This is a genomic window from Acidaminobacter sp. (assembly GCF_030247605.1).
In the GTDB taxonomy this organism is placed as follows: Bacteria; Bacillota; Clostridia; order Peptostreptococcales; family Acidaminobacteraceae; genus Acidaminobacter.
Genome location: NZ_JAOTSB010000017.1, coordinates 1 through 57,671 on the forward strand (window position 1 = coordinate 1; position 57,671 = coordinate 57,671).

Genomic DNA, 57,671 nt, shown 5'->3' on the forward strand with positions numbered 1-57,671 from the left:
GGAGCGGCGCGGTCAGAATGACGCCGCGCGAGTTCCGCTTTGAACTGGAACGGGTACGGCAGGCAATTCAGGAACGCCTGCCCAAGCAGGTTAAAACGGGGGATTCTATAGAGGCGCAGCTTTCCGGAAATAGTATTGTGGAGCGGAACGAAATCCGAGGGATTGTAGCTATAATGAGGGTGTGGGCAGAAACGAACTTCTTTAAAATGTACCTGGTACGCAGAACGAAATTGAAGAAGTTGTTTTTGATGAAATTGAATGATTGCAAGCTTTTCAAAATTGTTTAACGTTATCGTTCCGAGAATCGTGCCAGGTACGGAACTCGGTCCTGGATAAACAAATCCTGTGTGACCGACACATCTTCTTCTGCTGCTGCTTTACCAAATGGCAGCATGTCAAGTTTAGCAAGCGCGAACCCAATCAGTCCGATCCCCGCTGCGACTAAGCAAACAGAGAGAAGCGCACGGAGGCGGTTCTTTTTTTTGAATGCCTGTGCTTTAACTGCCATTCTTGGGGTTTCTCCGCGATTTAGCTTTCTAGCCATAAGAGTTCCTTTGTTTCCGGCTTGTAGAGCCTCTGATGAGGTTTCATAATGCGCATCGCTCCATTTCATAGGTTGAGACTAGTGAAGGCGGTAATTGAAACCGCTGGTTTGAAGTCCATGACGTCATTACGAACGTCTCTTTACGATGTTCTTAACGACAGTTGTTTCCGGTTCAAGCACCTGTACCTTTTCGACTTCCTTTTTCTTCTTTTTCTGTTTGTTTGGATTCTTATCACCCATGAGATCACCCCTTTATTAAATGTAAAATATAAGCATTGTTAGATATAAATGGAACACTTAAAGATAACAAAAGCCACTTTGTGTAAAGTGGCTTGATATGACTATCCATATAATACAGCACGCGCCTCTTGTGAATGCCGTTATGTTAACTATAGCTTATAAATTACCTGGTGTCAACTTTTATTACAGTTATTAACATTTTACACTGCGCTTATATGTGATAAGCCGATGGTCTTTTGCCCTTCCCCAGCTCTATTGCCTTTACAAATGTAAAAAATAGTCTCATTTGGTAAAGTGAAATTATTTTCATATTTATCAAAATAGTTATTAAAATTCGAAATATTCTTACGTTGAAAGCCTCCGCCCTCATGTGATATTTTATAATAACTAAAACCAAGAGAAAGCGGAGGCTGATCGAAAGTGTTGCAAAACAATCAGGGCTATGTTCTGGACCGACCGGAAGTCAAGAAACTCGAAAGATACAGATGGGTAGTGTGGACCATCTTGGCGCTCACGTATATTTTCGTTACCTTTCACAGAATGGCAACGGGCGTTGTCAAGGCCGAGCTGCAGGAGACCTTTGGAATTGGTGCCGCTCAGTTCGCGACTATCGGATCAATGTATTTTTATGCTTACTTCATCATGCAGATCCCATCTGGCATTTTGGCAGACAAGATTGGCCCGCGAAAGACGGCGATGTGGTTTTCGATTCTGGCCGCAGTTGGATCGGTGATTTTCGGGTTGGCGCCAACCTTGGAAATGGCGTACCTCGGAAGATTTATCGTGGGAATTGGCGTCTCCGTCATATTCATTTGTCTCATTAAAATCCAGTCCCGCTGGTTCTATTCCAGGAACTTTGCGCTGATGATCGGTTTCGTTGGACTGGCTGCCAACACAGGCGCCCTCATGGCTCAAACGCCGCTGGTATACGCGACCGGGGTATTGGGATGGCGTACGACCTTCGTCGCACTTGGGATTATGATGCTGTTTTTCGCCGGTCTGACTAAAGCCTTCGTCAAGGATGACCCGACTGAGATGGGGCTGCCGGGGATGGATGAGCTTGAAGGAAGACCATCAGCAAAGTCTGATGTCAAAGTGCTGCCAGCATTGAAGTCTGTTTTGTCCAATCCGAGAACCTGGACGGTCTCGATCGTTAACATAGGTATGTACGTAGGCTACATTGTACTCCTGGGGCAGTTTGGCGTGCCATACCTCATGGAATCCTACGGGCTGGAGCGGGTTCAGGCTGCGAATATGATCATTGCCGCGGTCGCGGGGTCTGCAGTGGGCGCCATGGTTATTGGGTACGTCTCCGACCGAATCAAGAGAAGAAAGCCGGTGCTGGTCGTGCTGAGCGTTGTTTCGCTGATTGGATGGCTGTTGTTTGTTTACGTTGGAATCCCTGTGGCAATCCTGCCTGTGTTCTTGTTCCTGCACGGCTTTGCGATCACCAACTTCACCATGACGTGGACCATTGCCAACGAAGTCAACGACAGGCGGCTGTCAGGCATTGCGACAGGTGTAGTGAACTGCATTGGCTTTGCAGGGGCGGCCATTGTTCCGGTATTTATGGGTAGAATTCTCGACACCTACAGCGCGACGCCGCAGGTTGGCTATGACAAAGCGTTCTTGATTCTGATTGTAGTGGTTACGATTAGTGTGCTGGCGTCCTTTTTTGCCACAGAGACAAACGCGGAGAATGTGTTTGAGGCGGCTGTGAAATAGGAAATAAGAACGCTATGTTGTACGTTTCATTTTTAGGTAATGAGTACCTGCTGGAGCTTTAAAAAGGATAAACTGAGATAATGTATTCATAGGAATGCCCACAGTCTGTGTCTTGACTGTGGGCATATTATTTTGAAGCATTCCGGTGTGTAAAACTGTTCTTTACCGCAAGTTAGAAAGGTATGATAAAATAATATTTAAAGTCAGAGTTCGGAGCGACGTCCCACGCAAGCTGAAGCGCGGACGCTCGTGAGAAGCTGCTGGTCGTCAATCCCAAGCTGGAGTGGTAAAAATGAACATTGGAATTTTTACAGATTGTTATTATCCGCAGATCAACGGTGTCGTCACCTCGGTCATGACCCTTCGTGAAGAACTCATTCGGCGGGGGCATAATGTGACCATTGTCACCGTGCAGGTGCCGGGCTATAAGAAATCAAGCGATGGTGTCATAAGAATCAAAGCGATCCCCAAGTTCAAGCTGATGGATTTCAGAATGGCGTTGCCGCTGTTCTACCAGGATTACCAGTGCATCAGGGATCTGCAGCTGGACGTGATCCACACCCATACGGAGTTTACCATTGGTCTCTTTGGGCAGTTCGTGGCCAGTCGCCTGAAGATTCCTATGCTGCACACCTACCATACCATGTATGAAGACTATACCAACTATATTCTGCGGATCAAGCGCGGACGCGGGCTGGTCAAGCGATTTATGCGCCACTCAAGCAAACGGTATGTCAGGCGCTATGACGCGGTCGTCGTGCCGTCCCTTAAAACTGAAAAAGCGCTGCGGAGCTACGGGATTAAGAATAGTATTCATATACTCCCAACGGGGATTGACCTGGCAAAATTTCCGAGCTACGAGAAGGTTGATCCACATCTGGCGGCGCTGCGTCAAAGACTGGGGCTTGCGGATTCGACCAAGGTCGTTCTGTCACTTGGGCGCGTTTCTGAGGAAAAGAGCGTGGATGTAATTATTGCTCAAATGGAGGCGCTGTCCGCACGGACTGGAGACGTCAGGCTGCTGGTCGTGGGAGACGGTCCTTATATGGCGCCGCTGCAGCGTTTGGCGCGGGATAAGGGGCTGGAGCGCCACGTGCAGTTTGTCGGTCGCGTGCCGTGGGAAGAGGTGCCTTACTACTACAGCCTTGCCGATGTTTTCGTAAGCGCCTCCAAAACCGAAACCCAAGGGTTGACTATCCTGGAGGCTATGGCTTGTCAGGTGCCGGTAGTCGTCTATGAGGATGACAATGTGGCCGATTTGATCAGAGATGGCGTGTCGGGCAGGCTTTTCAAGACCTCTGAAGAGCTGACAAAGTGTCTTGAAAGCGTTCTGTTGGATCCGGAATACGCGGAGTCGCTTGCGGTCAGAGGCCGCCAGGTTGCAGCCTCGCTATCCACGGAGAAATTCGGCGAGATGGCGGAAAAGCTGTACTTGGGTTTGCTGGAGAAAACTATTGAAATTGAAGGTGACACTGATAGTTCTGCTGTATTTCCTTAAATAGAAGGTTTTATTCTGGAAGACATCAGATGACCAGCCCGAGGATTAAATCTGAGGCATGGCAAAAGATTATGAGTTGGAAGTTGATATGACCATCGGCAGAATGTTTTTACAGCTTTTCACAGTGCTGTAAGACTTATATGCCGATGGTCATTTTTCATCCCAAAATTCTATACCTTACACTCTGAAATTAATAATTAATTTCGCAAGCTCTGGCACCAAATCAAATCCTGTCCGCGTCACCAAGTTCATTTCTGTCCGCGTCACCAATGTCCTTCTTCCAATAAAAAAACAGCCCGCTGTCAAGTTCCATGACAGCGGGCTGTTAACATTTTCCATCTAAATCCATCCATTTCCGCCTAAAGCGGGCAGTCCTTATTCAAAGCCTCATGTGTATAAGTCAGCTTGCCAGACGCAAACTCCCCTACGGTTTGGCCGTGACCGATCAATTTATACTTATAAATCATCAGACCGTCCAGGCCTACCGGGCCTCTGGCGTGAATTTTGCTGGTGCTGATGCCCACCTCGGCGCCGAAGCCGTAGCGGAATCCATCGCTGAAGCGGGTGGAGCAGTTCCAGAACACATTCGCGGAATCGACCAGCGTCATGAAGGTCTTGGCCGCAGCCTCATCCTCAGTGAGAATGGCGTCGGTGTGGCCGGAGCCATAGGTGTTGATGTGCTCAATGGCGTCTTCGAGGCTGGACACGACTTTGATGGAGAGCTTATAGTCCACATACTCCGTCCGCCAGTCCTTTTCAGTGGCTTCGCCAACAGAAATGATCTTTCGGGTCTGATCACAGCCGACCAGTGCCACGTTCTTGGCTTCCATAGCCGCCTGAATCTCAGGCAGCAGACGCGCCGCCACACTTTCATGGACGAGCAAGGTCTCCATGGTGTTGCAGGCCGCAACATACTGGGTCTTCGCGTCGACGAGGATTGGGAGCATTTTTGCCTCGTCTGCATCCGAGTGAAGGTAGATGTGGCAGACACCATCGGCATGGCCAAGCACCGGGATGCTGGAGTTGTCCATGATGTACTTGACGAAGTCGTTGGAGCCGCGCGGGATCAGCAGATCAATGTCGTCGCTGAGCTTCAGCATCTCGCTCACGTCCGCGCGGGTCTCGATGAGCTGGATCCAGCCCTCCGGCAAGCCGGCTTCCACGCTGGCCTCGGAGATGATCTGCGCCAGGATCCGGTTGGTGTTGGCCGCTTCGGAGCCGCCCTTCAGGAGCACGGCGTTGCCGCTCTTGAGGCAGAGGCTGGAAATCTGAACCAGGGCATCCGGCCGGGACTCGAAAATGACGCCAATGACGCCAATTGGGCAGCTGATCCGGTAAAGGTCGAGGCCATTGTCCAGCTGCGTGGCGAGTTTGGTCTGGCCGACGGGCTCAGGAAGCTTCATCAGGCTGCGGATGCCTTCGGTGACTTCCGCCAGCTTCTCATCCTCAAAGCGCAGGCGCTTCAGCAGCGGGGTGTCCGGGCTTTCCGCCGCGACGCGGGCGCAGTCCTCGCGGTTCGCCGCAATGATTTCGGTCTTTCTGGCCTCGAGTTTAATCGCAATGGCCTCCAGAGCGTTGTTCTTGGTCTCGCCGTCCAGGGCCGCCAGGCGGATCGACGCCTTTTTCGACGCGTGGGCACGTTCTTGTATACTCATGGGATTCACCTCATTTAGTAGGGTTGTTGGTTAAATATTATATCACAACTGGGGTGAGGGGGGAATGGGGTGACCATCGGCAAACTTTTTTGGTTTAAAATGGCTAAAAACGGGTTGCCGATGGTCACGGTACTTACAACATCTGTCCAATTTTCGTCAAAATTGGTTAAAATATTAACAAAAACACCAAATCGATCAGGTATTGATTTTTAAAATACAAACATAGTTATTTAAAGCATTTCGAGAATGAAGAGATGCTTTTGAGATGAATTATATGCTTGAAATAAGCAAATTATTAAATAAAAAAGACAAAAAAGAAGTCTTTGTTGTTAAAATAATAACAAAATAGTATACTGTATACCAGATAGTGTTTCACACCAATATTGACGCCACAACCGACTTAAGGAGGTCATTATGATAATTCAAGTCTGCATAGGAAGCGCCTGTCACCTGAAAGGCTCCTACAAAGTGATCCAGACCCTGAAGGGACTAATTGAGGCGGAGGGGCTGGAGGATCAGGTCATCCTCAAATCGTCCTTTTGCCTTGGCGCCTGCTCCGGCGCGGTTTCGATTCAGGTCGACGAAAATCCTGTGGAACCGCTGCATCCTGAAGAGGTGATTCGCTTTTTCGAAAACCGTGTCAAAGGGGTGACTCAGCGTGAAATTCATAGAGTTTGATCATCATAAGTGCGACGAATGCTACAAATGCCTGCGCGTCTGTCCCACCAAGGCCATCAAGTTCACCGACCACAGCCGCGACATCATCAACAGCCTCTGCATCAAGTGCGGGCTGTGTCAGGCCAGCTGTCCCCAAAGCGCGTTGACCATCCAAAATGACCGGCACAAGATCAAGAAGCAAATCCATCTTGGTCGAAAAATTGCCGTCTCCCTTGCGCCATCCTTTGCTGCGGCCTTTGAGGATCAGGATCCCAAGAGGATCATCACCGCGCTCAGGACTCTGGGTGTGACTTGGGTGGAGGAGACGGGTGTCGCTGCGGAACTGGTCTCCAGAAATTATGAAGCCATGCTGGAAACCATGGGGTCGGAGAATGTCCTGACCACCTGTTGTCCGTCCGCGAACTACCTGGTCCAGCAATATTATCCCGAACTTCTGGACGCCATGCTGCCGGTGGTTTCGCCCATGATTGCCCATGGGAAAATGCTGAAAGAAAAGTTTGGTCCGGACTGCTACACCGTGTTTATTGGACCGTGCCTGGCCAAAAAAGCGGAAGCAGAGGAAATGCCCTACATAGATGCGGTGCTGACTTTCAACGAACTGGCAGAGTGGCTGGCAGACGAGGGGATCTCTTACAGACAGCTGCCGCCGGGAGTCTTTGATGAAAAGGCCACCATTCGAGGCATGGCCTATCCCATGGGCGGGAGCCTCTTTAAGAACGACCGCCAGACGCCTATTCACAGCGGGTACAGAATGATCCGCGCGGACGGCATTGACCGCTGCAAAGATCTGCTGGAAACCCTTAAAATAGGCGGCATCAAAAATTACTGCATAGAAATGAATATCTGCAGCGGCAGCTGCATCAACGGTCCGGATATGCCCCACGACGGGCTGAAGTTCTTCCAGCGCAAAGACCGGATGCTGGATTACCTGAAAGCCCATGCGGACCATCGGGAGCTGGATCAGCTGCTTTGCGAAAGCTCCGCAGATTTATCCTTCAAGCATGACTTTGAAGCCCATGTGGTGCAGCTGAAAAAGCCTTCCAAGGAAGAAGTGAATGAGATCCTCCGCAAAATTGACAAATTCAGCGAGAAGGATCATCTCAACTGCGGTGCCTGTGGCTATGAAACCTGTGTCAGCAAGGCCATAGCCGTTTACAATGAGATGTCAAAGCCTCAGATGTGCCTGCCTTACTTGCGCTCAAAGGCTGAAAGTCTCAGCATGGCGTTGTTTGAGAACACGCCCAATCTGGTGTGCGTTCTGGATCACCAGCTGAACATTTTGGAGTACAATCCTACCTTTGCCAAGACCTTCGATATGGAAAAGCATTCCCTTAAGGAGGTGCCGGTGGTGGCGTTCCTGGATGGCGCGTTTTTCAGCGAGTGCGTCAGGACGGAGAAGAGCATTTTTGGGCAGAGGGAACATCTTGAGACCATCGGCAAAGTATTGTACTGCAATGCTATTTATACGGAGCGGTTTATCCTGGGGATCATGACGGACATGACCGCCTTCGAGAAGAGCCGCCAGGAGCTGGCTGCTGTGAAGGAGAAGACGCTGGTGGCCTGCCAGGAGGTCATCAACAAGCAGATGCGCGTGGCCCAGGAGATTGCCAGCCTGCTGGGGGAGACGACCGCGGAGACGAAGGTCAATCTCAACCGGCTGAAGGAGATCGTGATGATGGATGAGGGCTATTGAGATGGGGAAAACGGAAACCTACATAGACGTGGCCATTCACGCGCTGAACAAGAAGGGCGAGGAGCTCTGCGGCGATCAGGCGGACCTCTTCAAGTCCGAAGACGAAGTCTTCTTTGTGATGGCCGATGGTCTCGGAAGCGGCGTCAAAGCCAACATCCTGGCGACGCTGACGGTCAAAATCGCCATGACCATGCTGCGGCACGGGGAGTCTCTGGAGGAGACCATTGACACCATCATGCAGACTCTGCCAGTGTGCAGCGTCAGAAAGGTGGCGTACTCGACTTTTTGCATGGTTCACCTGAAAAACGACGGCCGCTGCCGGCTCATTGAGTACCACAATCCGCCGGTGTTCTTCTGCAGTAATGGGCGGATCACCCCGTATATCAGCACCTATGAGACTTACGGTGACAAGGAGGTCCGGATCTCGGAGCTTGAGCTGGGAATTGGGGATTATTTGACTATTGTCAGCGATGGAGCGGTCCACGCGGGCGTGGGGACCATGCTCAACCACGGGTGGGAGTGGCCGCACATTGCGGCGTTCCTGAACCGCCAGCAGCCCAAATCCGCGGAGCTGATCTCGAAAACCTTGATTGAGACCTGCAACAACTTATACGGCGGCCTGCCCGGGGATGATACCAGCGTGGCTACCCTCATGCTGGTGGAGCCCAAGGTCACTCGGTTGTTTTCTGGGCCGCCGGTGCAAAGAGAGCAGGATCATGAGGTGGCGGCGCGCTTTGTTCAGGGGTCGGTAAAGCGGGTGGTCTGCGGCGGGACGGCGGCCAATTTGATGGCCCGGGAGCTGAACCGCGAGCTGCGGTGCGAGATGGATTATTATGAGCCGTCCATTCCGCCGATCGCCCACATCAAAGGCATTGATCTGGTGACGGAGGGCGTCCTGACGCTGAAGCGGGTGTCAGAAAGGCTGGAGGACTACGCCGCCGGGCAGATTATATCCTTTGGGAAGCCGGACGCGGCTACGCTGCTTCTGAACCTGCTGATCAATGACAGTACGCATATTGAGTTTTGGATTGGGAAGGCCATTAATCCCGCCCACCAGAATCCGGATTTTCCATTTGAGCTGAGCATCAAGCAGAATATTTTGGACAGGATCATTGCGACCCTTAGGAAGATAGGGAAGATTGTGATGATTCAGTATGTGTGAGGATTTTAGAGATTGGTTGGGGTGTGGTTGAAGAGTGGTTGGAGTGTGGTTGGAGAGTGCTGGAAGAGTGAATGAAAGATTTGTAAAGATGGATTTTTAAAAATGAATACGTAAAGATTGTTTGGAAGTGGTTTGGAAAATGTTTGAAAATGAGGTGGTCGTTGTGAGAACCTTTGAGAATCAAGTGCAGCTCGTCAAATATGAAGTTTTGAAAGAGGTCGCCAGGCTGACCTTTCAGGATCAGCTGGAGGCACTTTATGTGCGGATCCCTAATGTTGTGAATCCGGGGCCGGAACCCAGATTCAGGTGCTGTATCCATCATGAGCGGGCTGTGACCAAGGAGCGGATCAAAATGGCCATGGGTGGCACGCCGGCGATCCCGGGGGTTGTCGAAGTCCTGGATGCGGCCTGCGATCAGTGTCCTGTCAGCCGCTACAAGGTGACAGAATCCTGCCGGGGCTGTCTTGCCCACCGCTGCCAGGCGGCCTGTCCGGTTGGCGCGATTCAGGTGCTCCAAGGCAAGGCGATGATCGATGAAAGCAAGTGCGTGGAATGCGGGCGCTGCCAGTCGGCGTGCCCCTACAACGCCATTGTAGACACTCTGCGCCCCTGTATGAAGGCTTGCCCGGTGGAGGCGCTTTCCATCAATGCTCAGAAAAAAGCGGTGATCGATTATAAGAAATGCATCCAGTGCGGGGCTTGCGTGTATAACTGTCCCTTTGGAGCAATTCAGGACAAATCTGAAATTGTGCCCATTATTCGAAAGCTGATGGCCGCTCGGCAGCCCGGCGCGCCGCAGGTTTATGCGGTCATTGCCCCGGCGTTCGCGTCCCAGTTTAACTATGCGAATCTTGGGCAGATCATCACCGGCATTAAGCGTCTGGGATTCAGAGATGTGGTAGAGGCAGCCCTGGGCGCGGATCTGGTGGCGGTGCATGAGGCTGGGGAGCTCCTTAGTCATTTGGAGCACCACCGGTATATGACGAGTTCTTGCTGCCCGGCTTTTGTGGACTTTATTCACAAGAAGCATCCTCAGGTTCTTGAAAATGTCTCTGGGACCGTGTCCCCCATGATTGCGGCGTCGAAGCTCATCAAAGCGGTGGATCCGGCTGCAGTGACGGTGTTCATAGGCCCGTGTATTGCCAAGAAGGCAGAAAAGGCGCTGCCAGAGCTCGCAGGGATCACGGATTATGTGATGACCTTTGAGGAATTGATTTCATTACTGGATGCCCGGGAGATCCGCCTTGAAGAGCTTCCGGAGTCGCCGATGAACAACGCTTCCTACTACGGGCGGATCTTTGCCGGTGCAGGGGGCCTGTCCAAGGCGGTGGTGGCCACGGCGCTGAAATTGACACCTGCTTCAGACGTGAAAGTCGTTGCTGTCGCCGGCGATGGCATCAAGGCCTGCGACAAGCTCTTGAAGCTGGCAAAGGCCAATCGTCTGGAAGGCAACTTCATTGAAGGGATGGCCTGTGAGGGCGGGTGCATCAAGGGTCCTGTGGCGCTGCATCATGGCGCGAAAGATTTGAAGGCGCTGGAGGCATACGCGAAGCTGGCGCTCGAAGAGGATGCCATTGCTGCTACGAGGATTTTTGACGATGTGGAGATTGCTTTGGGGCGGAAGTTGGAAAAGCGTGTGGGATAAGGATAGTGGAAAGAGGGCTGCCGATAGTCGTTTAAATGACCATCGGCAGCGTTTTTTGTTGTGTTCTTTTGGAACGAAGGATATGGAAGTGGGTGGTATCCCCACTGAGAATGGATATCGCAAGCTCTGGCACTGAAATGAACTTGGTGTCAGGCACTCAGTTGAACTTGGTGTCAGGCACTCAGTTGAACTTGGTGTCAGGCACTCAGTTGAACTTGGTGTCAGGCACTCAAGTGAACTTGGTGTCAGACACTCAAGTGAACTCGGTGTCAGACACTCAATTGAACTCGGTGTCAGACACCATACTTAAATTACATAGGTTGACGAGTGAAGAATCTCGTGCTACAATAATATCGAAATACGATAACGAAAAACGAAATTGAAAAGCGAAATCACCTAATACCACAATCAAAGCGAGGTCCCTATGAGCGGATACGTCAATAAAAGACTGTTTCAAGGCTTTATCCTCCTCCATATCCTGCACCACGCCAGCGAAACGCCGGTGTTCGGGAGCTGGCTCATTGAAGAGCTTTCGGAGCATGGGTACAAGCTCAGCCCTGGAACGCTCTATCCCATCCTGCACCATTTGGAAGAAGAGCAGCTTCTGGAGCACTATGAGGAAAACGTCAATGGAAAGATCAGAAAATACTATGTCACCACGGAACAAGGTCTGTCGGAACTTAACGAAGCGAAGCGCTACCTCACCGAGCTGACTAAAGAGATTGGCATCCTGGAGGTCTAACATGTTTGAAATTCGAAATTTAAAATATCAAGAAGTCCTCGAGATCCCAGAACTCAGCATCAAGCCGGGCGTGACGGTCATAGCAGGGGCCAGCGGCAGCGGAAAGACCACGCTACTCCGGCTCCTCAATAAATCCATTTCACCTACAGAGGGGAGCATCACTTACAACGGTACGGAGCTGAAGGAGATCCCGTCAGTGAAACTAAGACGTGAGGTCCTTCTACTCTCTCAGCAGCCTGCGATCTTTAATGGCGACCTCAGACACAACCTGGAGATTGGCTTCAAATTTCAGAATAAAGCGCTGCCGTCAGAGAAAGCAATGCTGGAAATGCTGCAGCAGGTCCATTTGAATAAAACGCTGGAGACTGAGGTGCGACTTTTGTCGGGTGGGGAGAAGCAGCGGCTAGTCATCGCCAGAGTATTTTTACTAGCGCCGGCGGTCTTCCTGCTGGACGAGCCATCCTCGGCGCTGGACGACGTCACGGAGGAATCCGTCATCAGGCTGGTGGTGGAAAAGGCGCGCCGGGACGGGCAGTCCATCATCATGGTGACCCATTCCAAGGCGGTGGCGGCGCAGTTCGCAGACGAGATCATTGAACTTGAGGACGGAAAAATAAAAGACAGGGGGGCGAGGTCATGAGCGGTGTCATGGAGCTTTCCATTTGGCAGGTAGCACTGTCCTATGTTTTCGTTCTGGTAGTGCTGGGCATCCTCATCAAACGGGGGATCCGCAGGGAGCGAGAGCTGCTGCTGGCGTCCCTCAGGATGACGGTGCAGCTGATCCTGACGGGCTACGCGCTCACTTTCATCTTTGGAACGCCCAGCCCATGGCTCACGCTGCTGATCATCAGCTTCATGGTGGCCTACGCGATCCGGACAGTGTTTCAGAAGTTCAAGGGTCGCCTGTCAACCTCTTTGAAAAAGACCGTTGCAGGCGCCATGGCGGCTGGGACTTTTTCTTGTATTTTCTACTTTATACTGGTCGTGATCCAAATTGATCCCTGGTATCAGCCCCAGTACTTCATCCCCCTTGCGGGCATGATGATTGGGAATTCCATGACGGGCATCTCCCTGGGGGTAAAATCCCTGCTGGATGGCATGACGACCCAGCGCCAGCTTGTGGAGGAAGCGCTAAACCTGGGGGCGACCCCAAAGATGGCCACCCACGACATCATTAACTCCACCTTTGACGCGGCGATCATGCCGACCATCAATGCCATGCTGGGCATGGGCGTCATCTCCCTGCCGGGCATGATGACGGGCCAGATCTTGTCCGGGACAGCGCCCACCACGGCGGTCATGTACCAGATCGCCATCATGCTGGGCATCCTGGGGGCGGTGTCGCTGACGGTCATTCTCCTGCTGCAGTTTGGCTACAAGAGCTTCTTCAACGATCAGGATCAGCTGGTGTGATAAAGACAAAAGCTTCTGCCGATGGTCACGAATCTCCCAAGCAAAGGGGTATCCTAAACCGATGTGCTGCCACCAGAAAACCTTATAACTAAGGAGGCATTATGAACAACCATAAATGGAACAGCTTTCTCAAAGACGTCTTTGTATGTTCACTCGGCGCCTATGGCGGCCCGGAGGCCCATATAGGCGTATTTATAGATCAATTGGTCACCAAAAAGAAGCACTTGACCGAGGAAGAGCTGATCGAGCTCGTCGCGCTGTGCAGCATCCTGCCTGGCCCGACCAGCACTCAGACCATAGTTGCTGTTGGCCACAAAGTGGGCGGTCCAATGCTGGGCTTCCTGACCATGCTGGTCTGGTCACTTCCGGTACTAACGCTGATGACAATTCTGTCATTTTTGTATCAATTCCTCGACTTGCTTAATATTTCGACTGACAGCCTTAGGTATATTGGCCCGCTGGCGGTGGGCTTTATCGTTGTCGCCGCGTTCAAGATAGGCAGGAAGGTCGTGACCAATCGTCTGACGGCCATTCTGATGATTTTTGGCGCTGTGACGACCTACTTCATCAGATCTCCCTGGATTTTCCCGATGGTCCTATTAATCGGCGGCGCCATCAGCGTGCTGGCGTCAGGTGAAAGAAACGTATGGAACCACGTGAAGCTGAGCCCGCCATGGCGCTATTTGGCGGCATTCGCAGGGATCGCTCTCGGAAGTGTCATTTTGACCCTGACTTGGGACAATATCTTGGTGCACCTCTTTGAAAGCTTCTATAGATATGGCTACCTGGTTTTCGGCGGCGGACAGGTCGTCGTGCCGGTGATGTACAGTGAAATGGTGGACATCCGCCAATATATGAACAACCAGGAATTCCTGACGGGTTACGGTCTCGTGCAGGGCCTCCCGGGCCCAATGTTCAGCTTCAGCGCCTATGTGGGCGGCATGGCTGCCAGAAACTACGGGACGTTTACTCAGGTGATGGCGGCTGTGTTGAGCGGCATCGGCATTTTCCTTCCGGGCCTGCTGCTAATCTACTTCGTTTATCCCGTCTGGGAGCGCCTAAGGCAGATCCGGGGCATCAAGATTGCCCTGAAGGGGATCAATGCCATCGCGGGCGGCATGATTGCCGTGGCCGCGGTGATTGTCATGCAGAAGAGCGGTTTTCAGCTAGACAACTTGCTGGTGTCGGCGGTCACGATTGTCCTTTTACTGACGAAGAAAGTTCCTGCGCCAATCATAGTGCTGCTGGCACTGGTGGCGGGGTTTGTGAGGTGAAGGTAAAAAAAGGTAGGAAGCCGGTGCCGGACACCGCCTTCCTCCAGTCGAAGCTTGGAAGCCGGTTTCCCAGGAACCGTCTTCCAAGAAGGAAACACCCCCTGAACCAACAGGCCGGCGGCCTGTTGGTTCAGGGGGTGTTTTTCCTTGTAAGCGTATCCCAACTGAGAATGATTTTCGCAAGCTCTGGCACCGGATTTATTTTCGTCCGCGTCACCAAGTCCAACTCTGTCCGCGTCACCAAGTTGAAAGTTGTCCGCGTCACCAACTCCAACTTTGTCCGCGTCACCAACCTCACAACACCTCATGCCGGAAATCCTTTCAATATTCTTTAGCCTTTTTATAGACACCTGTCTGATATTAATACTATAGGGAGGCGATTTAATGTTTAAACGGAACGTTGGCACTCAAATTGAGAAACTTTTAGGCCTGGAACGCAAACTTGTAGGCGTGAAATTTATATTCGACAAGCGTGACTTTGAGGAAGAGTCTGCACCAAGAGTAAAGTACAAAATGTCCTATTGCAGTATGGTCAGAATGGCTTCTGAAGGAAAGAGCTTCAAGGCTGATCTGGACAATTTTCTGTGTGTGGGCTCGGCCAAAGCACTGGGACTCGTCAAACCTGATGCCCGGGCCATCTCCGGAAGAATTTATTATAGCTTCGGGATTTATGACAGCCTGGGGACGGCAAGAAATGTTCAGAAAGACGTTACATTTCTCGATCATGAGGCAACAGCGGTGGTAGTCAAGCCGCTGGAGGCTTTTGAGAACCGTCCGGACGTGGTATTGATGCTGGTCAATCCTTATCAGGCCATGCGCGTGACACAGAGCTACGTGTACTACAGGGGAACACCAAAGAATATCAAAATTGCTGCCAACTCCGGGATCTGTTCAGAATGCACCGCGACGCCCTATGACACCAATGACATGAATGTGTCCCTCCTTTGTTCCAACACCAGGTATGCAGCCAAATGGCACGACTATGAAATGGGCATTGGCCTGCCGTATGGAATGCTGAGCATGATCCATGATGGTCTGGTGAAGACCGTTAATCCATGCGAACCCAACGAAAGAAAAGAGGCCATTCTGGAACGCCTCGGAGATGACGAAGTCGCTGGGAAGATCATGATCAACAGCACTTACTTTAAAACCTCAGGTAATGACCTGTAGGGCAACAATACAGAAAAGTTAAAATAGTTTGATTTATTAGACGATTTGAAGTCGGCACTAAGATACAGTGATTTTGTGAAAAGAAAGACATATCGCTTCTTTGATTCAAGTTTAGGGCTTTGGATCAAGGATGGTAAGCGGGAGGCAGAGATGAAAATTAACCTGACCATTAATCATGAAAATAGAGAAGTTGAGGTCGAACCCCTCGAGAGACTGATAGACATGCTGCGCAACCGTCTTGGATTGACCAGCGTCAAGGAAGGCTGCGGCGAAGGCGAGTGCGGCGCGTGCACTATTATTGTGGATCAGAGGGCGGTAACGTCATGCACCATGCTGGCAGTGCAGGTCAACGGGTGTGAGGTGCTGACGACGGAAGGGCTCCAGCAGGGTGGTGAACTGGACAGACTTCAGGAGGCGTTTATAAACAATGGCGCCATCCAGTGCGGCTATTGCACGCCGGGTATGCTGATGTCGGTCAAGGCGCTGCTGCTTCAACGGCCGGATCCATCCAAGGAAGAGGTCATAAAAGCGATAGAAGGCAATCTCTGCCGGTGCACGGGGTATCATCCCATCATCAAAGCGGTGGAATCTCTGAAGGAGGAAGCGGTTCATGGCCAATAAAATCATACAGCCGGATAATATGGCAGCTTTACTTGAATCCCTTCAGGGGACCGGCAAAAAAATCATGGTCGCCGGCGGAACCGACGTCATGATCCGCATGAGAGCCAATCCGCCGGAAGAGGCATTGATTATTGATCTGTCCCATATGGAAGCGCTGAAAAGCTGTGACATTAACGAAGAAGGGCTCCGAATAGGCGCAATGTGCACCATGACAGAGCTCTGGGAATCACCGCTGGTACAACATGCTGCGAAAGTTCTATCCTGCGCGGCGTCCCAAGTGGGGTCCACTCAGATTCGGAATCGGGCGACCATCGGCGGAAACGTGGCTAACGCAGCCCAGTGCGCGGATACCATTCCGGCGCTGATCGCCCTGGATGCCAGTGTCGAGCTGATGAAAGCAAACGGGGCGACGAGAAGGATGAAAGTCGAGGCGTTTGTGACGGGGATTGGAAGAACCCTGATCGACGAAACCGAAGTGGTGACGGCATTTCTCATACCTGCCTGGAACTTAGGCAAGGCAGGCGGCTACTGTAAGATTGGCTCGCGGGCGTCTGTGACCATAGCTAAAGTCAATTGCGCCGGGATTTTCAGCTTCAGCGGCGGCGTCATCAGAGAGGCCAGAGTGGCATTCGGATCACTTGGGCAGAGAGGCTTCCATTCAAGCCTGGTCTCTGAGGGACTAACCGGCATGACGCTGGATGCACTAAAGACAGAGGCATTTATTGAACTATTCGTCCAGCAGGTTGAACAGGCAATTCCGGGAAGAGCCTCACTGGCTTACAAGCGTTCGGCAGTGAAGGCGGTCGCGGTGTCTATAGTGGAACAGGCTATTTCAGAGTATCGAGGGTGATGGGATGGAAACAATAAAATATAATGTTGTCGGCCAGTCCGTCCTTCGGCTGGATGGTCTTGAAAAAGTTACCGGAACAATCAAGTATACAGGTGATTACACAGCAGCAGGCATGCTGTACGCCCGGCTGGTCACCTCAGATCAGGCAAGCGCGAAAATTTTGAGCATAGATTCAGCAGAAGCCCTTAAAGTGCCCGGCGTCGTAAAAATCTATACAGCCGCTGATGTGCCGAAAGTCCTCTATAGCGCACACAATTGGCTAATGGACATGAGCGACCTGGAGGACGAACCGCTGCTGACCATGGATCCCAAACATGACGGCGACCGGGTAGCCATAGTTGTGGCTGAGACTGACGAAGCAGCGATCACTGCAGCCCGCCGCATTCGGATTGACTATGAGCCGCGGCCAGCGGTGATCGACATAGAATCCGCGCTGGATGAAAGCACACCTGGTATTCACAGCTATGGCAATGTGCCTTTTGATACCGTTAAGGAGTTCGGAAGCTTTGATCAGGTCTTTTCAAAAGCGCCGCACATAATAGAAGACACAGTGACCACACCTGCCCAGCACCACGCAGCTATAGAATGCCACGTTTGTCTGGCTTCTATGGAGGATGGGGTCCTGACCCTTAAAACACCTTGTCAAATCACATTTCAAGTCCAAATGATGCTGTCGAGAATCACAGGGCTTCCAATGACCCAGGTCAGAATTATCAAAACGGCCACAGGCGGTTCCTTTGGCGGCAAAAGTCAACCGGTTCTCGAACCGCTGTGCGGCTATCTGGCCTATGATCTTAAGAAGTCGGTGCTCATGACCATGGACAGAGCTCAGAGCATAGTTTCCAGCAGAAGGCGCAACTCTGTCAGAGGCCGGATCCGGCTTGCTGTCAGTGAAGAGGGTAAAATCCTGGGCCGGGACCTGGATGTCGTGACGGATACAGGAGCCTATTTCAGCAATGGGGCCGCGGTTTCCATGGCCATGCTCAAAAAATCCGTCAGGCTCTACAAAATGGAAAGCCAGCGGTACCGAGCCAGAGCGGTCATCACAAATACGCCGGTAGGCGGCGCGGCCAGAGGTTACGGCTCGCCTCAGATTCATGCGCTCACGGAAATCAACATTGAGAACGCTGCCAGAGTACTTAAACTCGATCCCCTTGATTTTCGACTGGCCAACATTGTCAGCGGCAGCGACGCGGACCCCATGGGTGGTCCCGCCCTCGGGAACGTCCAGATTGAAGCCTGCCTGAGGCAGGGCGCTGCGCGCTTTGGCTGGAAAGAAAAATATTTTAAGGCTCCGGGCAGCGGCCGCTACAGAACAGGCGTCGGTATGGCGGCTATTGTTCATGGCAACGGCTATTTTGGCGGATTTCCTGAATTCACCGCCATTCAGCTGACCCTAATGCCGGATGGGACCATCCTGGTCAATTCTGCCCTTCATGACCTTGGGTGCGGCACACTGACTGTGGCGTCCCAGATCATTTCAGAAGCTCTGGGTGTAGTGCTTGAAAAAGTCAAAGTGCTTGAGGCGGATACCCTAAGGTCGCCCTATGATCCGGCCGGCACTCAGGCCTGCCGCGTGACCTTTGTCTGCGGTGAAGCCGCGAGGCAAGGTGCCGAGCAGCTGAAAGAAAAAATTCTCAAGCGTGCTTCTGAGCTTTTGGATTTGCCGATGGTCACATTACAGCTCAAAGACAGCATCATCACGGATCTTTCCGGCTTACCCCTTATGGATCTTCCGACATTGGCTTCGAAATGTCATCGAAGCTTTGGAGAAACCCTTTGTGTCAGCTTTGACTATCAGGCCAGTGCTAACCCTGGCTCCTATGGGGCGAACTTTGTTGAAGTGGAGGTGGATACCTGGACGGGCTTTGTACAGGTGAAGCAAATCGTTGCAGCCCATGACATTGGAAAAGCCATCAATCCGGAATTCGTCAGAGGACAGATCTACGGCGGAATCCAGATGAACCTGGGCTACGCGCTCTGCGAAGAAATTGTTCTGAACGAAGATGGCAGCGTGAAGAACAAAAGCTTTTCCAAGTATCACGTCATCAATGCGCCTTCAATGCCGCCCGTGGAGGTCATCCTCATAGAGGCGGGAGAACCGGGAGGACCCTATGGGGCGAAGAGTATTGGAGAATCCTCTTCCGTGGCCACGGCACCTGCGGTCATCAACGCCATCAATCACGCCCTCGGGACTCGGCTGTCAGTTTTACCGGCAACGCCGGAGCGCATTATTGAAGCGCTCAGTGATTACTAAGACACATGCTGCAGAAATAAGAAACCTTGAAAAATCATACGGAAATGGAGCGTGAACCAATGAACTAAAGAAGCGAACGATGATATAATTCAAGAACAGCAGTTTCATTCGGCCTTATTGTTTAACCGTGCATCATGCGTTTGTCACACCACGATAGTTTCGAAAAATACACATTGGAGTCATAGCATTCAGATCGTGAGGGAGGTAATTCTGTGAGCAATAAGCAAGAGTCGAAAGGGAATAAAAAGTTTAACCAGGGAACGAAGCTGGAAAAAAACGCCATCCGCTGGGAAGTTTTCGCGCCGGCCTATTTGGTCATTGGCAGTGCTGCTGTCATAGGCATCGTCAACAAAGAACTTTTAACAACGAGTGTCATGAACTTTTTCTTCTGGTCTCTGCGCAATTTCGGTTGGCTGTTCCAGTGGACCATTATGGCCGCGTTTGTCTTTACCGTGATTATGATGTTTTCCAAGTATGGCAACATTCGTCTGGGTGGGAGAAACGCCAAGCCTAAATTCAGCTTTGGTACCTGGTTCGCCATGACCCTGACAGGCGGGGTAGCCACCGGCATTGTCACGTGGGGTGTCAATGAGCCCTTGATCTATTACGGAAACGTCTGGGGCGAGCTGAATACACTGGGGATTGAGCCTAATACCACTCAAGCGGCTGTCTTTGCCATGGCGCGTTCCTTCTATAACTGGACTTTTGTCCCTTACGCGATCTATGCCTTCTGCGGACTCTTAGTCGCTTACATTTACTTTAATAAGCGGGAGCGTCTGGCTGTCACGTCCACCTTGAAGCCGCTTTTTGGAGAGAAGGTCACTAAAGGTTTATTTGCCGGCATCGTGGATATGCTCGCTATGCTGGGTCTTGCCATCGGCATAACTACAGGCATTACCATGTGTATTACCTTAGTCATGTCGGGCTTAAAAGGTGCCTACGGTATTGAATCCAGCGTTCCGCTGTTTGCAGGGATTGGTATTTTCATCATCTGTATGTTCACGTTTTCATCTTATGTGGGCCTTGAAAAAGGTCTTGCAAGACTTGGCAAAATGAACGCATGGTTCTATTATTTCCTTTTGGCACTTCTGTTCGTCACGGGTCCAACGGTCTACATTCTTAGAATTGGCACAGCAGGTGTTGCGGAATGGCTTCAGAATTTCTTCCGCTGGGGACTTGATCCTATCGACATAGGCGGTGAAGCGCTGACCATGTATTGGACGCTTTTCGACTGGGCATTCTGGGTTGGCTTCGCGCCTGTTACCGGCATCTTCCTGGCTATGATTTCCTATGGACGTACTATTCGTGAATACATGATCGTGAACTGGATTCTTCCATCAATATTTGGTATTGTCTGGTTCTCCGTCTGGGGCGGCAGCGCTATTCATATGCAAACCACTGGTGTTGTGGATCTCATCAACGTCATCAATGAAGGCGGCGCGGTCGCGGCCCTTTGGGCATTCCTCGACAACCTGCCGTTTGGCCTGGGCAGAATTATTATTCCATTTAACATAGTCGTCATTTTGGTTTCCTTTATTACTGCGGCGGATGCGACTTTGACCAATATTGGTTCAATGTGTATGAAGGACGTTCCTATCGGCACCGAACCACCTGCGATGGTCAAAGTGGTTTGGGGTGTAGCCCTTGGCGCTGTCGCCATTGTTATGGCAGCCTTCGGCGGCGGGGTTCAAGGCGTCGACGGTGTCAAGGCATTGGCGGCCGCGAGTGGATTTGTCGTGTTGTTCATTTTCGCCATTCAGTTGGTGTCGTTCTTTAAGTGCTGGTTCATGGACAGGATCATTGAAGAACCTGATGACGAGCCCTCGGGTGAAATCATGAAGTCTGAAACACTGGTACCGGTGGCGGAGGAATAGCCTTTTATGACTTCGAGAAACGGGCTGATCCCTTCGGGATGAAGCCCGTTTCTAAATGACTATTTATCTGAGTGATGCAAATTCTGCCAGATCAATAAAGAAGCGCAGGAAATGGAGGAAGACAAAAATGAAAATGATTTTGGACGGCCGCAATCTCACTCTGGAAGAGGCTTACAGGATTTCAACCGGCAGCGTTCAGCTTGAGATTGCCAGCGAAACTATTGAACAGCTGCAGAAGACCAGAGATCTGGTCTACCGGCTGGCAGACAGTGATGTGCCAATTTATGGGTTCACCGTGGGTGTAGGCTGGAACAAAGATAAGCATGTCTTCGGGAGTTTTTTTGAGCAATATAATAGGAATCTGATTTATGCCCATTGCTGTTCGATTGGACCAGCACTTTCAGAAGAGAAGGTCAGAGCGGTACTCCTGGCGCGTCTGAATACGCTATTAAGCGCCAGAACCGGCATTCAACTCGAAATTGTTGAAATGTACAAGGAATTTCTGAACCGCGGCATCCATCCGGTCATTCCTGCCAGAGGCAGTGTTGGTGAAGGCGATATTGTCAATCTGTCACATGTTGGGCTGGCAATGATTGGTGAAGGGGATGTGTTCTACAAGGGCAGCCGTGTGGCAGCTATGGAAGCACTTGAAGCTGAGGGGTTGAAGCCTATAGTTCTCGGACCTAAGGACGGACTCTCTATTGTCTCTTCCAACGCCCTCGCAGCGGGAACCGGTGCCTTGGTATTTGAGAAGGCCAAACGCCTTACAGAAGTGGCCAATGCCGTCTATGCGCTTTCCGTGGAAGGGCTGGATGGGAATATCACGCCGCTCAGACCTGAACCGAACGCAGCCAGAAGAATGAAATCTCAGATCCTATGTGCTGAGAGCATGCGAAAACTTCTGGATGGCAGTTATCTCGAGAAGAAGGGCATCACCAAAACGCTGCAGGATCCGCTGGGTTTCCGCTGTGCCTCAGCAATCAACGGAACGGTTCTGGATGCACTTGACTATATTCGGGAATTATTGACCATCCAGCTCAATGCTACAGATGATAATCCTTGTATTATTCTTGAAAATGAAGAAATTATCTCTTGCTGCAACTTTGAAATCACGAATTGGGTGCTTGGTTTTGAAATGCTGGGGCAGGCAGTGGCGCATCTGGCCAGAAGTGCTTGTCACAGAACGATTAAACTGTCCACACCGCAGTTCACAAACTTGTCCAGATTTTTAAGTCCGCGTGAAGGCGAAGTCCAGGCGTATCAGACGATTCAAAAGCCGTTTACCTCTTTGGACGGTGAGATCCGCCATCTGATGAATCCGGCTAATACAGACTACTTCTCTGTTGCTGGAGACATTGAAGACCATGCGACCAATGCGCCTTATGTCATCGAAAAGACAGAGAAAATTATTGACAACGCCTTTTATATTTTAGGGATCGAGGCAATGCACGCAGCACAGGCTGTCGATCTGAGAGCGGGCATTGAGATGGGCAAGGGTTCAAAATTGATTTACAATGCGATTCGTGATAAAGTACCATTTTTGTCAATGGATAGGCCGCTGACACCGGATATTCAGGCAGCTTATGAAGTTCTAAAGAGTGATGAGCTTCTTGATGGACTCAGGGCAATTGCAGGAGAACTGTAAGCTGTAAACTTTTGATTCAAAATAAGAAAGGACGACCTAAGTGTTCGAGCTCCTCGAACCACTAAGGTCGTCCTTTTTTTGCCTGCTTTAATTGAAGTGACTGCATTCTCCGCAAATGCTGTGAATATCCTGAAGCACCTTCTTTTCGTAAGTGAAACTATCATTGTCAGTAAAGTAGCGAATGGCGGCTTTGCAGTAACTATTGTCATTAAAATTGAGGTAATTGCTTAAAATCTTAGTGGGCTTGTTGTGTCGCGCCAGGCTGCAGAGCTCGGCTTTTACCCGCAGCATTAAGCCGGTTTCATAAACCCGACCTAACAGCGTTGCTTGCTCGTCAGCTTTCTTCAAATACTCCAGGCAGCGCTTATAATTGCCTTCCCGATAGCTGATCAGCGCCCAATAAGCATAAGCGGGGACTTGTCCCCATTTGAAATCCAGGTGATCGTAGAAATCAACAGCTCTGCTGAGATTTTCTGCGGCCTCGTCCATTCTGTCGGCATCATATAAGGCAATGCCTTTGCCGCATAAGATGAGCGGCAAATGGCTGATAAAACCTTGGTCGACACAAATTTTATCAGCCTTGAGATACCAGTTTAATGCGCCGTCGGTATCATTTTGCAGTCGTCTGCTCTCACCAAGATAATAATACGACGCGACGAGATTCAACGCGTAGGGCTCTCTATATTCAGATCTGCTGAAAATTTCAGCAGCGCTCATCAGGAGTTCCTCGCCGTGCTTGAACCGGTTCATCAGCAGCATGAGATAGCCTTTCAGGCGGATGAGTACGCCGAGCTCGCCTTTATCGGCATGATTCCTGAAAATTTGAAAGGCTTGATTGACATAGATCTCCATCATCTGAATCCGGCGTTGATTGATGCAATGAAAAATTAATTGAAGGTAACCTTTGTACACAAAATCCATCAAGTTCAGTTTTTGAGCAAGGCTAATCATGGTCTGGGTCAGTGAATAGCCTAGATCGACATCTCCTTTAATCAGGTGGTAACGACTGATCATGTTGAGATACTCTATCTGGATCAGGCCCTGAGTTTCTGCCTCTGGTACAATTTTCATCAGTGTATCTATTCTCTCAATTTCCCGCTCAATAAAGGACGTGTTATAGTCCTGCCGACTGTGCATTCTGAGGATTGCCTGGTCTCGAATCCGAGGGAAGAGTTCGTGACTGAGCTCAAGATAGTCGAATAGATTCAGGATTCTGTACTGGAGTTGGGAACGTTTGTCTCCACTCTTTTCAAAATGATAGATTAGTTTTGGGTAAATAAGACGGTCTGATGGTTTTCCGGTAAGCTGATCGCGGAAATACTCCCCGATACGCTTATGAAGAAGTCTTCGCTTGGTAGCGCTTTGACCTTCATAGATAAAGTCCTTCAATTTCTGATGGGAAAAGGAGTACTGGAGTTCATTGGTATCAAGGGGTACTTCTCGGATCATATCGCTCTGTATAAGTTCTTCAGCAATGTCCAGCAGGACTAGATCGTCCTTGCCGGTAAGGGCGGATATGTCTTCCCATGAGATCATTTCGGGAAATATGGAGAGCAGTTCTGCTAATTTTCTGGCATCCTCACTTAAACGGTTGAAACGCGAACTAAAGATATGGCGAATTTTCTGAGGAAGCTCTTTGAAAGATTTGTGTCCTTGCAGGCACTTAAGTATTTCGGTCAAGTAAAGCGCGTTACCCTCTGATTCGGAATAAATTATGGTTTGAGTTTGAGGATCAAGAGGCATACCCTCTAGATAGGCTGAAATAAACTGATCTGTTTCATCTTTTGAAAAGCGTTGAAGCTCAATATGATCGAAGTTCTTCAGACGTCTTAGATTGGAAGCTGTATACCAGGCAACATCAGTGCTGGATGATCGTATGGTGGTGATAAACATCAGATCTCTTCCGGTGCCGGACTCTGAAGCCAGACGTCCTAGAATATCAAGGCTCCATTCGTCCAGCCACTGGATATCTTCAAGACAGATTAGAACTTGACCATGCTCTCGAATTTGTGTAATGAGTTCCACGAGGCCTCTCAGAATCGCAGAAAAATAAAGGGGGTCCTGTCTGTCAATCTGAGCAGATGAGGTACTGTTGTCAGGCTGCATAAAAGGCGGGAAGGCTTTTGATAAAATGTCCATGTAGACGCCATCAGGTTTAAGGTCGTTTTGCTCAAGCAAGTCGCCCAATCTCATCACCAGGGGATGCCAAGCACTTAGCCGATGGTTTTCATCACCTTCATGACAAGTGGTTTCAATAACTCGGCAGCCTAATCCCTCTGATAATTCGGAGAATTTTCTCAACAATGTTGTTTTGCCGACACCGGCTTCACCGGAGATTAGCACAAGACCGGATTGCTGCTGGTCCGCGACATTTTGGCGGAACTGATTCAGTCTTTCCATTTCGTCTCCTCGTCCAATAAAGTGAACGGGAGACGGAAGGTTGTTCTTATTTGGGGTTCTTCGCTTACCCAAGACACTTTTAAAGAGCTGAACGGTTTCAGGTTCAGGTTGTAACGAAAGTTCAGCATCCAAAACTTTTTCGAGTTGATTATAGAGTTCAATACTGCGGCTGATTTGATTCGCTTTCTCATAATGCAGCATCAGAGCCCTTACGGAGGCTTCGTCATAAGGGTCGAGTCGGATCAGGCGCTTATAAAGGAATTCCGGATCTCCTCCGGTTTTCAGTACTTCAACAAGCTTTGCCTTAATCTCGCTGACTGTCTGTTCACGAAATGCGTCTCGGGTAAAAGAAATCCATTCATCAAAGGCCGGGATATCTTTAACGACAAAATCCTGAAGAAATTCTTGATCGTTTTCGACAGCTGTCATCAGATCGGATTCGAACTGGATCTGTTCTGAAAGTGTTATCATACGCTGTCCCAGATTTTCAAAAACTTGAAAGCCAAAAGCCTGACGTATGGAATAAAGGGCGTTTCTCAGGTTTTTTCTGGCGTTTTCTTCAGGCTCATCCGGCCAGAATACGGCCATGAGCCTGAAGCGGTCTGCGGTCTTGTGATAGACTGCATAATAAAAAACTGCTTCTGCCTTTTGATACTTAAATGAAATTGTTTTGTCGTTCAAAGTGACGCTGGGAATCCCGAGGAAATTGACTTTGACCTTCATGGACTTGTCTCCTTAAATGTGGCTGAAGCCTTGAAAAATTGGGGATATAGTCTCTCTTATACTATACCATATGGTGGGTGGGAGGACTAGAAACATGAGTGTGAAGGCGGGTTTGGAAATGAAAATTTAAGTCGGTATGGGATGGAAGGAAGCCGGTGTCAGACACCACCTTCCTCCAATTGAAGCTTGGTTGCCGGTTTCCCAGGAACCGTCTTCCAAAAGGAAACACCCCCATAACCAACAGGCCGCCGGCCTGTTGGTTATGGGGGTGTTTTTCCTTGTAAGCGTCATCCCACTGAGAATGATTTTCGCAAGCTCTGGCACCAAATCAATGTTAGTGACAGGCACTCACTCGATTTTCGTCCGCGTCACCAAAATGAAAGTTGTCCGCGTCACCAAGTTAAATATATGTCATTCTCCCAAAAGTTCAAACCGGTCCGCATTCATCACCTTATTCCAAGCAGCGACGAAGTCTTTTACAAACTTCTCCTTACCATCATCACAGGCATAAACCTCCGCAATGGCTCTCAGCTCAGAGTTCGAGCCAAAGATCAGATCGACACGGGTAGCGGTCCACTTGGTCTCGCCGGTTTTTCTGTCGGAACCCACGAAGAGATCCGCTTCCTCGGTCATAGGCTTCCACTGAGTGCCCATATCCAGAAGATTGACGAAGAAGTCATTGGTCAGCTGCTCAGGGCGTTTGGTGAAGATGCCGTGAGGGGCTTTCTTGTAGTTGGCGTTCAACGCCCGCATGCCGCCTACGAGGACGGTCATTTCTGGCGCGGTGAGACCGAGAAGCTGGGACTTGTCCACCAGGAGCTCTTCGGCTGAGACTGCATATTTGGCTTTGGTAAAGTTGCGGAAACCATCGGCTAAAGGCTCCAGGACGGAGAAGGATGGGACGTCGGTTTGCTCGAGGGCAGCGTCGGTGCGGCCAGGGGTAAATGGTACCACAACTTCAGAGCCGGCATCTGCGGCAGCCTTCTCAATCGCGGCGCATCCGCCCAGGACAATCAGATCGGCCAGTGACACTTTCTTGCCGCCGCTTTGGGTGCCATTAAAGTCTTTTTGGACCTTTTCGAGAACGCCAAGGACCTTCTGCAGCTGCTCCGGTTGGTTTGCCGCCCAGTGAAGCTGAGGCTCCAGGCGGATGCGGGCACCATTTGCGCCGCCCCGCTTGTCTGAGCCGCGGAAGGTAGAGGCGGAGGACCAGGCGGTGTAAACGAGCTCGGAAACAGAAAGACCAGAAGCGAGGAGTAAGGCTTTCAACACCGCGATATCCGCTTCATTAACCAGCTCAAAATCCGCAGGTGGGACAGGATCCTGCCAGATCAGATCTTCAGCAGGCACTTCCTTGCCAAGATAGCGGGCTTTTGGTCCCATATCCCGGTGGGTCAGTTTGAACCAGGCGCGGGCAAAAGCGTCTTCAAATTCCTTAGGATTTTCCATGTAGTGTCGGGCAATTTTGGAGTAGACTGGATCCATGCGAAGGGCGAGGTCGGCCGTGGTCATCATAGGGGCGTGTCGTTTGTTCGGATCATGGGCATCCGGCACCGTGGTTTTGGCTTCCGGATCTGTTGGAATCCACTGCCATGCGCCGGCCGGGCTCTTGACGAGATCCCAGTCATATTTGAACAGGGTCTCAAGATAACTGTTGTCCCAGTCGATCGGGGTCGGCGTCCAGGCGCCTTCTATGCCGCTGGTGATGGCGTCTCCGCCCTTGCCGCTGCCAAAGGTGCTCTTCCAGCCGAGGCCCATCTCTTCAATAGGCGCGGCCTCCGGCTCCGGACCCACATGGGTAGGACTGCCGGCGCCGTGGCACTTGCCAAAGGTATGGCCGCCGGCGACCAGCGCGACGGTTTCTTCATCATTCATAGCCATGCGGGCGAAAGTTTCCCGGATGTCCTTGGCAGAACCCAGGGCGCTCGGCTGGCCGTTAGGGCCCTCCGGATTGACGTAAATCAGGCCCATCTGCACGGCTGCCAGCGGATTTTCCAGGTTGCGGCCGTCGGAGTAGCGCTTGTCGCCGAGCCATTCGCTTTCAGTGCCCCAGTAGACGTCTTCCTCAGGCTCCCAGATATCTTCACGGCCGCCTCCGAAGCCAAAGGTTTTGAAGCCCATGGATTCAAGGGCGCAGTTGCCTGCGAGGATCATCAGATCTGCCCAGGATATGCTCTTTCCATATTTCTGCTTGACCGGCCAGAGCAGGCGCCGTGCCTTGTCCAGGTTGCCGTTGTCCGGCCAGCTGTTCAGGGGCGCGAAGCGCTGATTGCCCGTGCTCCCGCCGCCACGGCCGTCACCCATGCGGTATGTACCGGCGCTGTGCCACGCCATGCGGATCATCAGCGGGCCGTAGTGCCCGTAGTCGGCCGGCCACCAGTCCTGGGAATCTCTAAACAGGTCATACAGATCTTTTTTAACAGCGTCGAGATCGAGTTGTTTGAAGGCCTCCGCGTAGTTGAAGTCGTCTCCGAGAGGGTTTCTTGCCTTGCAGTTTTGATGGAGGATTTTAAGGTTTAACTGGTTTGGCCACCAGTCGCGATTGGTTGTGCCGCCGCCAGCAGTCGAATGCTTCGTCATGCCTGTTACCGGACATTTACCGTTCTCACTCATTTTTGGACCTCCTTTAAATAGATTTGAATTGCTCTAATTTTATACCCAAATCAAATGAAAATTAACCTGAAAATATCGGGGCGATGGACGTTGGGTGACCATTGGCAGTACATTTGGCATTACATTTTTAGGAAAACAAAGACTGAAATTACAAAGTAATTATTGTACGTACTTAAAATAAAAACATAAAAGTAATTGAAGAAAAATTAAACTCAAATATACCCAATTCCTGATTCAGAAATTGAAACCCTTAATCATTCGAAAGAATCTGCGGTATATTTTTCTAACAAGCCCAAGACAGTGTTTTCGGACGGTTCAGCTTCCTTTGAGGCTCTGATTGAGATTCTCATGAAAGCATTTCGTCAAGATGAAAAAAGTGACACAATTCGTGACCAAAATCTACAAAATTGATAGCAAGTTAACGTAAAAAGCGGTATTATAATTCAAAGAGTTTATATGATAAGAGAAATCACAATAATAATCCAAACTTACAAGGAGGCGTTAAAGTTTATGGAGCAAGCAAAAACCAGGCCCATCTCAACTATTTTCGGCATGATGATCAGCCCGGGGCCTACAGTCAAAAAAGCCTTGTCAGGCAGGCAGTGGTATCTGGGCTTAATTGTGTCCACCCTCGCGTTTGCGCTTTTTTTCCTGCAAACGGGTCTTGACCTGTATAAGACCGGTCAGAAGGGCTTCAGCTTTGTCGCGCTCAGCGCGGCAACCGGAGCAGCTTACGGTCTGCTGGTCATCCCGGTTCTCGGTGTCCTGGTCTGGTCCGTTTTGAAAGTGGCCAAAACGGACAAAAGTCTTAAATGGGCAATCTCCTCATTTTGCCTCAGCTACAGCGGCGCGCTGATTTACGGATTGATTGGCGTCGCGTTCTCCCTGATTCTCGGCTGGAAAACGTCTATGGCCTTTGGGGTGACGGGGGTTCTTTGGGCTATAGGGCCAATGATGGTCGGCCTTCGCGAAATGAGCGGCGGCAAGACAGTGCTTGGCGTCATACTGGCGACACTGGTAGGCAGCTTTGTTCTGCTGAGCTGGGCGCTGCTCGGCAACTATTAGGGGGTGAAGGGTTTGAATAGTATCGATGATGGCAGAGTTTTAAGAAACTGGATCCGTCGCCTGTGCTTCATCACCTTTGGCATATGCGCTTTCACCAACCCGCTGGAGCCGCTCTCAATTTACAACCTGGCCTTTGGCGCGCTCTTTGGCCTGTTCTTTGGCTGGCTTTTCAAGCGGTTCCTCTATCTGTTCCTCGCCGCCATGAACGGACCGGTGAAGAAGGAATGGGGCAAAAAAGTTATGCGCTATCCTGTTGAGATGGGGATGCTTTTCCTGGTTCCCTTTGCAGTGATGCTGGGCCTTGCAACCTTCGTACTCAAGTGGCAAAGCGCCGCTTCGTTTATCAGCGCGGGGATGATGGCGGTGGGAACAGCAACCGCTATAGAAGTCAGCCGGCTCAGAGGGAAGTCCATGATCCGCAACACTATCGCGACTTCGGGCGTTTCCTTTTTATTCAGCTTTATTTGGACCTACGCACAGCCGTTCCTGTTCCGCGCGCCTGGCCTCATCGAAGGCGGGATCACCTTTGTGCGTTCGTTGATTTTCGGAGGAGGTGGCTTGTCTTGAGACGTTTTACGGTAAAACTTTTAATCGCGTTTTTGATCGCAGCTCAAGCGCTGCCTTTTGTAACTTTAACCAGGATCGGAACCGCACCGTCCTTCGCGGTCAGCGTCAAAGAGGAAAGTGTCCGGGTCAGTGCACCTTACGAGAAGGTGCTTGCCAGCGAGGGTGATTGGTTCACAGGCCGTCCTTCCATAGGAAGCACCTCCTCTTTAACGGTGGATTATAATGGTGAGATTCTGGTGAGTGAAGCATCCGAACCAATCAGCTTTACTACCCGCGAAGAGGCGCTGGTCAGCGAGATTTACGTCAGCACCGCAGCAGGCGAGAGCCTGACCCTCGTGGATGAGGCGGGGAACCTGTATCCGGGATTTGAGGCGGTTCGCGTCAGTGAGGACACGCAAGTCTTTCAGGCGCCCGGTGATGTCAGGCTTCCGGCGGGCAGCTACACGGCAGAAGGTGCTTCAGGAGATTTTGTGATCAAAGGCGTGAATGCCGATGGTCAGTCGCGTTACAACGAACAGATCGTCGAACAGGCAGCTGAAGTCCTGGGTGTTCCGGCGGAAACGGTGACTGTAGGGGAAGAGGCGGCGGCTGCGGAACCATCGGCAGCTTCCGGTGCTGCTGGCAAGCGTCCTGCCATGTTCGTTCTGGACGATACCTATCTGATCGACGAAATCATGCTCAACACCTTCAACAACGGCATGGGCGCGGCGCCTGGCCTCATTGCCATTTTGGATGAATCCAATCAGGTGATCTACACGCAGCAGGCTTACGGCGGAAAGGTCGGAACGCTGGCCAACGGTCTCTGGATCGTCAAGCCGGGGATCCTGCTGCCGGCGGGCACGTATTACATAGGATCATCCGATCCTTCTGTCATAGGGTATGACGCTGCCGGCGAGCCCATGTTCTATCTGACGGCTTACCCTACGATCCCGGAAGAGCTGGATGTGACCGGAACGTATAAAATCAACGTGGATACGGCTAAGACCTCAACCATCATGGGGCCGGTGTCAGGGGCGCCGACGCCATTTTTGACAGACTTTGAACTGACCGTCCTTCACAAGGAGGGCTTTGTGGAGCTGATTGGCACTTATGAAGGCATGCCGGTCTCCCAGAACTGCAAGATTATCAATGAGACTGAGAATGGTCTCGTGGCGGTGTTTGATTTCGCCGCGGATTTGTCAGGGCTGCCTTATAAAGCCAAAGTGGACACAAAGGTAGAAGTGACCTTCACTCAGGACGATACCGGGCTGGTGTCGGTATCCTTTAACGGCGACGCTCATTACAGCCGCGCGGCCAGCGGAACTCGCGGCGCGGACGACAACACTTATGTGGTCAGCGGCAGCGGCAGCCGGGTGACGACGGAGCTCCCGGCCTATGTCATAGCGGCGCTGGGTGCTGCGCCGAGTGTTGGGAACATTCCGGGGGCAGATTCGCCCTTACAGAATGCAGTTGGCATTTTGTTTCCACCACTGGTGGGCCTCGTGGTCAGCGTCATGCAAGAGGCGCTGAAGAAGAAGGAAGCGGCCAGACAGGCGGGTAAACCTGCTCGGGACAAAGCCTGGTATAGCAAAAAATATCCTGGAAAAACAGATGAGCAGCTCGCCTGGATCATGCTGGCGGATGCCATGGGAAGTACCGATGAGCCTGATGAGGGCGATGCAGTGTCAATGGGAGACAATGAAGCGTCTGAAGGTTCAGGAGACTCAGAGGGCTCAGGGGGCACAGGTGATAATCAGGATTGGTCAGAGGATGAGGCTGAGACCGAGGCGGATTATGAGCCTGAGCCTGAACCGGAAACCGAGCCTGAATCAGAGCCGGAACCGGAGCCTAAACCAGAGCAGGCTGCAGAACCAGAACCAGAGCCAAACAAAGAGGCTGAGGCCGATGGTCAGAAGACCGCCGAAAATGCCGCGGCTGAGTCCAAAGAGCCGGAGACTATGGTGCTCAAGACCTCAGCAAGAGGCGCTGAAAGCTTGTATGTCAAGGATCCTGAAACTGGCCAGTGGATCAATGCAGAAACCGGCGGCGTCCTCGATTATGAGGACTATAAGGCCAACGCGGAGGATAAGTTCGCTCAGGAGCTGGCTGTGATTGAGAAACACTCAGCTGACAACCAGAAGCCGGATGAGGAATTCGCGAAGGCCATGAAGCAGATTGATGATGATTTCAAGAAGGATCAGTTCCTTCAGAAGATGGAGAAAAAATACGGAACGGACAAGCTTGGGCTGATCAAAGCAACCATCACCCAGCGCGCAGAGCAGGAGCGGGAAAACTTTGAAACCTGGCAGCGCATTGGCGACATTGCGGCTGTTGGTGAGGTCAGCTCCAAGGTCGTGCTCGCCGGTGCGGACACCGCCATTGATATCATGGGTGAGACAGTTCCGGGCGGGAAATATGTGCGCGGGGTCTATAAGGTCGCAAAAGGGACCATTGGGTCCGCTGCGGAAAGCCAAGCGAAAGGCGATGGCTGGGGCGCAGGCGCTGCAGAGGGATTTGTCAAAGGTGTTGGCGACGCGACCGGCGACTTTGTGAAAAATCCATACGCGAAGGCTATTGTCACTACCGCCAGTGAGTCTGCAGGATCTGCGGCAGGCGCTTATCTTAAAGGTGAGGACTATATCCAGGCAGCTCAGAACGGTTATGTGGATGGTGTCTACAAAGTGACGGTAGGCGCGGTTTCGGATTATGCCCTCGGAAGTGCACCGGATGTGGACTTGCCGGATGTGCCAATAAGAGTGGATTCTACGCTTAAAAAGATCTTCACCAGCAAAGGCGGACAGGACAAGATGAAAACGGCATTGACGGATGAATTCGTCTTGAAACCTAATGCGCTGGAGCCTGCAAAGAACCTCATTCAGGTCGAACGTCCTGAGTTTGCTAAAAAATAGGAGGGGTATCATGCATATCAATTTTAACGCTTTGGCCTATTTGGCCGGCCTCTATAGAACAGACAACAGTTTGAGCCCCTTGAAAAGTGCCGGAAAAGGCGATCCGGTTCAGGGTGAGGCCTTTTTAAAGGAATCCGGGATGCTTACCGAGTCTGGGATCAGAAATGAGGCCAAAGAGATTCTGGAAGTTTTGGCAGAGCCTCAGCGTTCCGGCAGAATTGCTATTCGCGAGGGAAATGCTTTAATTGAAAAAATTGGGTACCGAAGAAATGAGGGGTTTTCCCTTGTGGAACGGACGGCTGAAGGGGTGGAGGTCACAGCGCCGGCGACACTTCAGCCAACGCTGCTGGCGCTCTCTCAAGTCACTGGCATGTCACGTGTGATAGCCTGGGATTTGGAAGTTGAGCTGCCATCGGCAGAGGCACTGGTCTATCTGGGGCTGGTGGACTTATACAGAAAGACGGCTATGCTGGGATTGTGGCAGGTTGGAGCACCTGACGTGAATGTCTCCGCGCTGGAAACTCACCTAAACGATCCGGTGCCGGGCTCTCTTGTGGCCATGGTCAAGGGGAAGCAGGACAGCAGTGCTTTGACAATTGGCCGAGCTGAACTCAGCAGCATGCTGAACCGCTTGGAAATGGTTCAGATTCTGGAGGGAGATCAGGTTAGGCTGACAGGAGATCATGCGAAATTTGCCATGGAGTTTCTTGTGCCGAGAGCAGTGACGACTCTGGAGGTGTACAATCGTTCAGAAGACAAGATTGCGGGAAATGAATCCCTCGTGATCAGCGCCGGGCTAAATGAGCATCTGCTCATAAAATTGGGGGCTTACCAGTGGGCACTGTCATTGATTTCCGGCAGCTATCTGTTGAAGCTCATTGAAAACGTTCTGAATGCGCCTGAACTGGAAATTTAGTTGTCAATGATTATAGGGTGTGAAATAATTTAAAGAGAGGGATCTGCCTAAATGGTGGGTCCCTTTTCAATTTTTATCAAAATATTTTTACAAAATGACCGAATATTTTTACAAAATGGTTCTGAATGCGCAGTTGACTTTTTGGTCCAACAACATGAGAAGGCGTTGGCGTGGAACGTAAGTAGGTTGAAGGATGGCTAAAATAGCCAAAACCATCGGCTGAAACAAATAATTACAAAACAATTAAGAAAAACGCCATCTTGGCATCCCTCTTGCTCTATAGACCGGTGACGCAATTATTCATCATCATAAAAAAGAAAGCAGGGGAATTATGGAAAACAAGAACATGTTTCGTGACGCAATGGTAGTGGGCTTTGCAATGTTTGCCATTTATTTTGGCGCCGGCAATTTGATTTTCCCGCCGTTTATTGGTTTTGAGACGGGAACAAACTGGATTGCGGGTTTGGTTGGCCTTGTTCTGACAGGTATCGCGCTCCCGATCCTCGCCGTTGTGGCGGTCGCCAACGCGGGCGGCACTTTCAAGGACCTCACACGCCCGATCAATCCGTGGTTTTACCAAGTTTACAATGTCCTCGTCATGATTGGTGTAGGTATGCTCATCACGATCCCGCGGACGGCGGCGGTTGCCTATGAAACCGGCTTCAGCGTGATTTTGCCGATGGTCGACCCCGGTCTCCTGAAGCCCATCGCCATCATCTCCTTCTTCGCATTGACGTATTACTTCGCCAACGACAAATCCCAGGTTATTGACAAGGTCGGCAAAGTGCTGACGCCGGTGCTGCTGGTCATCCTCGTGGGCATTGTCATCCTGGCGATCGTCAATCCCCTCGGCGCGCCGGTCGCAACGGAAATTGCGAATCCTTTCTACTTCGCTTTCACCCAGGCCTATCAGACGGGAGACGTTCTGACGGGCCTCCTCTGTGCGGTGATCTTTGTCGAAGCCCTTCGCGGCAAGGGTTACACGGAAAAGGCGAGCAACGTCAAAATGATTCTTCTTGCGTGTGTCTTTGCGTTCGCTGGTCTGTTTGTGGTCTATGGCGGCCTTGAGTACCTTGGCGCAACGGGCAACAGCTTATTTGAAGCCGGTACCGACCATACTGTGCTTTTGACAGGTCTTGTACAAAAGTTGGCAGGCAACGGCGGATTATACGCCCTCGCGGTTGCGGTCGCCCTCGCCTGCCTGACGACCTCTGTAGGTCTGACTGCGGTTTTGGCGGATTTTCTTAATGGTATTTCAAAGCAAAAGATCAGCTACAAAGTCGGCGTCGCGCTCACTTGCGGCATAGGCGTCATCCAGGCTATGGGCGGCGTTGCCAAGATCATTGTCATTGCAGGACCGATCTTTATGGGCATCTACCCAATCTCCATCTTGCTGGTGATCCTGGGCCTCTTCAGCAAGTACGTTCCAAACGATGGCGTTTGGAAGGGCTCCGCATTGTTGGTTGTCCTCGTCAGCCTTTACGATTCCTTCTCGATCATAGGCGCCATAGCTGGGTTCCAGCTGCCGGCGGCGCTGACCAACCTTTACATGACGATTCCGCTTGCGGGCCAGGGCTTTGCCTGGATCGTGCCGGCTATTGTTGGCGGTATTGTGGGTGGCGTGATTTTCAAGGGCAAGAAGAGTGAAGCGGTTGTGGAAGCGGCTTAGGGCTGAGGCTTCAATTGCGTGTTAGATGAATGGTGTTTTGAATGGTTTTCAAAGGTGCACAGCAGGCCCTGGCGGGTCTGCTGTGTTCTTTTGTTATTATGGGACGAAAGTTGGACCGGGTGGCCAATTAGCGTCGACATCAGCGCTCCCAATTCAAAAGGAAGAGGACTCAAGTGCCGCCGGCGCTTGAGTCCTCTTCCTTATCAATCAATAATTAGCTGTATTTGTTATTTTGCAGCGCTCTCATACACCAACGCCCCGCCCATATACGTCTCCAGAACCTGTGTCTGGCCAATGGTCATGGGATCAATCTCCAGAATGTCCCGGTCTAGGACGATAAAATCCGCTTCAAAGCCAGGCGCAAGCTGTCCGACGTCCGGGAAGCCGACGACCCTTGACGCCTCGCGGGTATAGAGCTGAATGGCGGTGGCTGGATCGACCCGGTGCTGCTGGCCGTTGTCAGTGCCATCGTAGCTTATGCGGGTGACGGCAGCCTGGATGCCCACGAAAGGATTTGACGGGTCTGCCCAAGAGGTCGCCGGCGCGTCTGAGGAAAAGGCGAGCTGTACACCGGCGTCAAGTATGGAACGGACTGGATAGGTGTTCTTTGTACGGATGGAGCCCAGGTTGTTGAGATAGCTCTCGATTTCCGCAAAGAGAAACACGGGCTGGGTGACAAAGGCGATGCCCATTTCGGCACTCTTTTTCAGCGCCGCTGGGGTCGGCATGGCAGCGTGCTCGATGCGAAGCTGAGGGGTGTCGGCTTTCCGGTAAAAGGTATCTACGATCATGTCTATGGCTTTTTCGCCCATGGCATGGGCGAGGAGCTGGAGATTGTGGGTTTTGGCATAGGCGCCGGCAGCACTGAGTTCGTCGGGGGTGATGGTGGCCATGCCGCAGTTGGCGTTTGGATCGTCGCCCTGGTGTGCGGAAAGGAAGGGCGGGTCCACCCAGGCGGTTCTGCCGGAGACGCTGCCATCGGCTAATGTCTTGACACCGCCCACGAAGATGGGCTGGTTGTGATCGAGGCGTTCAGGGGCAAAGGGTGGGGCGTTCTTCAGGTCATCCCACAGGTAATAGAGGGCGACGCGCTGGCGGAAACCGGCCTGGCGCGCGGCGGTGTAGAGGTCGAAATAATCCGTGGGGCCGGTGCGGGCAAACATTTCAGTGACACCGGTGATGCCCTGGGAAAGCAGGGTGGTGCTGAGGTTGGCCAGGCTGGCGGCGGTTTCTTTGAGCTTTTTTTCTGGGAGGACCTTGAAGAGCAGTTCCCGGGCAGTTTCGTAGAGGATGCCGTTTGGTTCGCCGTCCGCGTCCCGGCCTATGGCGCCGCCTGCCGGATCCGGCGTGTTGCGGTCAATGCCGGCGAGTTCCAGGGCCATGCTGTTGACGGAGTAGATGTGGGCGCAGGTGCGCATCATGCTGACGGGGGCGTCGGTGGTCGCCCTGTCCAGGTCGTGGCGTGTCGGGGTGCGGCCTTCTCTCAGCTTGCCTTCGTCGTAGCCCCAGCCTTCGATCCAGACGCCGGGGCCTTGAGCCTCACGCTTTTCGCGGATTTGAGAAATCATCTCTTCTATGGAATAAAGGGCGGGCGGGGTGCAGGCAATCTGAACCGCGGCGTTAGCTAGGTACACTGGGTGCATGTGGGCGTCGATCAACCCCGGCAGGACTCTGCGGTCTTTGAGGTCGGTGGTTGTGAGATGATAGGCTTTAGCCAAGGCTATGTGATCGATGTCAGATTCGCTGCCAATCCACACAATTTTTCCATTTCGAACGACCATGGCGTCGGCATAGGGCTGCTTTGGGTTGGCCGTGAAAATCCGGCCGTTGACAAACAACTTTTGCTCTTGCTGCATTCAAATCGCCTCCTTAATCTTGTCATTTGTAATCGCAAATATTGTGCCAATTCTTGATTTTATCTTCTTCATGTGGGGGTAACGGCTTGAAAGCTTCATTTTGGCTGCTTGTGGGGATTTTGGGAAACTGGACTGGACTCAGGAATGCTTCTGAAAATCAAAAAATAGGCATTTGAGGGTGAGAAGACGTAAAAAAAGTTTTACAACTGTGAAGGGGGTGGTTTGTGAATTTGAAGGACGCCGGGCATTTGAGGGGGCAAGGCACTCGTTGAAAACCATTTTCGCAAGCTCTGGCACCGAATTGAATTGAGTGTCAGACACCAAAGTTGAATGAGTGTCAGTCACCAAAGCTGAGTGAGTGTCAGTCACCAAAGTTGAGTGAGTGTCAGTCACCAAAGTTGAGTGAGTGTCAGTCACCAAACCAAATCCGGTCCGCGTCACCAAACTTAATTGGGTAATCAGGTCCTGGAAAGGGTATACAAAACCGTGGAAAATCAATCAACCGGAGGGCTGAACATGATGCTTGAAATCCGAAACTTTTCGAAAACCTACAAAGGCGGCAAGAAGGCCGTCTCCAACTTATCCCTCAACATTGAGCCGGGGGACCTCTATGGCTTCGCCGGCCACAACGGCGCCGGGAAGACCACCACGATCAAAGCCATCGCAGGTGTGCTGGACTTTGAAGAGGGGGACATCCTGGTGGATGGCAGCTCCATCCTCAAAGACCCCGTAGCCTGCAAGAAGAAACTGGCCTACATACCGGACAATCCGGACCTCTACGACTATCTCACAGGCATACAATACCTTGAGTTTATTGCTGACATCTTCGAGATTCCCTCATCTGCGCGAGAAGCGCGCATCCGCCGCTACGCGGAGGACTTTGAACTCCTAAACGACCTGGGGGACCTGATTGGCGCCTACTCCCACGGTATGAAGCAGAAGCTGGCCATCATTGCCGCGCTGATCCACGAGCCCAAGCTGATGATTTTGGATGAGCCCTTTGTAGGGCTGGACCCCAAAGCGGCAAAGACCCTGAAGGACATTTTCGCCCAGCTCTGCCAAAACGGCGGCGCCATCTTTTTCTCCACCCACGTGCTGGACGTGGCGGAAAAGCTATGCAATAAAATCGCGATCATACGCCAGGGCGAGCTCATCACCGCGGGGCTGATGGACGACATTGTCGGCGATTCGAGCCTGGAAGAGGTCTTCCTGGAGCTGACGGACCATGAGTAAACTATGGTCACTTACCAGACTACAGCTGCTGGGATGGTTCGGCCTCAACAAAGCCCTCCACACCAAGATCCCCGGCCAAAGGCGCAAGAACCTGTTCACGGCTGTAGGGGCCATATTCCTCATCCTCTATTTCACAGGCATTTCCTATGTCTACAGCGACCAGGTCGGCAAAGCCTTCGAAACCGTCGAAGCCCTGCCGCTCCTGCCCGGCCTCATGATGGCCACCGCCTCCCTGGTCACCCTGATGACGACCATCTACAAAGTCAACGGGACGCTCTTCAACTTCCGCGACTACGACATGATCATGGCCCTGCCCGTCAAAACCGCCGTCGTGGTGGCAAGCCGGATGATGGCCCTCTATCTGCTGAACATTGGCTTCGTCCTGATGGTCATGGTACCCGCGGGTGTGGTCTATGGTCTGCGCGCCCAGCCGGAGCCCCTGTTTTATGGTCGCTTTGCGGTTTCCCTTCTCATGATCCCTTTTGTGCCGATAGTCGCGGCAACCGCCATCGGCATCCTGATCCACCTGGTCTCGGCCAAGTTTCGCTATAAGAACCTGCTCAACATCCTTCTGTCCGCCGCCGCCGTGCTGGCGTTCATGGCGGGCTCCAGCTCGTTCAACGCGGAAGGCGTCAACATTGCGGACATCACGGGGGCGCTGACGGGCCTCATCAACAATATCTATCCGCTGGCCGGCTTCTATGTGAATGGCGTCGTCTTAGGACAGACGACAGCCTTTTTGGCCTACCTGCTGCTGTCTCTGGGGGTTTTCGCTGCCTTCGCTGCCCTGGTGGGCTATCGCTTCAAACGGATCCACACTAGGCTGACCGCCGCCTCAACCCGACGCCGGTTCGTCATGGGCGCTCACCCTCAGGAGGGCTCTACGCCGCTGCGGGCTATGTATGCCCGTGAGCTCAGGCGCTATTTCGCCTCGCCAATCTACGTTTTGAATACCGCGTTTGGCGTGATTTTGTTCACTGCCATGTCGGTGGCGCTCATGTTTTTCAGACCGGAGTCCATCGGCCAGCTCCTGGAAATGCCTTTCTTCGCGGACTACATCAGCCGCATGGCGCCGCTGATGGCCTCGACCTTCATGGCGCTGTCCTCCACCACGGCCTGCGCCATTTCCCTGGAGGGCAAGGCCCTGTGGATCGCGAAGTCCGCGCCGGTGAAAGCCATGACGGTCTTCCACAGCAAGCTGGGCGTCAATCTGACTGTGACTCTGCCGGCGGTGCTGGTCAATGGCCTGCTCCTGATGGGGGCTTTAAAAACAGGCCCTGCCGATAGTCTCCTCCTCCTCACCCTACCCGCCGCCTACGCCGTCTTCATGTCCCTGGCAGGTCTTGTGATCAACCTGCGATACCCGTTCCTGGACTGGATGAGCGAAACCCAGCCGGTCAAACAGAGCGCCTCGACGCTGATCACGCTTCTCGTCGGAATGGGAAGCGTAGCGGGACCTTTGACGCTGGTCATCAAATATCCGCAGCTGAACGCCCACTTGGTATCTTTTGGGGTGCTTATGCTGCTGATCATCTTGAGTGCCGGACTATATGCCTATTTGGCAGCCCGTGGAGAAAAGCTGCTCAAGTCCCTTGAAAGTTAACAGTAAGATAAACAAATCCTTTTCAACGTTGAGAAAATTCTATATTATGAAGTAAGAAAAAGATGAGAAGAGGGTTTCAGTGGGAAGAGGGTGTCCGCGGCCGTTGGCCTATTGACCCTGACTTCCTCATGGAAAAAGACGGGAAGAGGGAGTCCGCGGCCATTGGCCTATTGACTCCCTCTTTCATCCGAAACTTCCGCTAATTCCTCCAATCTCACATTCGCTCACGTAAAGGATGGTACGAATGTCTTCTGGAATGGATTCCAATCAAGAACAAGCACTGCTCGAGGTCATAAGAGTCAAGGAGGCGCGGATTGAACAGCTGACGGCGCTGACAAACGAGCTTAAGCATAAAAATGAGGCCCTTGAAAAAGTAACCATCACGGATCAGCTGACAGGGGCTTATAACCGCTTTTATTTTGAGAAGCGCGTCATGGGCGAAATTGAGCGTTCCCGCCGTTATGGGACGCCGCTGTCGCTCGTGATTTTCGACCTGGATTTTTTTAAGAAAATCAACGACCAGTGGGGTCACGGATTTGGCGATGCGGTCCTCAAACGAATGGCGTCTGAGGTCATGAGTAATATTCGCGCGACGGATCTCTTTGCCCGCTGGGGCGGGGAGGAATTTGTCGTGCTGATGCCTGAAACGGATCAGAGGCATGCTGTGATGGCGGCGGAGAAATTGAGAAAATCCCTGAGTCAGGTGCTCCATGCGACCATCGGCAGAGTCACTGCAAGTTTTGGGGTGGCGGAGCACCGCTACGGTGAGGACCTGGAAAATTGGTTTGCGAGAGCGGACCGCGCCATGTACCGGTCCAAGAGCCTGGGGCGAAACCTGGTGTCGCAGTGGAGCGACCATGATTATCTTCAGGAGTCGACCGAGCTTAAATGGAACCAGGAATGGGAATGCGGCAACGCGGTAATAGATGAGGCCCACAAAACGCTGCTGACTTACGCCAACGCCATTGTAACCTTGATGCAGCAGGAGTTGTCCCATGAAAAGCTGATCCGCGCCTATGACCAGCTGCTCGATCATGTGGAGGTTCATTTCAAGGATGAAGAAACCATTCTGAAGCTGGCGGGATATCCGTCCGCAGCCTTTCATGAGCGGTTCCACCAGCATCTGCTGTTCAAGGGGCTGCAACTGAAGAAAATGATAATGGAAGGTCATCTCGTCAAGTCGGACATGATTATGTATCTGATGGATGAAATCATAGTGGGACACTTGCTGACGGAGGACGTGAAGTTTGTTCCGTGGCTTCGGGGAGTGGCGGATATCTAAGCCGTTTAGGCATGGAAGGAGGCGTGCGGGCAGATGCAGAAGCAAGATTTAAAACGTACGGATGGACCTGCGGGCAGCCCCACTTCAAGTGATACTGCGCAACTTGCCCATAGAAGAGGGCTGATGGAAGCGCATTTCGCTGTCCTGCTCTTTGGCCTCGCGGGTCTCTTTGGAAAGTGGCTGACGCTGCACCCTTTGGCGATCTCCCTGGGGCGGGTGTGCTTTGCGGTGCCATTTCTTTTTTTGATAATGCGGGCTCGCGGCGAGCGGATTCGCCTGAATCAGCCCCGGGACTACGCGGTCTTTCTGCTGCTGGGCATAGTCCTGGCCATCCACTGGACCGCTTTCTTCATGGCGATCCAGCTGTCGACCGTGGCCGTTGGACTCCTCACGTTTTCGACCTTTCCGGTTTTCGTGACCTTTATTGAGCCCTGGCTCCTGAAGAGCGCCTTTCGATTTCAGGACCTGCTCATTGCCCTGGTGACTATGGTGGGCGTCAGCCTCGTCATCCCTGACTTCAGCTTAAGCAATCAGGTGACTGTGGGTGCCCTGTGGGGCATTCTGTCCGGCCTGACCTTTGCGCTCCTCTCAGTCCTCAATAAGAAATACGTGGCCCAGTACCCCAGCCGACAGGTCTCGCTGTATCAGTTCGCCGCCGCTGCCCTGGTGCTTCTTCCCATGGTTATCCCCCTTAAGCCCGCCTTGGATGGGCGTTCTTTGGTCCTTCTGGCGATTTTGGGCGTCGTTTTCACCGGGATTTCCCATACACTCTTCATCAGCAGCCTGAAGCGGATCAAAGCCCAGACCGCCAGCGTCATTGCCAGCCTGGAGCCGGTCTATGGTATTTTGGCAACGGTGGTCCTGCTGGGAGAGGTGCCTGGACTGCGGGAAGTGGCGGGGGGCCTCATTATTTTGTCGATGGCATTTGTGGTGACGAAAAGACAGTCGCGAAAGCGAAGACGTGCATAAACAAAGAAGACGCCATGCAACCGAGAGCTCGTTCGCGGTTGCATGGCGTCTTCTTTGTTTGTATAGGGCGCAGCCCGTGACCGAAGCGCAGCCGATAACTGAGCGCAGCGAGGTAATGGGCGGAGCGAGGTGCACGTCTGCAGTGTGAGGTGTGCCTTTCGCAGAACTCAATAAGATGTAGCCAGCCCTGACTTGCTGTTTACTCAGATCTTCGTTGAAAAAACGTAAGCCCCCGTCGCCGGGGGCTTACCTGCTTTTAAGACTGTTGTAGTCACTTACCTCTCAAAAATCTGCACCTCGATTTGACGCACTCTCGGTCCGTCGAACTCACACAGATAGATGCCCTGCCATGTGCCCAAACTGAGTCTCCCGCCTTTGACGGGAACTGTCACTGAGGATCCCATCAGCGATGCTTTGATATGGGCATGGCTGTTGCCTTCTGCGTGACGGTATGGGCCATGCGTAGGGAAGGTTCTCTCCAGGGCGGCCAGCATGTCGTGAACCACATCCGGATCAGCATTTTCATTGATGGTAATGCCGGCCGTAGTATGGGGAACGAACACGACCGCGAGGCCGTCCTTCAGGCCGTGGTCGCGGACCTCATCCCGGATGAGTCTGGTGATATCGATCATTTCCTGAGGAGCGGTGGTTCTAATGTCGATCAAGGGGATGGCCTCCTTCTATGGGTAATGTTACAGATATATTAAGGTCCTACGCGGGAGTGCCGGCAAAATGGTTTTGCAATAAAAGCATTCGTTTTTCGTCGGTGAGAATTGTTATCGCATGCTCTGGTACAATTATATTACCGTCCCCAAATCATATCCCGTCCGCGTCCCCAACCCACTGCAGCCTGTAAAGATCATAATATAATCCGCCGCGGTTCAAGAGCTCTTCGTGGGTGCCGGTTTCGCGGATTTCACCATCGTGGAGGACCAGGATGCGGTCGGCGTGCTGGATGGTCGAGAGGCGGTGGGCAATGACAATAGTGGTGCGGCCATGGGTCAGCTTGCCTATGGCATCTTGGATCAGCTGCTCCGTCTCGGTGTCAATGCTGGAGGTGGCTTCATCCAGGATCAGAATCCCCGGATCATAGGCCAGTGCCCTGGCAAAGGAGAGAAGCTGACGCTGACCGGTGGATAATGTCGCACCCCGCTCGTAGACCCGCTCATGGTACTGTCCCGGCATACGGCTGATAAAGTGGTCCGCGTTGACACGTCGGGCCGCGGCCACCGCGGAAGCTTCAGAAATCGAAGGATCTCCCAGCGTAATGTTTTCCAGCACATCCCCCGAAAACAGGAACACATCCTGCAGCACCACACCAATGCGTCGGCGCAGGGAGGCCTTATCGTAATCCCTAAGGTCCACACCATCTACCAGAATGCGTCCGCTCCCCACATCATAAAGTCGGGACAGGAGGCTGATGATCGTCGTTTTGCCGGAGCCCGTAGCGCCCACAATGGCCAGGGTTTCGCCCGGCGCGACCTCAAAGGAGACATTTTTCAGCACCGGCTCATCGGCGTGATAGCTGAAGGAAACGTCATCGAAGACCACATGGCCCTTAAACGCCCCGTCTTCCAGCACCTTTTCACCATTTGGCAGGCTGGAGTTTTCCTCAAGCAGGAGGAAGATCCGCTCAGAAGAAGCCATGGCAGATTGTAATATATTGAACTTCTCACTCAGGTCAAAAATGGGCTTGAAAAACTGATCCGTATAGGAGACAAAGGCGATCAGCGTCCCCAGCTCAATCACCCCCTGGAGTACCCGTCCGCCGCTGTACCAGAGAAGCAGGGCCAAAGCCACCGTATACAGCAGGTTCATGCTGGGCCGGAAGATCCCAAAGACCCGCACCTCGGACATAGAGGCGTTCAGGTGGTCGCGGTTGATCTCCTCAAACTCGTTCATGAGCGCTTTTTCCTTGCGAAACTGCTGGATAATCCGGATCCCGCTGAGGTTCTCGCTCAAAGTCGCGTTGATGCGGGCGATCTTGACCTTGACGGCTCGGTGGGCCTCCCGGGCCTTCAGCCGGAACAGATAGGAGGCCAGGATCACCAGAGGCACTGTGGACAGGGAGATCAGCGCCAATTTCCAGTTCAGGGACAGCATGATGACCAGGGTTCCCAGCAGCAAGAGCAGGTCATTGATGAGATGAATCAGGACATCCGTATACATTTCGCTGATGTTTTTCATGTCGCTGGTCACCCGGGTCACCAGGCGGCCCACGGGATTGCGGTCATAAAAGGACAGGGACTGCCCCAGCAAGTGATCATAGAGATGCGCCCGCATGTCGTAGACCAGGCGCTGGCCTACGTGGTTCAGGATCAAAGTCTGCACGTAGCTGATGGCGAGGGCGCCAACCAAAAGTCCCATGAAAATCAGGGAGAGGCGGATGATGGCGGCTTTGTCGTGGGAGATGAATCCATCGGCAGCTGTTTCTGGGAGCAAGCGCCCGCCCCTCTGGTTAATGGCCGCTTCCGCCGCCCCCATCTCCGCAGGCGGGACGTAACCCGGCAGCAAATAATAGTCGCCCTCCAGCTTCAGGAGCTGGGCGGAAGCCGCGTTGTCATAAGTCTCCAACGCGCCGGCCTTCTCGAGAACATCCACCCGGGCGTAATAGCGCCCCTGGTACTCGGCAAAGGTCAGGCCCTCAACTGCCGGCTCAGCCTCCAGCACCTTCCACTCCCGGGCGTAGCCGGAGATGTGGTCGTCAATGACAATTTTGATCAGGTAAGGACGAATCAGGTCCACAGCGGTGACGAAGAGGAGCAGGATCCCGCTCAGGATCAGGAGCTTAATATATGGCTTGGTAAAACTGGCAAGGCGCTTAAAAATGGCCAGGTCGAAGGACTTCTCAATCTGCTGCTCCTCAAAATGCGTGTCGCGCTTCATTGGTCCTCCACCTCCTCGGAGTGACGCGTCTCAGCGCCGGTTAGTTGGATTGGACTCTGGTCGAGGGCCCCGGCATTGCCGCCAAGTTTGTCCTCCAGCTGCTGTCGGTCGTAGAGGTCCCGGTAGTAGCCGCTGAGGGCCAGCAGTTCAGTGTGGGTGCCGCTTTCCATGATTTCGCCGTCCGTCAGGACGTAAATGCGGTCGCAGTCCTTGACGGTGGAAATGCGGTGGGAGACGATCAGTACGGTTTTATCGGCGAGGGCGTCATTCAAGTGGCGCAGGATGGCTTCCTCGGTTTTGGTGTCGACGGCAGACAGGGCGTCGTCCAGGATCAGGATGTCCGCGTCCCGGTAGAGCGCCCGCGCAATGGACACCCGCTGCTTCTGCCCGCCGCTGAGGTTCACGCCCCGCTCGCCCAGCAGGGTGCCGTAGCCGTCCGGGAAGCTGAGGATCTCGTCGTGGACGCAGGCGGCCTGGGCGGCGCTTTCAATGGTCATAGACCGCTCAAGGACAGAAATTTGGCCGATGGTCTCGGATTCAAGACCCTGAGAGGGGGTGGCTTCGGTGGCCATCGGCAGAGTGCCCTGGACACTGGCGGCCTCAATTGACGGGCCGTGGTAAAAGCGGATGTTGTCTTCAATGGATTTGGAAAAGAGGAAGTTGTCCTGGGGCACCACGGCGAAGCGGTCTTTGATGGCGCCGGCGGTCAGCTGGTTGAGGTCGCAGCCGTCCAGGAAGACCTGGCCGTTGTCCGGGGCCCAGGTTTTTGTGATCAGCTGGAGCAGGGTGGTCTTGCCGGCGCCGGTGCGGCCGATCAGCGCGATCTTTTCGCCCTTTTGGATGCTGAACCGGATGTCCTTCAGCGCTGGGCGGGTCTGGCCGGGGTAGGTGAAGGTGAGGCCCCGCAGCTCGATTAAAGGCGCAGTACCAAAGGCGGTTTGGCCGATGGTCATTTGTCCCAAATCATTCTTGAAGCTGAGGTTATGACTGCCGGCGTGGTCGGCAGTACAGGTGCTGGTGAATCGGTCATAACCGGAAGGAGTCGAGGTGGCGGATCCGGGCTCCAAAGTGCCGTAACTGAAGGACGGCTTCATGTCGAAGACGTCGTTCAGCCTCGAGAGGGAGGCGGAGCCCCGCTGCATGACGTTGACGACCCAGCCCAGGGCCATCATGGGCCAGCTCAGCATACCCACGTAGGAAATGAAGGCCACGAAGGCGCCCACGCTGATGCGGCCGTCAATGACCGCCCGGCCGCCGAAGAGCAGGGTCAGCACCAGACTGACGGAACCAATGGTCCGGACCAGCGGAAACAGTCCGCCCCAGAGTTTCACAAGCTTCATGTTCTCTTTGTAGTTCAGGTCGTTGGAGGCTTTGAACCGCTCTTTTTGGAAGGGTTCCCGGGTGTAGGTCTTCACAATGCGGATGCCGGAAAAAGCCTCCTGGGTCAGATCCGTCATGTCCGAGAAGGCTTCCTGGACGCGTTTGAAGCGCTTGCGCATCAAGCGGCCGCCGTAGAGAACCAGGGTGGCGATAATGGGCATAGGCAGCAGGGCGATCAGGGTCAGCTGCAGGTCGGCGGTGATCAGCATGAAGATCAGGGTCATGAGGGTGATGAAGATGGCATCCACCAGCATGACGGTACCGATGCCCATGGCATGGCTGACCGCCACCACGTCGTTGGTGGCCAGGGCCATGATGTCGCCGACCTTATTGACGTTGAAGTAGTCCGTCCTCAAGGTCTGGACGTGGGCATACAGACGGTTGCGAAGCCAATACTCCGCTTCTCTGGAGGTGCCTATGATCAGGATGCGCCAAAAGTACCGCCCAGTCGCCACCAGGACAGCGATGCCCACGATCAGGGCAATGGTGTTCAGAATATCACCGCTGCTGGCGGTCTTTTCCGCGAGCTGATCCGCCAAACTGCCAATGAGCCGAGGTGTAATCAGCTGAAGAAGGTCGATAACGATGAGGATGAGGACACCCCCGGCGAGGTGCCAGCGCTTCCTTTTCAGGAAGGGTTTCAGGTGTTTCAGGAGTGGGGCTGAAGGCATGGGGAAATGACCCCCCTTTCGGTTAGGTTTGTTATTATCATTCTAGCATAAGCGTTTGCGCTGTGGAGTGGGGAGGGGGGGTCAAAAACCATCGGCAAAAAAATCATTAAAAAAAGATAAAATTCAACTGAAAACTGTTTTCATTTCACTGGATGTGTTGTATAATGACTTTGGTGATAGACAAATCTAATGCATTCCGTTATGATCATAGAAAAGTATTATTGGAAGAACGACATCACGGTCGGCATTCGAACATGAAATGGAGGATTTAGCATGAAAATTCAAACGAACCAGGCGACGATCGACGAGATCAAAAAAGTCCTGGATTCTCAGCAAGGCGCTCCAAGCAACGTGCGCATTTTCGTCGCAGGCTATGGCTGAGGCGGCCCGTCACTCGGTTTGGCTCTGGATGAGCTGAAGGATACGGACGTTGTGGACAATAGCAACGCAGTAAGTTTTGTAATGGAATCTGAGCTTTATGAATCATTTGGCGACATTAAAGTCGAGTTCGTAGGCAACGGCTACCACGTCGCGCCTGCTGAGCAAAATGAGTCTGATTGCGGCAGCTGCAGCGGTTGCCACTAAGAATTAAGGCGTAAGATTTAAAGGTAAACTGTCTGAAGGTCTCTTACGAGCCCTTCGGACAGTTTTTTCTTTTAATTATAGTCCAATAATTTGATGAAGGCTAGAAGGTAGAATAGGAGGCGCCACATGTTAAGAGTAGAAACCAATCCGGAAACCCTCGCGGAGATTGCCAAAGTCGTTGAGGCGCAGGAAGGACCCCGGAATATCAGGATCTATGCGGAGCGTAACGGCTGCAGCGGACAGTCCCTGGGCCTGGCGCTGGATGAGGTCAAAGAGACGGATTTTAAACACAAGCTGGGTGAGGTCAACTTTGTCATAGATAAAGAGCTTTTCCGTGATCTGGGCGATATCAAGATTGAATTTGTCAGTAACGGTTATCTCGTCGAGCCGGTAGTACCCGTCGAAAAGGCGAAAAAAGCCGGTTCGGGCTGCGGTGGCGGCTGCGGCGGCTGTGGCTGTGGGCACTAATAGATTTCAGTGTGGAAGCGGGGATCAGAAGCCGGATGGTTTTTGATGCCCTTTTTTCTGATTTTGGGGAAAGGTGAAACTCGGTGTCTGCGGCTGTGCCTATTGACCCCCGGTTTCATGTTTTTGGGGATGGGGACCATCGGCAGGGTATTTATAACTGGTGATTGTATTAATTTGGAGGTGTCTTCATGCCCTATGATTTGGACTATCTAAAGCTGCTGTCCAAGCAATACCCGTCGGTGGATGCGGTCAGCACGGAAATCGTGAATTTGAGCGCCATTGTGCTGCTGCCCAAGGGGACGGAGCACTTTTTGGCGGACATCCACGGGGAGCACGAGGCCTTTGATCACGTCATGCGCAACGCGTCGGGGGTGGTCAAGCGGAAGATAGATGATGTTTTTGGGCAGACTCTGTCCGAAGCGGAGAAGAAATCCCTGGCGACGCTGGTGTACTACCCCCGGGAGAAGCTTGAGCTGGAGCGGGGTGCGCGGCAGGCTGAGGCTATGGCGGCGTGGCACGAAGCCATGATGCTGCAGCTGGTGCGGCTCTGCCGGCAGGCGGCGTATAAATACACGCGGTCCAAGGTGAGAAAGGCGATTCCGGCGGAGTTTCAATACATCATTGAGGAGCTCCTCCACGAAAATGAGCACGATACCATGAAGCATGGCTATTACCATGGGATCCTGGACAGCCTGACGGCCATTGGGCGGGCGGAGGATTTCATTGTGGCGATCGCGGAGCTGATCCGGAAGCTGGTGGTGGATCACCTTCATATTATAGGTGACATCTATGACCGGGGCAAAGGGGCGCATCTGATCATGGATACCCTGAGGCGCCATCACTCGGTGGACATCCAGTGGGGAAACCACGATGTGCTGTGGATTGGGGCGGCCTGCGGGTCGGACGTCTGCATGGCGGACGCGATCCGGGTGTCGCTGCGCTACGCGAACCTGGAAACGCTGCAGGAGGGCTATGGCCTCAACCTGTCGCCCCTGGTGAGGCTGGCGCTGGACAAGTACGCCGGCGGCTACGCGCCAACCTTTCAGGTTCGAAGCAAGGAGGAGAGCCTTGGGGAGACGGACCTGGCGCTGCTGTCCAGAATGCAGAAGGCCATTGCCGTCATCCAGATGAAGCTGGAGGGGCAGCTGGCGCTGCGGCGTCCTGAGCTGGGGCTGGACCACAGGCGGCTTCTTGAGAAAATTGATTTGGCGGCGGGGACAGTCGAGATCGACGGCGTGGGCTACCCGCTCCTGGATATGGATTTTCCGACTTTGGATCCCCTGAAGCCCTACGAGCTTTCTGCCGAAGAACTGGATGTGGTGGAGAAGCTAAGGCTGTCCTTCAAACATGCTACGGATCTGCAGAAGCACATCCGGTTTCTGGTGGACAAGGGCGGCATGTACAAGGTGTTCAACGGGAATCTGCTCTATCATGGCGGGATTCCGCTGACCTCGACCGGAGAGTTTGAGACCTTCGAGCTCTGTGGGCAGTCCTTAAAGGGCAAAGCCCTGCTGGATGGCTTCGATGACTGCGTCCGCCGGGCCTACTACGCCCAGGATCCGGACGAGAAGTCCCAAGCCCTGGACGTGGTCTGGTATTTGTGGTGCGGTGAAAAATCACCGCTGTTTGGAAAAAGCAAGATGGCGACTTTTGAGCGCTATTTTATTGAAGCCAAGGAGACCCACAAGGAAGTGAAGAATCACTATTATGCTTTCCGTGAGGCGGAGGACGTCTGCGTCCGCATTCTGAGTGAATTCGGGCTGAACGCGGAGACCAGCCACATCATCAACGGTCACGTTCCTGTGAAGGTGGTCAAGGGGGAGATGCCCATCAAGGCCGGCGGCAAGCTGATCACCATTGATGGGGGACTTTCCAAGGCCTACCAGAAGGTTACTGGGATCGCCGGCTACACGCTGATCTTCAATTCCCAGGGGATGCACCTCGTGTCCCATGAGCCCTTTGAGTCTAAGGACCGGGCGATCCGGGAGGATCTGGACATTTTGCCGACCAGCGTGTTCATTGAGAAGAATCAGGCGCGGATGCTGGTGGGGGACACGGACAATGGGGCGGTCCTCAAGAGGGATATTGAGGCGCTGAAAGCTTTGCTGCAGGCTTACCGGGATGGGTTGATCCGGGAGCGGTAAGCGCTGGTCACGGTTAGGTGTCGCTGTAAAAAATATGGCCGATGGTTATTTGAATGTCAGATTTGACTTCAAACGACCATCGGCCAAAGCTTTTTTTGAAAGATTGTTGATAAGAGTGCCTGGACTGAATTGTGTCTGAATTGTAGTGAGTGTCTGTCCCCGAAGTTGAGTGAGTGCCAGTCACCAACTTCAATTGGGTGCCAGAGCTGTTCTTTTTTTGCCGATGGTCGTTAATCTCAATCCCCTAACACATGGAACTGGGTTTTTCCGCCAGGCGGCATTGCATACAAATATGCATTGTAATCGGGGGTAGTTCATGCTATATTGGTTGATAACAACATCTGTTATTAGTAGGAGGTACTAAATGGAAATTCGTGAGATTGAAATATTGCTTCAAGCCTTTAACGCGACTGATTTGACCAGAATGGCCTATTCCAAAGATGGCATCAGCCTTGTGCTCGAACGGCAGTCTGAGCAGCTGGTTGCTGTCGAGAGACCTATTAACCTCCACCCGCAGTTGACGCCACAGGCTGCAGCTGTCAATGAAATCATGCCAGTAGCCGCAGTTACACCGGCTGCTGCTTTCCAAGCTTCTGCGCCTGCGCCTACACCTGTCCCAGTCTCATCACCCGCAGACCTGATCAAGGCGCCGCTGGTGGGTGTCTTCTACGCCGCGCCGGCACCGGACGCAGCACCGTTTGTCACAATTGGACAAGTCGTGAAAAAAGGCCAAACCCTCTGCATAGTCGAAGCCATGAAGGTCATGAACGAGATCCAGGCGGAGTGGGATGGCGTCGTTGAGCAGATCCTGGCCAAGCCGGAAGACATTGTCGAGTACGGCCAGCCGCTCTTCAGCATCAGGAGGAACGGATGATCAAGAAAATCTTAATCGCGAATCGCGGTGAAATCGCGGTGCGGGTCATTCGCGCCTGCCGGGAGCTGGGAATTCAGTCGGTGGCGGCGTATTCTGAGGCGGATCGCGAGTCCCTCCCGGTCCTGCTGGCAGATGAGGACTTCTGCATAGGTCCCGCCAGTGCGAGGCTCAGCTACTTAAACATCAATGCCTTGATCCAGGCCGCCAAGGCCACTGGTGCTGACGCCATTCACCCGGGCTACGGCTTCCTCTCAGAAAACGCTGATTTTGCCGATGGCTGCCGCGCCGCCGGCCTCATCTTCATAGGCCCCGAAGCGCAGCACATCCGAATGATGGGTGACAAGGCGAAAGCCAGAGAAGTCATGCAAAAGGCCGGCGTCCCTGTCGTACCAGGCACCGAGGGCGCGGTGGACGATCTTGAAACCTTACGTGCCGAAGCAGAGAGAATTGGCTACCCCCTGATGGTCAAAGCGGCTAGCGGCGGCGGCGGCAGAGGCATGCGGGTGGTCGATTCACCGGAAATGCTTGAAAACGCCTGGCAGACCGCCAGATCCGAAGCCAAAGCGGCTTTTGGAGATGACAGGGTTTATCTCGAGCGAAGAATTGTGAAGCCTCGCCATGTGGAGGTCCAGATCATGGCGGATACCCACGGCAATGTTCTCACGCTGGGTGAGCGGGACTGCAGCCTTCAAAGGCGCAATCAGAAAGTCATTGAGGAATCTCCTTGTCCGGCACTGACCGAAGCGCAGCGCCAAGGCCTCTACAAGGCTGCTGCGGACGCCGCGAGGGCCGTCCAGTACATAGGTGCCGGCACTATTGAATTTTTATTAGATAGTACGGGTGAGTTTTACTTCATGGAAATGAACACCCGGATCCAGGTAGAGCACCCAGTGACGGAAATGGTCACCGGCATAGACCTGATTCAGACCCAGATCCGAGTGGCCGGGGGAGAGATGTTGAGCCTGAGACAAGAAGATGTACGCATTCAAGGGCACGCTGTGGAGTGCCGCATCAACGCAGAGGATCCGGCTATGCAGTTCCGCCCTGCGGCGGGAACCGTGGAAGCCCTGCATCTGGCGGGCGGCTTTGGAGTGCGCAACGACTTCTTCATCTACCAGGATTACAAAGTGCCCCACTGCTATGATTCCATGCTGGGCAAGATCATTGTCTGGGGTGAAACTCGGGCAGAGGCGCTGAACCGCATGAAGCGGGTTTTAGATGAAACCATCATTTCTGGACTTAAGACCAATTTGGAATTTCAAAAAAGTCTCATTGAGCTGGAGGACTTCCAGTCAGGAGATTTTCATACCGGCACTCTGGAGGCCAGTTTGGATGACCTCATCCTCACCATGAACCAGAAATTGAAAGGAGCTTAACTATGAAGCTCGATTTTCTCAAAAGAAAGAAGTGGGTCAGACTGGAGCTGTCCAATCAGGACGTCAAAGAGGCTGCAGCGTTAAGAGAAGCGGCGGGTCTGAAGCAGAGTCTGTCGACGCCGGCGGTTAAGCCTGAAGTCAACTCCGGTGAAGTAAAAACAGCTCAAAACGTGACGGCTGCACCAAAGGCTCCAGGCCCCGATGAAGCCGCATGCCCGGGCTGCGGCGCGATCCACTCAAAACAGCGCTGGGAGCGCAGTTTCAAGGTCTGCGACCAGTGCGGCAAGCACGGCAGAATCAACAGTAAAGAACGCGTCGCTCATCTTGTGGATCAAGGCACCTTCAGTCCCATAGCCAAAGAGGTCACCTCGATAGATCCCCTTGCTTTTCCCGGTTACAAGGAAAAGCTGGATAAAGCCATGATACAGTCGGAAGCTGGGGATGCCGTCCTGACGGTCACTGGTCGTATCAATGGTATTCCGGCGGCGCTTTTCATCATGGAGCCCGACTTCATGATGGGCAGCCTTGGCAGTGCTGCTGGGGAGCGGATTACGCGCCTCATTGAGACCGCCATAGAGAACCGTCTGCCTGTCATAGGCTTTTGTGCCTCCGGCGGTGCCCGCATGCAGGAGGGGATTCTTTCCCTGATGCAGATGGCTAAGACGTCGGCGGCGCTTGGGAGACTATCGGCAGAGGGTCTTCCTTATATTGCGGTCCTCACGGACCCGACCACCGGCGGCGTGACGGCCAGCTACGCCATGCTGGGGGACGTGATCCTGGCAGAGCCGGGCGCGCTCATAGGCTTCGCGGGCCAGCGCGTGATCGAGCAAACTATCCGCCAAAGCCTGCCCGATGGTTTCCAAAGAGCAGAATTTCTGGTGGAAAAGGGCTTCGTCGACCGAATCGTTCACCGTGCGGAGATGAAGGCGGTCCTCGCGAAGCTCCTGAGGCTGCACGGATTCGCGCCGGCGTTGGCAGAAGCCGCGGCTACAGTTTCAGCCACAACTACAGACACAGCCGTAAACCTTCAGGGAGGTGAAGCCCATGTCTCATAAGCTGGATTTCGAAAAGCCCATCTTTGAGCTGGAGGAGAAGATCCAGGGGCTGCGTCAATTTGCTGAGGATAACGACCTGGATCTCAGTGCGGAAGTCCGCAAGCTCGAAGACAAGGTGTCTGAGCTCAGGCGCGAGACCTTCAGCGGCCTGTCTGCCTGGGACTGTGTCCGCCTCGCCCGCCATCCGGGAAGGCCGACCACCCTGGACTTCATCGATGGCATCTTCGACGACTTCATGGAACTCAAAGGCGACCGGGCTTACAGCGATGATCCCGCCATGGTTGGCGGCCTTGCCCTACTGGACGGCGTGCCGGTCACGGTTTTGGGCCATCAGAAGGGCCGGGACACCCTGGAGAACATCCGCCGGAATTTCGGGATGCCTCATCCAGAGGGTTACCGCAAAGCCCTTCGACTCATGCAGCAGGCAGAGAAGTTTGGGCGGCCTGTGGTCACCTTCATAGATACCGCAGGCGCCTACTGCGGCCTGGGTGCCGAGGAACGGGGCCAGGGACATGCCATTGCAAGCAACCTGATCGCCATGGCGGGGCTCAAAGTCCCGGTCATCTCTGTGGTTATTGGGGAAGGCGGAAGCGGCGGCGCCCTTGGCATAGGTGTGGCTGACCGGGTCGCTATGCTGTCCAGCGCAGTTTACTCCGTGATCTCGCCGGAAGGCCTTTCCAGCATTTTGTGGAAGGACGCGACCAAGGCAAGCGAGGCTGCAGCCGTTATGAAAATGACCGCCAGGGACATTGAGGCCCTGGGCGTTATTGATGCCATTATAGAAGAGCCCCTCGGCGGAGCCCACCGTCATCAGGCTGAGACCGTTGAGGCGGCTGGGAAGTGGATTAAGCAAACCTTAGGTGAGTTGAGAGCGATGCCGCTGGAGACCCTCCTCGAAGCAAGGTATGACAAGTACCGGGGGATGGGGCAGTACGAGGGCTAGTAGAATAGGTCGTTTAAAGAATTTGTGTAAATTTATACTAAGGTCTGGTACAGAGATGAAGTTGGGGTCAGGTACAGAGATAAACTCTGTACCTGACCCTATATTTTATTTTTTGTTTCAAAACATTTCGATAATCTGTAACATTCACGCTGCTGTCATCGTTTTATTTATATGAAAGGAGAAGTTGGGAATGGAGGTGGACAATCTAGTGCCACGTAAACACTAAAACCAGACATCCTACTGGCTATCATTCCGAAACACCGCTCTTGCTTATGATATTTAAAATTACAAGGAGGGATTTAAAGTGAAGTTATCATCTCGGATTTTTGGAATTGTGCTTGTGATTGTGATACTCGGTTCGATGAGTGTTTTTGCGGCTACAGAATATTGGGGAAATTTTTCCGATTATTCAGCTGGTTTGTATTCTGCGAGCCCAAATGCACAATTTAAATCGCCTTCACGGTCAATTCAAATAAATGCTGCAGGTGAAACTTTTGGTTCATCTGCATATGCAGAAAGTTTAGAGGATGAACCTGATCTGGTGTTAGCGGAAGGCGTTGGCGGGATGGTTGGCTATGTTAAGAGCAGCGATCTAAATTCAGGCGCGGCCAAATCGCCAGAAGAAGCAGCCAAATCAACAATTGATAAAAACACTAGGTTTATACCTCTGTATGAATCGGATGGTAAAACGGTTATAGGTAGATTCAAAATCGCGCCTGATACAGAACGCATTATAACAATTGTGGATTAGGATTCAGAACAATTGTTTTGAAGTTAATTGCTATGACATCATGTTTCAGGTAAACCGTTAGAATGAGGGCGAATTGCTGTAGAAACGACCATCGGCATATAATCGAGGTATGAAAATGGTGTGCCGATGGTCATCTTTCCCACACAAACACTTAATTTTACAATGTGATATAATTGAGGAAGAATCTGTGTATTTAACATGGTAAGTTTCCTCAAGCGGCAACTCGACTCAGCAAAGGTTGGATTATGCTGTTGTTTGTGAGGATGGGTGACCACATGCAAAACGCTTTAAGGCTTTAAGCGCAAAACTCTGCCGATGGTCGCGCCTTCCACCCACCACCGCCAAAGCTGGCGGCATCTTTGAAGGAGGACATTATGAGTAACAAGACTTTAAGATGGATCATCATAGCGATTGCGGTCCTAATTCTATTATTTTTTCTATCTATGATTGCCGGGAATCCGTTTCTGTAAGAGAGAATTTAATCGATTTTCAAACTGAATATATTGTTTGGAGGGATTTGTTTGAACCCGCGCAGCGCGTTAAACCCTTTATTTCAGAATATGAAAAAAGGGATCGCAGCTTCGATACGCCAATTACTGCTTTTGATTCTACTGACAATGTCCATGATGATGACGCTCCCAACCTTCAGCGCCCAGGCTGGCAGCACAGTTCGTGTGTCCCTCCCAGCCTTCAAGGTCACGCTAAATGGAGAAGTCATGGACCCGGCCTTCAGTCAGTACCCTGTGATAGTCTATAAAGACATCACCTATTTTCCTATGACTTATACGGATTGCCGCTTCCTTGGGCTTGAAACCCGCTGGAAAGGTCAGAAAGATGGTCTTTTGATTGAAGCGACCGGCGTCACGGCGGCGTACAGGCCATACATAACGACTGTGAGAAACAGCAGGAGCCAAACGGCCGTGATCCCTGCCTATCCTATCCAGATCAATGGACAAAAAATTGACCAAACTAAGGAACCCTATCCTTTGCTTTCATTTCGCAACATCACCTATTTCCCTATCACCTGGAAATTTGGCGCAGAGGCCTTTGGATGGGACTACCGTTTTGATCTTCAGAATGGCTTGATGATCAAGTCCGGTAACCCTAAATTAAATCAAATCCAACTTTCCGACGACTGGACTGAAGCGGCAGAGGGCAGCCCGCAGAAGCCTATCGCGATCACCACTGAACATATTTATTATCAGGGAACGAAAGGACGGATCATGCAGGCGCCATTGGCAGCGCCGCTCCGCTCAAGGCAGGTTTATCAGCTGCCCATCTGGTCTTACGGTGACGGAACCACTTATGTACATGCGAGCCTGAAGGATAATAATGGCGACCCGCTGCTCTCCTATCACCAAGGCGGGGCGATTATGGGCTCTGACGTACTCGTCAGCTTAAAAGCAGATGGCACGACTGCCGTTTTGAATGACGGCTATTATTATTTAAAAGCCTTTGGGGACGACAGCGTCAGAACCTATACCGGTCCTGCCCCAAGCGGGGGCAATCTTGAGGTAAAAACATCAGCAACCGACTGGAAAAAAGTCGGAAGTCCAGACTACCTCTATGGCTGGGCGTGGCACGCGGACGGTGCAAGCAGTGGCGGCACAAGTTCTGACAGTGTCTATAAGTCAGGAGATCAACTCTACCTCTTAGCCTTCGATCTGACTAAGCCAGGCAGCACGACGGGCATTTACAGGGTGAATCTCCAGACGAATGACACAGCCCGGGTTGTTGACAGGGAAGTGCTCGGTTTCCAACTGGACGGTGAGGCCATCTATTACGAAAGTGGCGGCAGCGTCTATCTTTACGATTTGAAAGAGCGCAAAGAAACCCTGCTGAAATCTCCATTAACAACACCAAAGAGCATTCAATGGTTTACGGTCTTGAACGGATTCGTCTATTGGCAGGACGCACAGACACGAATGCTTTACGATCAGGCAGGAAAACCGATACAGGCTGGCGCGCCGCTGCTTGAGGCTCAGCTAAAAGGAGATCAAACTGCGTTCCTGGTGTGTACCTTTGAGGATCAGCCGGCCACAAAATACAAAAGCGTGATTCTCGACCG

Annotated in this window: 45 protein-coding genes (1 of these 45 running past the window's edge); 37 read left to right on the forward strand and 8 right to left on the reverse strand. The window is 52.4% G+C overall.

Annotation, left to right across the window (positions count from 1 at the left end; all coding sequences use genetic code 11):
* Window positions 1-287 (forward strand): hypothetical protein (locus OEL90_RS09175; RefSeq protein ID WP_300688121.1); only part of this gene is annotated, 287 nt, incomplete at its 5' end.
* Between the two features lie 2 nt (window positions 288-289).
* On the opposite strand, the gene OEL90_RS09180 is transcribed toward OEL90_RS09175, so the two are convergent.
* Window positions 290-508, reverse strand: coding sequence for a hypothetical protein (locus tag OEL90_RS09180; RefSeq protein ID WP_291400590.1), 219 nt, complete (start codon window positions 506-508; stop codon window positions 290-292).
* A 696-nt stretch (window positions 509-1,204) separates the two neighbouring features.
* Here OEL90_RS09180 and OEL90_RS09185 point away from each other — a divergent pair.
* Together OEL90_RS09185 and OEL90_RS09190 are read left to right on the forward strand one after the other, a co-directional pair.
* Entirely contained in the window at window positions 1,205-2,509 is a 1,305-nt protein-coding gene (locus OEL90_RS09185) for an MFS transporter (protein WP_291400588.1), read from the forward strand.
* 292 nt (window positions 2,510-2,801) lie between these two features.
* Window positions 2,802-4,007: a glycosyltransferase family 4 protein gene (locus OEL90_RS09190; RefSeq protein ID WP_291400587.1), complete on the forward strand. Its 1,206-nt coding sequence runs from the start codon at window positions 2,802-2,804 to the stop codon at window positions 4,005-4,007.
* A gap of 359 nt (window positions 4,008-4,366) precedes the next feature.
* On the opposite strand, the gene OEL90_RS09195 is transcribed toward OEL90_RS09190, so the two are convergent.
* Window positions 4,367-5,662 (reverse strand): glutamate-5-semialdehyde dehydrogenase, encoded by a 1,296-nt coding sequence (locus OEL90_RS09195; RefSeq protein ID WP_291400585.1) that lies wholly within the window; start codon window positions 5,660-5,662, stop codon window positions 4,367-4,369.
* A gap of 69 nt (window positions 5,663-5,731) precedes the next feature.
* Here OEL90_RS09195 and OEL90_RS09200 point away from each other — a divergent pair, with 69 nt between their 5' ends.
* The 16 genes from OEL90_RS09200 to OEL90_RS09275 all read left to right on the forward strand — a co-directional run bounded on the left by OEL90_RS09200 (window position 5,732) and on the right by OEL90_RS09275 (window position 22,686).
* Window positions 5,732-5,875 (forward strand): hypothetical protein, encoded by a 144-nt coding sequence (locus tag OEL90_RS09200; RefSeq protein ID WP_291400583.1) that lies wholly within the window; start codon window positions 5,732-5,734, stop codon window positions 5,873-5,875.
* Between the two features lie 201 nt (window positions 5,876-6,076).
* Window positions 6,077-6,340 carry a (2Fe-2S) ferredoxin domain-containing protein gene (locus OEL90_RS09205; RefSeq protein ID WP_291400580.1) on the forward strand — a complete coding sequence of 88 codons (264 nt, stop codon included), beginning with the start codon at window positions 6,077-6,079 and terminating at the stop codon, window positions 6,338-6,340.
* Window positions 6,321-8,033, forward strand: coding sequence for a [Fe-Fe] hydrogenase large subunit C-terminal domain-containing protein (locus OEL90_RS15145; protein ID WP_291400578.1), 1,713 nt, complete (start codon window positions 6,321-6,323; stop codon window positions 8,031-8,033). Before OEL90_RS09205 ends, OEL90_RS15145 begins: the two co-directional genes overlap by 20 nt.
* A gap of 1 nt (window position 8,034) precedes the next feature.
* Entirely contained in the window at window positions 8,035-9,195 is a 1,161-nt protein-coding gene (locus tag OEL90_RS09215; protein ID WP_291400576.1) for a SpoIIE family protein phosphatase, read from the forward strand.
* Between the two features lie 139 nt (window positions 9,196-9,334).
* Window positions 9,335-10,840: a 4Fe-4S dicluster domain-containing protein gene (locus OEL90_RS09220; RefSeq protein ID WP_291400574.1), complete on the forward strand. Its 1,506-nt coding sequence runs from the start codon at window positions 9,335-9,337 to the stop codon at window positions 10,838-10,840.
* Between the two features lie 424 nt (window positions 10,841-11,264).
* The gene (locus OEL90_RS09225; RefSeq protein ID WP_291400572.1) at window positions 11,265-11,582 is read left to right on the forward strand and encodes a PadR family transcriptional regulator; all 318 of its coding nucleotides are present in this window, start codon (window positions 11,265-11,267) and stop codon (window positions 11,580-11,582) included.
* Between the two features lies 1 nt (window position 11,583).
* Window positions 11,584-12,222: an ABC transporter ATP-binding protein gene (locus OEL90_RS09230; protein WP_291400570.1), complete on the forward strand. Its 639-nt coding sequence runs from the start codon at window positions 11,584-11,586 to the stop codon at window positions 12,220-12,222.
* On the forward strand, window positions 12,219-12,995 hold the full coding sequence (locus tag OEL90_RS09235) for an ABC transporter permease (protein ID WP_291400568.1): 777 nt from the start codon (window positions 12,219-12,221) through the stop codon (window positions 12,993-12,995). The genes OEL90_RS09230 and OEL90_RS09235 overlap by 4 nt, the downstream gene beginning before the upstream one ends.
* A 101-nt stretch (window positions 12,996-13,096) precedes the next feature.
* Entirely contained in the window at window positions 13,097-14,269 is a 1,173-nt protein-coding gene (gene chrA, locus OEL90_RS09240) for a chromate efflux transporter (RefSeq protein ID WP_291400566.1), read from the forward strand.
* A complete protein-coding gene (locus OEL90_RS09245) occupies window positions 14,266-14,604 on the forward strand; it encodes a hypothetical protein (RefSeq protein WP_291400564.1) in 339 nt (112 codons plus the stop codon). Before chrA ends, OEL90_RS09245 begins: the two co-directional genes overlap by 4 nt.
* A 49-nt stretch (window positions 14,605-14,653) precedes the next feature.
* The gene (locus OEL90_RS09250; RefSeq protein ID WP_291400563.1) at window positions 14,654-15,439 is read left to right on the forward strand and encodes a DUF169 domain-containing protein; all 786 of its coding nucleotides are present in this window, start codon (window positions 14,654-14,656) and stop codon (window positions 15,437-15,439) included.
* 150 nt (window positions 15,440-15,589) lie between these two features.
* Window positions 15,590-16,060 (forward strand): (2Fe-2S)-binding protein, encoded by a 471-nt coding sequence (locus OEL90_RS09255; protein ID WP_291400561.1) that lies wholly within the window; start codon window positions 15,590-15,592, stop codon window positions 16,058-16,060.
* On the forward strand, window positions 16,050-16,910 hold the full coding sequence (locus OEL90_RS09260; RefSeq protein WP_291400559.1) for an FAD binding domain-containing protein: 861 nt from the start codon (window positions 16,050-16,052) through the stop codon (window positions 16,908-16,910). Before OEL90_RS09255 ends, OEL90_RS09260 begins: the two co-directional genes overlap by 11 nt.
* Before the next feature lie 4 nt (window positions 16,911-16,914).
* The gene (locus OEL90_RS09265) at window positions 16,915-19,167 is read left to right on the forward strand and encodes a xanthine dehydrogenase family protein molybdopterin-binding subunit (protein WP_291400557.1); all 2,253 of its coding nucleotides are present in this window, start codon (window positions 16,915-16,917) and stop codon (window positions 19,165-19,167) included.
* Window positions 19,168-19,379: 212 nt separating this feature from the next.
* Entirely contained in the window at window positions 19,380-21,041 is a 1,662-nt protein-coding gene (locus OEL90_RS09270; protein ID WP_291400555.1) for a BCCT family transporter, read from the forward strand.
* Between the two features lie 127 nt (window positions 21,042-21,168).
* Window positions 21,169-22,686, forward strand: coding sequence for an HAL/PAL/TAL family ammonia-lyase (locus tag OEL90_RS09275; RefSeq protein WP_291400552.1), 1,518 nt, complete (start codon window positions 21,169-21,171; stop codon window positions 22,684-22,686).
* A gap of 87 nt (window positions 22,687-22,773) precedes the next feature.
* Here OEL90_RS09275 and OEL90_RS09280 read toward each other — a convergent pair whose 3' ends face one another.
* Both OEL90_RS09280 and katG read right to left on the reverse strand, forming a co-directional pair.
* On the reverse strand, window positions 22,774-25,809 hold the full coding sequence (locus OEL90_RS09280; protein WP_291400551.1) for an AAA family ATPase: 3,036 nt from the start codon (window positions 25,807-25,809) through the stop codon (window positions 22,774-22,776).
* Between the two features lie 411 nt (window positions 25,810-26,220).
* Window positions 26,221-28,422 carry a catalase/peroxidase HPI gene (katG, locus tag OEL90_RS09285; protein WP_291401439.1) on the reverse strand — a complete coding sequence of 734 codons (2,202 nt, stop codon included), beginning with the start codon at window positions 28,420-28,422 and terminating at the stop codon, window positions 26,221-26,223.
* 510 nt (window positions 28,423-28,932) lie between these two features.
* On the opposite strand from katG, the gene OEL90_RS09290 reads away from it, so the two are divergent.
* The 5 genes from OEL90_RS09290 to brnQ all read left to right on the forward strand — a co-directional run bounded on the left by OEL90_RS09290 (window position 28,933) and on the right by brnQ (window position 35,527).
* On the forward strand, window positions 28,933-29,487 hold the full coding sequence (locus tag OEL90_RS09290; protein ID WP_291401440.1) for a hypothetical protein: 555 nt from the start codon (window positions 28,933-28,935) through the stop codon (window positions 29,485-29,487).
* 12 nt (window positions 29,488-29,499) lie between these two features.
* Complete coding sequence (locus OEL90_RS09295) at window positions 29,500-30,054, forward strand: hypothetical protein (RefSeq protein WP_291401442.1); 555 nt, start codon at window positions 29,500-29,502, stop codon at window positions 30,052-30,054.
* Window positions 30,051-32,942 carry a hypothetical protein gene (locus OEL90_RS09300; RefSeq protein ID WP_291401444.1) on the forward strand — a complete coding sequence of 964 codons (2,892 nt, stop codon included), beginning with the start codon at window positions 30,051-30,053 and terminating at the stop codon, window positions 32,940-32,942. Before OEL90_RS09295 ends, OEL90_RS09300 begins: the two co-directional genes overlap by 4 nt.
* Before the next feature lie 10 nt (window positions 32,943-32,952).
* A complete protein-coding gene (locus tag OEL90_RS09305; RefSeq protein ID WP_291401446.1) occupies window positions 32,953-33,858 on the forward strand; it encodes a hypothetical protein in 906 nt (301 codons plus the stop codon).
* Window positions 33,859-34,189: 331 nt separating this feature from the next.
* Complete coding sequence (gene brnQ, locus OEL90_RS09310) at window positions 34,190-35,527, forward strand: branched-chain amino acid transport system II carrier protein (RefSeq protein ID WP_291401448.1); 1,338 nt, start codon at window positions 34,190-34,192, stop codon at window positions 35,525-35,527.
* 227 nt (window positions 35,528-35,754) lie between these two features.
* Here brnQ and OEL90_RS09315 read toward each other — a convergent pair whose 3' ends face one another.
* On the reverse strand, window positions 35,755-37,383 hold the full coding sequence (locus tag OEL90_RS09315; protein ID WP_291401450.1) for an amidohydrolase: 1,629 nt from the start codon (window positions 37,381-37,383) through the stop codon (window positions 35,755-35,757).
* Between the two features lie 519 nt (window positions 37,384-37,902).
* On the opposite strand from OEL90_RS09315, the gene OEL90_RS09320 reads away from it, so the two are divergent.
* From OEL90_RS09320 to OEL90_RS09335, 4 genes are all read left to right on the forward strand, one after another.
* Window positions 37,903-38,616, forward strand: a complete 714-nt coding sequence (locus tag OEL90_RS09320; RefSeq protein ID WP_291401879.1) for an ABC transporter ATP-binding protein — start codon at window positions 37,903-37,905, stop codon at window positions 38,614-38,616.
* On the forward strand, window positions 38,609-40,219 hold the full coding sequence (locus tag OEL90_RS09325; protein WP_300688137.1) for a hypothetical protein: 1,611 nt from the start codon (window positions 38,609-38,611) through the stop codon (window positions 40,217-40,219). Before OEL90_RS09320 ends, OEL90_RS09325 begins: the two co-directional genes overlap by 8 nt.
* A 244-nt stretch (window positions 40,220-40,463) precedes the next feature.
* Window positions 40,464-41,501, forward strand: coding sequence for a diguanylate cyclase (locus tag OEL90_RS09330; protein WP_300688140.1), 1,038 nt, complete (start codon window positions 40,464-40,466; stop codon window positions 41,499-41,501).
* Window positions 41,502-41,534: 33 nt separating this feature from the next.
* Window positions 41,535-42,470: a DMT family transporter gene (locus OEL90_RS09335; protein WP_291401456.1), complete on the forward strand. Its 936-nt coding sequence runs from the start codon at window positions 41,535-41,537 to the stop codon at window positions 42,468-42,470.
* Between the two features lie 275 nt (window positions 42,471-42,745).
* Here the strand turns inward: OEL90_RS09335 and OEL90_RS09340 are convergent, their stop codons facing one another.
* The 3 genes from OEL90_RS09340 to OEL90_RS09350 all read right to left on the reverse strand — a co-directional run bounded on the left by OEL90_RS09340 (window position 42,746) and on the right by OEL90_RS09350 (window position 47,407).
* Complete coding sequence (locus tag OEL90_RS09340) at window positions 42,746-43,135, reverse strand: secondary thiamine-phosphate synthase enzyme YjbQ (RefSeq protein ID WP_307730948.1); 390 nt, start codon at window positions 43,133-43,135, stop codon at window positions 42,746-42,748.
* Between the two features lie 151 nt (window positions 43,136-43,286).
* The gene (locus OEL90_RS09345) at window positions 43,287-45,356 is read right to left on the reverse strand and encodes an ABC transporter ATP-binding protein (RefSeq protein ID WP_300688144.1); all 2,070 of its coding nucleotides are present in this window, start codon (window positions 45,354-45,356) and stop codon (window positions 43,287-43,289) included.
* Entirely contained in the window at window positions 45,353-47,407 is a 2,055-nt protein-coding gene (locus OEL90_RS09350) for an ABC transporter ATP-binding protein (RefSeq protein ID WP_300688147.1), read from the reverse strand. Before OEL90_RS09350 ends, OEL90_RS09345 begins: the two co-directional genes overlap by 4 nt.
* Before the next feature lie 399 nt (window positions 47,408-47,806).
* Between OEL90_RS09350 and OEL90_RS09355 the strand changes: the two genes are divergently transcribed.
* The 9 genes from OEL90_RS09355 to OEL90_RS09395 form a co-directional block, all read left to right on the forward strand.
* On the forward strand, window positions 47,807-47,992 hold the full coding sequence (locus OEL90_RS09355; protein WP_291401462.1) for a hypothetical protein: 186 nt from the start codon (window positions 47,807-47,809) through the stop codon (window positions 47,990-47,992).
* A 126-nt stretch (window positions 47,993-48,118) separates the two neighbouring features.
* The gene (locus OEL90_RS09360; RefSeq protein ID WP_300688149.1) at window positions 48,119-48,460 is read left to right on the forward strand and encodes a Fe-S cluster assembly protein HesB; all 342 of its coding nucleotides are present in this window, start codon (window positions 48,119-48,121) and stop codon (window positions 48,458-48,460) included.
* A gap of 188 nt (window positions 48,461-48,648) precedes the next feature.
* The gene (locus OEL90_RS09365) at window positions 48,649-50,604 is read left to right on the forward strand and encodes a fructose-1,6-bisphosphatase (protein ID WP_300688152.1); all 1,956 of its coding nucleotides are present in this window, start codon (window positions 48,649-48,651) and stop codon (window positions 50,602-50,604) included.
* A gap of 364 nt (window positions 50,605-50,968) precedes the next feature.
* Window positions 50,969-51,478, forward strand: coding sequence for an acetyl-CoA carboxylase biotin carboxyl carrier protein (gene accB, locus OEL90_RS09370; protein WP_300688155.1), 510 nt, complete (start codon window positions 50,969-50,971; stop codon window positions 51,476-51,478).
* Window positions 51,475-52,854 carry an acetyl-CoA carboxylase biotin carboxylase subunit gene (accC, locus tag OEL90_RS09375; RefSeq protein WP_291401470.1) on the forward strand — a complete coding sequence of 460 codons (1,380 nt, stop codon included), beginning with the start codon at window positions 51,475-51,477 and terminating at the stop codon, window positions 52,852-52,854. Before accB ends, accC begins: the two co-directional genes overlap by 4 nt.
* A gap of 2 nt (window positions 52,855-52,856) precedes the next feature.
* Window positions 52,857-53,909: an acetyl-CoA carboxylase, carboxyltransferase subunit beta gene (gene accD, locus OEL90_RS09380; RefSeq protein WP_300688159.1), complete on the forward strand. Its 1,053-nt coding sequence runs from the start codon at window positions 52,857-52,859 to the stop codon at window positions 53,907-53,909.
* Window positions 53,899-54,852: an acetyl-CoA carboxylase carboxyltransferase subunit alpha gene (locus OEL90_RS09385; protein WP_300688162.1), complete on the forward strand. Its 954-nt coding sequence runs from the start codon at window positions 53,899-53,901 to the stop codon at window positions 54,850-54,852. The genes accD and OEL90_RS09385 overlap by 11 nt, the downstream gene beginning before the upstream one ends.
* 304 nt (window positions 54,853-55,156) lie before the next feature.
* The gene (locus OEL90_RS09390) at window positions 55,157-55,603 is read left to right on the forward strand and encodes a hypothetical protein (RefSeq protein WP_291401476.1); all 447 of its coding nucleotides are present in this window, start codon (window positions 55,157-55,159) and stop codon (window positions 55,601-55,603) included.
* 521 nt (window positions 55,604-56,124) lie between these two features.
* Window positions 56,125-57,671: the 5' portion of a hypothetical protein gene (locus tag OEL90_RS09395; RefSeq protein ID WP_300688165.1), read on the forward strand. Its footprint extends 133 nt past the window's final position; 1,547 of the gene's 1,680 nt are visible here — the first part of the coding sequence; the start codon lies at window positions 56,125-56,127; its stop codon lies beyond the right edge, outside the window.

Excerpts from the sequence above, each read along its gene's own strand:
- OEL90_RS09255 (WP_291400561.1), top strand. The coding sequence starts at position 15,590 with ATGAAAATTAACCTGACCATTAATCATGAAAATAGAGAAGTTGAGGTC.
- OEL90_RS09235 (WP_291400568.1), top strand. The coding sequence starts at position 12,219 with ATGAGCGGTGTCATGGAGCTTTCCATTTGGCAGGTAGCACTGTCCTAT.
- OEL90_RS09280 (WP_291400551.1), bottom strand. The coding sequence starts at position 25,809 with ATGAAGGTCAAAGTCAATTTCCTCGGGATTCCCAGCGTCACTTTGAAC.
- katG (WP_291401439.1), bottom strand. The coding sequence starts at position 28,422 with ATGAGTGAGAACGGTAAATGTCCGGTAACAGGCATGACGAAGCATTCG.
- OEL90_RS09290 (WP_291401440.1), top strand. The coding sequence starts at position 28,933 with ATGGAGCAAGCAAAAACCAGGCCCATCTCAACTATTTTCGGCATGATG.
- brnQ (WP_291401448.1), top strand. The coding sequence starts at position 34,190 with ATGGAAAACAAGAACATGTTTCGTGACGCAATGGTAGTGGGCTTTGCA.
- OEL90_RS09275 (WP_291400552.1), top strand. The coding sequence starts at position 21,169 with ATGAAAATGATTTTGGACGGCCGCAATCTCACTCTGGAAGAGGCTTAC.
- OEL90_RS09230 (WP_291400570.1), top strand. The coding sequence starts at position 11,584 with ATGTTTGAAATTCGAAATTTAAAATATCAAGAAGTCCTCGAGATCCCA.
- OEL90_RS09325 (WP_300688137.1), top strand. The coding sequence starts at position 38,609 with ATGAGTAAACTATGGTCACTTACCAGACTACAGCTGCTGGGATGGTTC.
- OEL90_RS09190 (WP_291400587.1), top strand. The coding sequence starts at position 2,802 with ATGAACATTGGAATTTTTACAGATTGTTATTATCCGCAGATCAACGGT.
- OEL90_RS09330 (WP_300688140.1), top strand. The coding sequence starts at position 40,464 with ATGTCTTCTGGAATGGATTCCAATCAAGAACAAGCACTGCTCGAGGTC.
- OEL90_RS09360 (WP_300688149.1), top strand. The coding sequence starts at position 48,119 with ATGTTAAGAGTAGAAACCAATCCGGAAACCCTCGCGGAGATTGCCAAA.
- OEL90_RS09350 (WP_300688147.1), bottom strand. The coding sequence starts at position 47,407 with ATGCCTTCAGCCCCACTCCTGAAACACCTGAAACCCTTCCTGAAAAGG.
- OEL90_RS09180 (WP_291400590.1), bottom strand. The coding sequence starts at position 508 with ATGGCAGTTAAAGCACAGGCATTCAAAAAAAAGAACCGCCTCCGTGCG.
- accC (WP_291401470.1), top strand. The coding sequence starts at position 51,475 with ATGATCAAGAAAATCTTAATCGCGAATCGCGGTGAAATCGCGGTGCGG.
- OEL90_RS09195 (WP_291400585.1), bottom strand. The coding sequence starts at position 5,662 with ATGAGTATACAAGAACGTGCCCACGCGTCGAAAAAGGCGTCGATCCGC.
- OEL90_RS09220 (WP_291400574.1), top strand. The coding sequence starts at position 9,335 with ATGTTTGAAAATGAGGTGGTCGTTGTGAGAACCTTTGAGAATCAAGTG.
- OEL90_RS09260 (WP_291400559.1), top strand. The coding sequence starts at position 16,050 with ATGGCCAATAAAATCATACAGCCGGATAATATGGCAGCTTTACTTGAA.
- OEL90_RS09320 (WP_291401879.1), top strand. The coding sequence starts at position 37,903 with ATGCTTGAAATCCGAAACTTTTCGAAAACCTACAAAGGCGGCAAGAAG.
- OEL90_RS09225 (WP_291400572.1), top strand. The coding sequence starts at position 11,265 with ATGAGCGGATACGTCAATAAAAGACTGTTTCAAGGCTTTATCCTCCTC.
- OEL90_RS09365 (WP_300688152.1), top strand. The coding sequence starts at position 48,649 with ATGCCCTATGATTTGGACTATCTAAAGCTGCTGTCCAAGCAATACCCG.
- OEL90_RS09305 (WP_291401446.1), top strand. The coding sequence starts at position 32,953 with ATGCATATCAATTTTAACGCTTTGGCCTATTTGGCCGGCCTCTATAGA.
- OEL90_RS09205 (WP_291400580.1), top strand. The coding sequence starts at position 6,077 with ATGATAATTCAAGTCTGCATAGGAAGCGCCTGTCACCTGAAAGGCTCC.
- OEL90_RS09385 (WP_300688162.1), top strand. The coding sequence starts at position 53,899 with ATGTCTCATAAGCTGGATTTCGAAAAGCCCATCTTTGAGCTGGAGGAG.
- OEL90_RS09250 (WP_291400563.1), top strand. The coding sequence starts at position 14,654 with ATGTTTAAACGGAACGTTGGCACTCAAATTGAGAAACTTTTAGGCCTG.
- OEL90_RS09215 (WP_291400576.1), top strand. The coding sequence starts at position 8,035 with ATGGGGAAAACGGAAACCTACATAGACGTGGCCATTCACGCGCTGAAC.
- accD (WP_300688159.1), top strand. The coding sequence starts at position 52,857 with ATGAAGCTCGATTTTCTCAAAAGAAAGAAGTGGGTCAGACTGGAGCTG.
- OEL90_RS09335 (WP_291401456.1), top strand. The coding sequence starts at position 41,535 with ATGCAGAAGCAAGATTTAAAACGTACGGATGGACCTGCGGGCAGCCCC.
- OEL90_RS09315 (WP_291401450.1), bottom strand. The coding sequence starts at position 37,383 with ATGCAGCAAGAGCAAAAGTTGTTTGTCAACGGCCGGATTTTCACGGCC.
- chrA (WP_291400566.1), top strand. The coding sequence starts at position 13,097 with ATGAACAACCATAAATGGAACAGCTTTCTCAAAGACGTCTTTGTATGT.
- accB (WP_300688155.1), top strand. The coding sequence starts at position 50,969 with ATGGAAATTCGTGAGATTGAAATATTGCTTCAAGCCTTTAACGCGACT.
- OEL90_RS09265 (WP_291400557.1), top strand. The coding sequence starts at position 16,915 with ATGGAAACAATAAAATATAATGTTGTCGGCCAGTCCGTCCTTCGGCTG.
- OEL90_RS09345 (WP_300688144.1), bottom strand. The coding sequence starts at position 45,356 with ATGAAGCGCGACACGCATTTTGAGGAGCAGCAGATTGAGAAGTCCTTC.